Origin of the sequence: Knoellia locipacati, from assembly GCF_007992835.1 — a bacterium.
GTDB lineage: Bacteria > Actinomycetota > Actinomycetes > Actinomycetales > Dermatophilaceae > Knoellia > Knoellia locipacati.
Genome location: NZ_BKBA01000001.1, coordinates 1 through 57,410, shown reverse-complemented (window position 1 = coordinate 57,410; position 57,410 = coordinate 1). Strand labels below are relative to the sequence as shown.

General features: G+C 72.0%; 52 protein-coding genes and 1 tRNA gene (1 of these 53 running past the window's edge). 35 read left to right on the top strand and 18 right to left on the bottom strand.

Annotation, left to right across the window (positions count from 1 at the left end):
- Positions 1-875: the 5' portion of a hypothetical protein gene (locus KLO01_RS00270; RefSeq protein WP_147061545.1), read on the bottom strand. 187 nt of this gene lie to the left of the window's left edge; only the first 875 of its 1,062 coding nucleotides appear in the window; the start codon lies at positions 873-875; the stop codon falls past the left edge of the window.
- Between the two features lie 102 nt (positions 876-977).
- Between KLO01_RS00270 and rimP the strand changes: the two genes are divergently transcribed.
- The 9 genes from rimP to KLO01_RS00225 all read left to right on the top strand — a co-directional run bounded on the left by rimP (position 978) and on the right by KLO01_RS00225 (position 11,914).
- A complete protein-coding gene (gene rimP / locus KLO01_RS00265; RefSeq protein WP_147061543.1) occupies positions 978-1,547 on the top strand; it encodes a ribosome maturation factor RimP in 570 nt (189 codons plus the stop codon).
- 2 nt (positions 1,548-1,549) lie between these two features.
- Complete coding sequence (gene nusA / locus KLO01_RS00260; RefSeq protein ID WP_147061542.1) at positions 1,550-2,803, top strand: transcription termination factor NusA; 1,254 nt, start codon at positions 1,550-1,552, stop codon at positions 2,801-2,803.
- An 8-nt stretch (positions 2,804-2,811) separates the two neighbouring features.
- Positions 2,812-3,213 (top strand): YlxR family protein, encoded by a 402-nt coding sequence (locus tag KLO01_RS00255; protein ID WP_147061540.1) that lies wholly within the window; start codon positions 2,812-2,814, stop codon positions 3,211-3,213.
- A gap of 70 nt (positions 3,214-3,283) precedes the next feature.
- Positions 3,284-6,166 (top strand): translation initiation factor IF-2, encoded by a 2,883-nt coding sequence (infB, locus tag KLO01_RS00250; RefSeq protein ID WP_147061539.1) that lies wholly within the window; start codon positions 3,284-3,286, stop codon positions 6,164-6,166.
- Between the two features lie 224 nt (positions 6,167-6,390).
- Complete coding sequence (gene rbfA, locus KLO01_RS00245) at positions 6,391-6,942, top strand: 30S ribosome-binding factor RbfA (protein ID WP_147061538.1); 552 nt, start codon at positions 6,391-6,393, stop codon at positions 6,940-6,942.
- The gene (truB, locus tag KLO01_RS00240) at positions 6,939-7,853 is read left to right on the top strand and encodes a tRNA pseudouridine(55) synthase TruB (RefSeq protein ID WP_147061537.1); all 915 of its coding nucleotides are present in this window, start codon (positions 6,939-6,941) and stop codon (positions 7,851-7,853) included. The genes rbfA and truB overlap by 4 nt, the downstream gene beginning before the upstream one ends.
- Before the next feature lie 10 nt (positions 7,854-7,863).
- On the top strand, positions 7,864-8,826 hold the full coding sequence (locus KLO01_RS00235; RefSeq protein WP_186827862.1) for a bifunctional riboflavin kinase/FAD synthetase: 963 nt from the start codon (positions 7,864-7,866) through the stop codon (positions 8,824-8,826).
- Positions 8,790-9,926: a rod shape-determining protein RodA gene (gene rodA, locus KLO01_RS00230; protein ID WP_147061534.1), complete on the top strand. Its 1,137-nt coding sequence runs from the start codon at positions 8,790-8,792 to the stop codon at positions 9,924-9,926. The genes KLO01_RS00235 and rodA overlap by 37 nt, the downstream gene beginning before the upstream one ends.
- A gap of 107 nt (positions 9,927-10,033) precedes the next feature.
- On the top strand, positions 10,034-11,914 hold the full coding sequence (locus KLO01_RS00225) for an AMP-dependent synthetase/ligase (protein ID WP_147061533.1): 1,881 nt from the start codon (positions 10,034-10,036) through the stop codon (positions 11,912-11,914).
- A 154-nt stretch (positions 11,915-12,068) separates the two neighbouring features.
- Here KLO01_RS00225 and KLO01_RS00220 read toward each other — a convergent pair whose 3' ends face one another.
- Together KLO01_RS00220 and KLO01_RS00215 are read right to left on the bottom strand one after the other, a co-directional pair.
- Positions 12,069-12,776, bottom strand: coding sequence for a response regulator transcription factor (locus KLO01_RS00220; protein WP_147061532.1), 708 nt, complete (start codon positions 12,774-12,776; stop codon positions 12,069-12,071).
- Positions 12,767-14,515, bottom strand: coding sequence for a histidine kinase (locus KLO01_RS00215; RefSeq protein ID WP_186827861.1), 1,749 nt, complete (start codon positions 14,513-14,515; stop codon positions 12,767-12,769). Before KLO01_RS00215 ends, KLO01_RS00220 begins: the two co-directional genes overlap by 10 nt.
- Positions 14,516-14,658: 143 nt before the next feature.
- Between KLO01_RS00215 and dctP the strand changes: the two genes are divergently transcribed.
- Positions 14,659-16,143, top strand: coding sequence for a TRAP transporter substrate-binding protein DctP (gene dctP, locus KLO01_RS00210; RefSeq protein ID WP_147061530.1), 1,485 nt, complete (start codon positions 14,659-14,661; stop codon positions 16,141-16,143).
- Between the two features lie 38 nt (positions 16,144-16,181).
- On the opposite strand, the gene KLO01_RS00205 is transcribed toward dctP, so the two are convergent.
- From KLO01_RS00205 to KLO01_RS00185, 5 genes are all read right to left on the bottom strand, one after another.
- Positions 16,182-17,747, bottom strand: coding sequence for a sensor histidine kinase (locus KLO01_RS00205; protein ID WP_147061528.1), 1,566 nt, complete (start codon positions 17,745-17,747; stop codon positions 16,182-16,184).
- A complete protein-coding gene (locus KLO01_RS00200; RefSeq protein ID WP_147061527.1) occupies positions 17,744-18,109 on the bottom strand; it encodes a response regulator transcription factor in 366 nt (121 codons plus the stop codon). The genes KLO01_RS00205 and KLO01_RS00200 overlap by 4 nt, the downstream gene beginning before the upstream one ends.
- Positions 18,110-18,254: 145 nt before the next feature.
- Positions 18,255-18,854: a protein-L-isoaspartate O-methyltransferase family protein gene (locus KLO01_RS00195; RefSeq protein WP_147061526.1), complete on the bottom strand. Its 600-nt coding sequence runs from the start codon at positions 18,852-18,854 to the stop codon at positions 18,255-18,257.
- A 19-nt stretch (positions 18,855-18,873) separates the two neighbouring features.
- Positions 18,874-19,776: a hypothetical protein gene (locus KLO01_RS00190; RefSeq protein ID WP_147061525.1), complete on the bottom strand. Its 903-nt coding sequence runs from the start codon at positions 19,774-19,776 to the stop codon at positions 18,874-18,876.
- On the bottom strand, positions 19,773-20,375 hold the full coding sequence (locus tag KLO01_RS00185; protein WP_147061524.1) for an RNA polymerase sigma factor: 603 nt from the start codon (positions 20,373-20,375) through the stop codon (positions 19,773-19,775). The genes KLO01_RS00190 and KLO01_RS00185 overlap by 4 nt, the downstream gene beginning before the upstream one ends.
- Positions 20,376-20,454: 79 nt before the next feature.
- Here KLO01_RS00185 and KLO01_RS00180 point away from each other — a divergent pair, with 79 nt between their 5' ends.
- The 6 genes from KLO01_RS00180 (at position 20,455) to KLO01_RS00150 (ending at position 26,632) form a co-directional block, all read left to right on the top strand.
- Positions 20,455-22,449, top strand: a complete 1,995-nt coding sequence (locus tag KLO01_RS00180; protein ID WP_147061523.1) for a TIGR03960 family B12-binding radical SAM protein — start codon at positions 20,455-20,457, stop codon at positions 22,447-22,449.
- A gap of 76 nt (positions 22,450-22,525) precedes the next feature.
- Positions 22,526-22,987, top strand: coding sequence for a VOC family protein (locus tag KLO01_RS00175; protein WP_147061522.1), 462 nt, complete (start codon positions 22,526-22,528; stop codon positions 22,985-22,987).
- Positions 22,988-23,058: 71 nt separating this feature from the next.
- Positions 23,059-23,451, top strand: coding sequence for a hypothetical protein (locus tag KLO01_RS00170; RefSeq protein ID WP_147061521.1), 393 nt, complete (start codon positions 23,059-23,061; stop codon positions 23,449-23,451).
- A 40-nt stretch (positions 23,452-23,491) separates the two neighbouring features.
- Positions 23,492-24,688: an endonuclease/exonuclease/phosphatase family protein gene (locus KLO01_RS00165; protein WP_147061520.1), complete on the top strand. Its 1,197-nt coding sequence runs from the start codon at positions 23,492-23,494 to the stop codon at positions 24,686-24,688.
- Positions 24,689-24,866: 178 nt separating this feature from the next.
- Positions 24,867-25,829, top strand: coding sequence for a hypothetical protein (locus tag KLO01_RS17000; RefSeq protein ID WP_186827860.1), 963 nt, complete (start codon positions 24,867-24,869; stop codon positions 25,827-25,829).
- Positions 25,826-26,632 carry a hypothetical protein gene (locus KLO01_RS00150; protein WP_147061519.1) on the top strand — a complete coding sequence of 269 codons (807 nt, stop codon included), beginning with the start codon at positions 25,826-25,828 and terminating at the stop codon, positions 26,630-26,632. The genes KLO01_RS17000 and KLO01_RS00150 overlap by 4 nt, the downstream gene beginning before the upstream one ends.
- A 73-nt stretch (positions 26,633-26,705) precedes the next feature.
- Here the strand turns inward: KLO01_RS00150 and KLO01_RS00145 are convergent, their stop codons facing one another.
- Positions 26,706-27,731: a TerC family protein gene (locus KLO01_RS00145; protein ID WP_147061518.1), complete on the bottom strand. Its 1,026-nt coding sequence runs from the start codon at positions 27,729-27,731 to the stop codon at positions 26,706-26,708.
- A 274-nt stretch (positions 27,732-28,005) separates the two neighbouring features.
- Here KLO01_RS00145 and KLO01_RS00140 point away from each other — a divergent pair, with 274 nt between their 5' ends.
- The 7 genes from KLO01_RS00140 to proB all read left to right on the top strand — a co-directional run bounded on the left by KLO01_RS00140 (position 28,006) and on the right by proB (position 36,511).
- The gene (locus KLO01_RS00140; RefSeq protein WP_147061517.1) at positions 28,006-28,755 is read left to right on the top strand and encodes a TIGR03936 family radical SAM-associated protein; all 750 of its coding nucleotides are present in this window, start codon (positions 28,006-28,008) and stop codon (positions 28,753-28,755) included.
- A 175-nt stretch (positions 28,756-28,930) separates the two neighbouring features.
- Positions 28,931-32,116 carry a ribonuclease E/G gene (locus KLO01_RS00135; protein WP_147061516.1) on the top strand — a complete coding sequence of 1,062 codons (3,186 nt, stop codon included), beginning with the start codon at positions 28,931-28,933 and terminating at the stop codon, positions 32,114-32,116.
- 104 nt (positions 32,117-32,220) lie between these two features.
- The gene (gene rplU, locus KLO01_RS00130) at positions 32,221-32,526 is read left to right on the top strand and encodes a 50S ribosomal protein L21 (RefSeq protein WP_147061515.1); all 306 of its coding nucleotides are present in this window, start codon (positions 32,221-32,223) and stop codon (positions 32,524-32,526) included.
- Positions 32,527-32,560: 34 nt separating this feature from the next.
- On the top strand, positions 32,561-32,830 hold the full coding sequence (rpmA, locus tag KLO01_RS00125) for a 50S ribosomal protein L27 (RefSeq protein ID WP_147061514.1): 270 nt from the start codon (positions 32,561-32,563) through the stop codon (positions 32,828-32,830).
- 128 nt (positions 32,831-32,958) lie between these two features.
- Positions 32,959-33,690, top strand: a complete 732-nt coding sequence (locus KLO01_RS00120) for a class I SAM-dependent methyltransferase (RefSeq protein ID WP_147061513.1) — start codon at positions 32,959-32,961, stop codon at positions 33,688-33,690.
- Positions 33,691-33,838: 148 nt separating this feature from the next.
- Positions 33,839-35,374 (top strand): GTPase ObgE, encoded by a 1,536-nt coding sequence (obgE, locus tag KLO01_RS00115; protein WP_147061512.1) that lies wholly within the window; start codon positions 33,839-33,841, stop codon positions 35,372-35,374.
- Positions 35,375-35,383: 9 nt separating this feature from the next.
- Entirely contained in the window at positions 35,384-36,511 is a 1,128-nt protein-coding gene (gene proB, locus KLO01_RS00110; RefSeq protein WP_147061511.1) for a glutamate 5-kinase, read from the top strand.
- 41 nt (positions 36,512-36,552) lie between these two features.
- On the opposite strand, the gene KLO01_RS00105 is transcribed toward proB, so the two are convergent.
- Positions 36,553-37,470, bottom strand: a complete 918-nt coding sequence (locus tag KLO01_RS00105) for a DMT family transporter (protein WP_147061510.1) — start codon at positions 37,468-37,470, stop codon at positions 36,553-36,555.
- Between the two features lie 120 nt (positions 37,471-37,590).
- A complete protein-coding gene (gene pdxY / locus KLO01_RS00100) occupies positions 37,591-38,454 on the bottom strand; it encodes a pyridoxal kinase PdxY (protein ID WP_147061509.1) in 864 nt (287 codons plus the stop codon).
- A 69-nt stretch (positions 38,455-38,523) separates the two neighbouring features.
- Here pdxY and KLO01_RS00095 point away from each other — a divergent pair, with 69 nt between their 5' ends.
- A complete protein-coding gene (locus KLO01_RS00095) occupies positions 38,524-39,816 on the top strand; it encodes a glutamate-5-semialdehyde dehydrogenase (RefSeq protein ID WP_147061508.1) in 1,293 nt (430 codons plus the stop codon).
- A gap of 9 nt (positions 39,817-39,825) precedes the next feature.
- Here the strand turns inward: KLO01_RS00095 and KLO01_RS00090 are convergent, their stop codons facing one another.
- The gene (locus KLO01_RS00090; RefSeq protein ID WP_147061507.1) at positions 39,826-40,347 is read right to left on the bottom strand and encodes a hypothetical protein; all 522 of its coding nucleotides are present in this window, start codon (positions 40,345-40,347) and stop codon (positions 39,826-39,828) included.
- Complete coding sequence (locus KLO01_RS00085) at positions 40,344-41,306, bottom strand: glycosyltransferase family 2 protein (protein ID WP_147061506.1); 963 nt, start codon at positions 41,304-41,306, stop codon at positions 40,344-40,346. Before KLO01_RS00085 ends, KLO01_RS00090 begins: the two co-directional genes overlap by 4 nt.
- Before the next feature lie 509 nt (positions 41,307-41,815).
- Here KLO01_RS00085 and KLO01_RS00080 point away from each other — a divergent pair.
- From KLO01_RS00080 to KLO01_RS00055, 6 genes are all read left to right on the top strand, one after another.
- On the top strand, positions 41,816-42,052 hold the full coding sequence (locus KLO01_RS00080) for a hypothetical protein (protein WP_147061505.1): 237 nt from the start codon (positions 41,816-41,818) through the stop codon (positions 42,050-42,052).
- A gap of 26 nt (positions 42,053-42,078) precedes the next feature.
- A complete protein-coding gene (nadD, locus tag KLO01_RS00075; protein ID WP_246135974.1) occupies positions 42,079-42,702 on the top strand; it encodes a nicotinate-nucleotide adenylyltransferase in 624 nt (207 codons plus the stop codon).
- Complete coding sequence (rsfS, locus tag KLO01_RS00070; RefSeq protein ID WP_147061504.1) at positions 42,689-43,069, top strand: ribosome silencing factor; 381 nt, start codon at positions 42,689-42,691, stop codon at positions 43,067-43,069. The genes nadD and rsfS overlap by 14 nt, the downstream gene beginning before the upstream one ends.
- Positions 43,066-43,746, top strand: a complete 681-nt coding sequence (locus KLO01_RS00065) for a histidine phosphatase family protein (protein ID WP_246135973.1) — start codon at positions 43,066-43,068, stop codon at positions 43,744-43,746. The genes rsfS and KLO01_RS00065 overlap by 4 nt, the downstream gene beginning before the upstream one ends.
- A 77-nt stretch (positions 43,747-43,823) precedes the next feature.
- Positions 43,824-43,896, top strand: a tRNA-Ala gene (locus KLO01_RS00060).
- A gap of 88 nt (positions 43,897-43,984) precedes the next feature.
- Positions 43,985-44,653: a hypothetical protein gene (locus tag KLO01_RS00055; RefSeq protein ID WP_147061503.1), complete on the top strand. Its 669-nt coding sequence runs from the start codon at positions 43,985-43,987 to the stop codon at positions 44,651-44,653.
- 30 nt (positions 44,654-44,683) lie between these two features.
- Here KLO01_RS00055 and KLO01_RS00050 read toward each other — a convergent pair whose 3' ends face one another.
- From KLO01_RS00050 to KLO01_RS00035, 4 genes are read right to left on the bottom strand one after another with little or no spacing between them, the layout of a single operon-like run.
- Positions 44,684-45,505, bottom strand: a complete 822-nt coding sequence (locus KLO01_RS00050; RefSeq protein ID WP_147061502.1) for a dienelactone hydrolase family protein — start codon at positions 45,503-45,505, stop codon at positions 44,684-44,686.
- 26 nt (positions 45,506-45,531) lie between these two features.
- Entirely contained in the window at positions 45,532-46,131 is a 600-nt protein-coding gene (locus KLO01_RS00045; protein ID WP_147061501.1) for a DNA-3-methyladenine glycosylase I, read from the bottom strand.
- Positions 46,128-46,613 carry a hypothetical protein gene (locus KLO01_RS00040; RefSeq protein WP_147061500.1) on the bottom strand — a complete coding sequence of 162 codons (486 nt, stop codon included), beginning with the start codon at positions 46,611-46,613 and terminating at the stop codon, positions 46,128-46,130. Before KLO01_RS00040 ends, KLO01_RS00045 begins: the two co-directional genes overlap by 4 nt.
- Before the next feature lies 1 nt (position 46,614).
- Positions 46,615-47,751, bottom strand: a complete 1,137-nt coding sequence (locus KLO01_RS00035; RefSeq protein WP_147061499.1) for a metallophosphoesterase — start codon at positions 47,749-47,751, stop codon at positions 46,615-46,617.
- Positions 47,752-47,923: 172 nt separating this feature from the next.
- On the opposite strand from KLO01_RS00035, the gene ppdK reads away from it, so the two are divergent.
- The 3 genes from ppdK to KLO01_RS00020 all read left to right on the top strand — a co-directional run bounded on the left by ppdK (position 47,924) and on the right by KLO01_RS00020 (position 53,001).
- Entirely contained in the window at positions 47,924-50,632 is a 2,709-nt protein-coding gene (gene ppdK, locus KLO01_RS00030; RefSeq protein ID WP_147061498.1) for a pyruvate, phosphate dikinase, read from the top strand.
- 67 nt (positions 50,633-50,699) lie between these two features.
- Positions 50,700-52,196: a flavin-containing monooxygenase gene (locus KLO01_RS00025; RefSeq protein WP_147061497.1), complete on the top strand. Its 1,497-nt coding sequence runs from the start codon at positions 50,700-50,702 to the stop codon at positions 52,194-52,196.
- Positions 52,197-52,206: 10 nt separating this feature from the next.
- Complete coding sequence (locus tag KLO01_RS00020) at positions 52,207-53,001, top strand: deoxyribonuclease IV (RefSeq protein ID WP_147061496.1); 795 nt, start codon at positions 52,207-52,209, stop codon at positions 52,999-53,001.
- A gap of 7 nt (positions 53,002-53,008) precedes the next feature.
- On the opposite strand, the gene KLO01_RS00015 is transcribed toward KLO01_RS00020, so the two are convergent.
- Positions 53,009-53,497 carry a methyltransferase family protein gene (locus KLO01_RS00015; RefSeq protein WP_186827859.1) on the bottom strand — a complete coding sequence of 163 codons (489 nt, stop codon included), beginning with the start codon at positions 53,495-53,497 and terminating at the stop codon, positions 53,009-53,011.
- A 52-nt stretch (positions 53,498-53,549) separates the two neighbouring features.
- Between KLO01_RS00015 and KLO01_RS00010 the strand changes: the two genes are divergently transcribed.
- Positions 53,550-54,038 (top strand): DUF4396 domain-containing protein, encoded by a 489-nt coding sequence (locus KLO01_RS00010; RefSeq protein ID WP_147061494.1) that lies wholly within the window; start codon positions 53,550-53,552, stop codon positions 54,036-54,038.
- A 175-nt stretch (positions 54,039-54,213) separates the two neighbouring features.
- The gene (gene leuS / locus KLO01_RS00005; protein ID WP_147061493.1) at positions 54,214-57,129 is read left to right on the top strand and encodes a leucine--tRNA ligase; all 2,916 of its coding nucleotides are present in this window, start codon (positions 54,214-54,216) and stop codon (positions 57,127-57,129) included.
- Positions 57,130-57,410 lie beyond the last annotated feature (281 nt).

Here is a 57,410-nt window from a genome sequence, read left to right as displayed (position 1 = left end):
GCCGGCGTGGTCACGGGGCGCGGCAGGGTCTGGGCCAGGTCGGGCAGGGGCGCGGCGTCGCCGGCCGCGGTGACGAGGTCGGCGGTGAGCGCCTGGAGGGCGGTGATGTCGCGCAGCCACGCGGTCCGGATCGCCCTGGGGGACCGGGCCGCCGCCACCTCGAGGAGGAACGTCGCGCGCCGGACGGCCGTGATGAGGGGGGCGAGCGCCGAGGGGGAGGACCACGCCGTCGCCACGGACGCAGACGCAGAGGGTGACGGGGTCGGCGGAGCGGTCGGCGACGGCGTCGGTGTCGCTGCCCCACCGGCGCCCCCGGAGAGCAGGACCGCGGCCTCGGCCTGGCCGAGCAGGGCGACGAGCACGGGGCGCAGCTCGGGCTCGGCGTCCTGCAGGCCGGTGCTCGCGGCGAGCACCGCCGACTCCACCTCGGTGACCGTGCGCCGGGGGAGCGCCGCCCCTGCCGACGCGCTCGGTGCGGATGTGCCACCGGGGGTCGCGGTCGCGGGTGTGCCCGCCGGTGCGGCGGACGCCGTCGGTGACGGCGTGGCGGTCGGCAGGGCGGACTCCGGGACGCCGCGCTGGCGCAGTGCGTCGTGGAGCACCGTCGCCTGACGGGCGTGCAGGGGAGGCAGGAGCGGGGCGAGCCGGTCGGTCGTCACGAAGGACGCGACGGAGGCAGCCTGCACCGCGCCGAGCAGGCGCACGAGGGCGTCCTCGGCCGCGATCGGTTCGCGGGTCGGGACGAGGGGCACGCGGGGCGCATCGTCCTCGAGCCGGATGCCGCACCCGGCGAGGGCCACCACGACCGCACCCAGGGCCCCCACGGTGACGAGGCGCCGGGTCGGAGCCGCGGCCGACGGTGTCACCTCACGCATGCGGGCATCCTCGCACGCGTGGAGGGCACCCACCGCTCACGGCTAGAGTGGGCGACGCCGCAGCAGCAGGACGCGGTCCGAGAACTACAGAGAGGGAGACCGATGACCCGGGACACCGCAGTGCACGAGCTGCTCGCCAGCGCGTTGGAGGGCTCAGGAGTCGTCCTCGAGGAAGTCGTCGTCACCCCCGCGGGTCGGCGCCGCGTCGTGCGCGTCGTCGTCGACCGCGCGCTCGAGACCGACGGGGACGTCACCGAGACGGTCGACTCCCTCTCCCTCGACGAGATCGCCGGCACCACCCGCGCCGTGAGCGAGGTGCTCGACGACTCCGACGTGCTGGGCGAGCAGCCCTACACCCTCGAGGTCACCTCACCCGGGGTCTCGCGCCCGCTCACCACTGCGCGCCACTTCCAGCGCAACGTCGGTCGGCTCGTCACGCTCGACGTGCGCGACGGCGCCCCCGTCACCGGCCGGATCATCCGGGCCGGTGCCGACGACCTCACCCTCGCGATCCCGGCGCTCAAGAAGACGCCCGGTCGCGACGAGACCTTCCCGTATGCCGTCCTCGACCGTGCCGAGGTGCAGGTCGAGTTCGCGCGCAAGGACGAGACCCCCTCGGCTGCCGCCGGCCACCACGACGACGCCGACGCGTCGGGCGACAAGGAGAACTGACCATGGACATCGACCTCGCCGTCCTCAGGGGTGTCGAGCGCGAGCGCGACATCTCGCTCGACGTGCTCATCCCCGCCATCGAGCAGGCCCTCCTGCTGGCCTACCAGCGGACCGACGGCGCCTACCGCAGCGCACGCGCCGAGCTCGACCGCAAGACCGGTCACGTGACGATCTGGGCCCGCGAGGAGTTCGAGGTTCCGGTCGAGGACGAGCCCACCACGGGCCCCACCGACGCCCCCGCCCCAGCGTCTGCGGATTCGGCTGCTCTAGCGACCGAAAGCGCAGACGCAGAGGGTGAGGGCGCCCCCGACGCCGCCCCCGACGGCGACTCCAACGCAGCGTCTGCGGATTCGGCTGCTCTAGCCACCGGAAGCGCAGACGCAAGCAGCGAGGAGCCGGCCCGCCCGCGCACCCGCCGCGAGTACGGCCCCGAGTTCGACGACACCCCCGGCGACTTCGGCCGGGTCGCCGCCGCGACCGCGCGCCAGGTCATCGTCCAGCGCCTCCGCGACATCGAGGACGACGCGATCATGGGCGACTTCAAGGGCCGCGAGGGCGACATCGTCGCCGGCATCATCCAGCAGAGCCCGGACCCGCGGCACGTCACGGTCGACTTCGGCACCGTCGAGGGGATCCTGCCGCTGGCCGAGCAGGTGCCGGGCGAGAAGTACGTCCACGGCCAGCGCCTGCGGACCTACGTCGTGAGCGTCAAGCGCGGCATGCGCGGCCCCCAGATCGGGCTCTCGCGCACGCACCCCAACCTCGTGCGCAAGCTCTTCGCCCTCGAGGTCCCCGAGATCGCCGACGGCAGCGTCGAGATCGCCGCCCTGGCCCGCGAGGCCGGGCACCGCACCAAGATCGCCGTCCACACCAAGGTGGCCGGGCTCAACGCCAAGGGCGCGTGCATCGGCCCGATGGGGGCGCGCGTGCGCGCCGTCATGGCCGAGCTGCACGGCGAGAAGATCGACATCGTCGACTTCAGCGAGGACCCGGCGACGTTCATCGCCGCCGCCCTCAGCCCGTCGCGCGTGCAGTCGGTCGAGATCGTGGACCGCACGCTGCGGGCCGCCCGGGTCGTCGTCCCCGACTACCAGCTCTCGCTCGCCATCGGCCGGGAGGGGCAGAACGCCCGCCTCGCCGCCAAGCTCACCGGCTGGCGCATCGACATCCGGTCCGACAACCCGGGCTCCACGCCGCCGCGCGAGGGGTCCGCAGCGGCTTCCGAGGCGTCCGGTGACGCGCCGGACCCCCGCTAGGCGCTAACATGGGTGGGACCGACCGGGCTGGACTCCGGACTCGGACATCGCACGCCAAGGCGGGCACACGGCATACATCGTCACTGACGGAGCCGTTGCGCACCTGTGTGGGATGCCGTGTGACGGATAGCCGGTCGGCACTCCTGCGAGTGGTCGCCGGAGGCCACGGGGACCTGGTTCCCGACCTCCGACGATGTCTCCCGGGGCGTGGCGCATGGCTGCACCCCACCGGAGAATGTTTCGACCTCGCCGTCCGACGACGGGCGTTCGGGCGTGCGCTGCGAGTCAGCGCGCCCCTGGACACCAGCGCCGTGGCGGAGCAGATCGCCGCACACGAGCAGACATCCGTAAGCAACCAGGGAACCGAAAGCGGGTTTGACGCTGATGAGCACCCGATGAGCACTCAGTAATGAGCTCCCCCCAGTACTAGCGGTCCGCGCCTGCACCTTCGTCAGGTCACGGACCAGATGAAGGAGAAACGTGGCCAAGGTTCGCGTCAGCGCACTCGCCAAGGAAGTCGGAGTGACCAGCAAGGTCCTCCTCGAGCGCCTCAACGACATGGGTGAGTACGTCAAGTCGGCGTCATCCACCGTCGAGGCACCGGTCGTGCGCCGGTACCAGGAAAAGTTCCCCGTCGAGAAGGCGGCCCCCGCCGAGGCGGCCAAGCCGGCCGCCAAGGCCCCCGCCAAGCCCGGTGGCCCCGCGGCAGCGGCACCCGCCGCCCCGGCGACCCCCGGCCCCAAGGCTCCGGCTGCGCCCGCCGCACCGGCAGCTCCGGCGGCACCCGCCGCCGAGGCCCCCGCAGCCCCGGCTCCCGCGGCCAAGGCGGCTCCGGCCCCCGCAGCCCCGGCTCCGTCGGCACCGGCCCCGGCAGCACCTGCCCCGGCCGCCAAGGCGACCCCGTCGGCTCCCACACCGGCTGCTCCCGCAGCCAAGACGGCACCGTCCGCACCCGAGTCCGGTGGCGCACGCCCCGGCGCCCCGCGCCCCGGTGCGGGCAGCCCCCGCCCCGGCAACAACCCGTTCGCCCCGAGCCAGGGCATGCGCCAGGGCCGCGACGGCGGTCGTGACGCCGGTCGTGAGGGTGGCCGCGAGGCCGGTCGTGAGGGTGGCGGCGCCGCCCGTCCCGGCAACAACCCGTTCGCGTCCAGCCAGGGCATGCCGCGTCCGCGCAGCGCTCCCCGTCCCGGGGGTGCCGCGGCCGGTGCTGCCGGCCCGCGTCCCGGTGGTGCCCGCCCGAGCCCCGGCATGATGCCGAGCTCGAGCGCGGTCGCCCGTCCGGGCGAGCGTCCCGGTGGTGCCGGTGGCCGTGGTGGCCGTCCCGGCGCCGGTGGACCCGGTCGTCCCGGCGGCGGTGGCCCCGGTGGCGGCGGCTTCGCCGGTCGTCCCGGTGGCGGTGGCTTCCGCGGTGGAGCCGGTCGCGGCTCGACCGCCGGTGCCTTCGGCCGCGGTGGTGGCCGACCCGGTCGCGCCCGCAAGTCCAAGCGTGCGAAGCGCGCCGAGTTCGAGGAGATGCAGGCGCCGTCGATCGGTGGCGTGAACGTGCCCCGTGGTGACGGTTCCACCGTCATCCAGGTGCGTCAGGGTGCGTCCCTCACGGACTTCGCCGACAAGATCAACGCCAACCCGGGCTCGCTCGTCACGGTCATGTTCCACCTCGGTGAGATGGCGACCGCGACCCAGAGCCTCGACGAGGACACCTTCCGCCTGCTCGGTGCCGAGCTCGGCTACGACATCCGCATGGTCTCGCCCGAGGAGGAGGAGAAGGAGCTGTTCGACGCCTTCGACATCAACCTCGAGATCGGTGTCGACGCCGAGGACGAGGACGACCTCGCGGCCCGCCCGCCGGTCGTCACCGTCATGGGTCACGTCGACCACGGCAAGACCCGCCTCCTCGACGCGATCCGCAACGAGAACGTCGCTGGTGGTGAGTCCGGTGGCATCACCCAGCACATCGGTGCCTACCAGATCCACAAGGAGCACGAGGGCGTCGACCGTCCGATCACCTTCATCGACACCCCGGGTCACGAGGCGTTCACCGCCATGCGTGCCCGTGGTGCCAAGGTGACCGACATCGCGATCCTCGTCGTCGCCGCCGACGACGGCGTCATGCCGCAGACCATCGAGGCGCTCAACCACGCCCAGGCGGCGGACGTCCCGATCGTCGTCGCGGTCAACAAGATCGACGTCGAGGGCGCCAACCCGTCCAAGATCCGTCAGCAGCTCACCGAGTACAACCTCGTCGCCGAGGAGTACGGCGGCGAGACGATGTTCGTCGACGTGTCCGCGAAGCAGGGTCAGAACATCGACTCCCTGCTCGAGGCCGTGCTGCTCACCGCCGACGCCGCGCTCGACCTGCGGGCCAACCCCGACCGTGACGCCCGTGGTGTCGCGATCGAGGCCAACCTCGACAAGGGTCGTGGCGCGACCGCGACGGTGCTCATCCAGTCCGGAACGCTCCACGTCGGCGACGCCATCGTCACCGGCAGCTCCTACGGCCGCGTCCGCGCCATGCTCGACGAGCACGGCGAGAACGTCAGCGAGGCGACCCCGTCGCGTCCGGTCCAGGTGCTCGGTCTCTCGTCCGTCCCGCGCGCCGGCGACACGTTCGTCGTCGCACCGGACGACCGCACCGCACGCCAGATCGCGGAGCGTCGCGAGTCCGCCGACCGCCAGGCCAGCCTGGCCAAGTCGCGCAAGCGCATCTCGCTCGAGGACCTCAACGAGGCCATCGCGCAGGGCAAGGTCGACACCCTCAACCTCATCCTCAAGGGTGACGTGTCGGGTTCCGTCGAAGCCCTCGAGGACGCGCTGCTCCAGATCGACGTCGGCGACGACGTGGACCTGCGCATCATCGACCGCGGCGTCGGTGCGATCACGATGAACAACATCAACCTCGCGGTCGCGTCCAACGCGATCATCATCGGCTTCAACGTCCGGGCCGAGGGCCAGAACGCTGACTACGCCGAGCGCGAGGGCGTCGAGATCCGCTACTACTCGGTGATCTACCAGGCCATCGAGGAGATCGAGCAGTCGCTCAAGGGCATGCTCAAGCCCGAGTACGAAGAGGTCGAGCTCGGCACCGCCGAGATCCGCGAGATCTTCCGCTCGAGCAAGTTCGGCAACATCGCCGGCTCGATCGTCCGCAGCGGCGAGATCAAGCGCGGCACCAAGGCACGCATCACGCGTGAGGGTGTCGTCGTCTCCGAGAACGTCGAGATCGCCGGCCTGCGCCGGTTCAAGGATGACGTCACCGAGGTCCGTGAGGGCTTCGAGTGCGGCATCAACCTGGGGTCCTACAACGACCTTCAGCTCGGCGACCTCATCAGCACCTACGAGATGCGCGAGAAGCCTCGCGCGTGATGCGACGGGTCCCACGCGCAGCGTGGGCGAAGCCGCGGGCCTGAGTCCGCGGGGCATCTCGCCGAAGGTGAGCGGCCGGCATACCGACGTCCGGTATGCCGGCCGCTCCCGTTCCGGGGACCACCTCACCCCCTCGCAGGGCCCGACCACCGGGCGCTGACACCGGGGCCCCCGCCGGCGCATAGTGTGTGCGGGCACCACTTGTCATCCGAGAAGGAGTTGTCGTGGCTGACGCCGCACGCGCCCGCAAGGTCGCCGACCGCATCAAGACCCTCATCGCCGCAGGGCTGGACCCGATCGTCAAGGACCCCGACCTGGGCTTCGTGACGGTCACCGACGTGCGGGTGACCAACGACCTCCAGCACGCGTCGGTCTTCTACACCGTCTTCGGCGACGAGGACCAGCGCGCGAAGACGGCCTACCTGCTCGCCACCAACAAGGGCAAGCTCCGCAGCCACGTCGGCCGCAACCTCGGGATCCGGCTCACGCCGTCGCTCGAGTTCATCGCCGACGCGATCCCCGAGACCGCGGCCCACCTCGAGGTCCTCCTCGCCGAGGCCCGCGAGCGTGACGCGCAGGTCGCCGCCGCCGCGACGGGCGCCTCCTACGCCGGCGACGCCGACCCCTACCGTCACGACGACGACGAGGACGAGGACGAGGACGACGAGGCCGCCCCCGAGGCGCCCCCGGCCACCGACGACGCCGCTGCCGGTGCGACGACGGCCGAGCGCGCCGACGACGCCACCGACGACACCGACGACACCGACCGCGCGTGAGTGCGACCGTCGACGGACTCCTCGTCGTCGACAAGCCGCAGGACTGGACGAGCCACGACGTGGTCGCCCGGGCGCGGCGTCTGTGCAACACCCGCAAGGTCGGGCACGCGGGCACCCTCGACCCGATGGCGACCGGCGTGCTCGTGCTTGGGGTCGGGCGCGCCACCAAGCTGCTGACCTTCCTCGTGGGGTGCGACAAGGACTACGGCGCGACGATCCGGGTCGGCCAGGGCACGCTCTCCGACGACGCCGAGGGTGAGGTCACGAGCGCTCCCGGCGCGACGGATGTCACGGACGATGCCGTGCACGCCGCCGTCGCGACGCTCACCGGTGACATCGAGCAGGTGCCCAGCTCGGTGAGCGCCATCAAGGTCAAGGGCGAGCGGTCCTACCACCGGGCCCGCGCGGGGGAGTCGGTCGACCTGCCCGCGCGTCCGGTGACGGTGTCCCGGTTCGTCGTCCACGACCTGCGCCGCCTCGTCGTCGAGGGTGTCGACGTCCTCGACCTCGACGTCACGGTCACGGTGTCCTCGGGCACCTACGTGCGTGCCCTGGCGCGCGACCTCGGCAGTGCCGTCGGCTCTGCCGGCCACCTCACCGCGCTCCGCCGGACCCGGGTCGGCGGCTTCGGCCTCGACACGGCACACCCGCTGGCCGACCTCGAGGCCCGTCAGGGGGAGCCGATGCCGGTGATCCCGCTGGCCGACGCCGCCCGCGCGGGCTTCGCGGCACGCGAGCTCACCGCCGACGAGGCGCGCACCCTCGGCTACGGCCAGCGCCTCGCGTCGGCGCAGCCCGGTCGCGTGGACCCGGTCGCGGCGTTCGGCCCGGACGGTGCCCTCGTCGCGATGCTCGACGAGAGCAAGGACACAGCACGGAGCCACGTCGTGTTCGCCCCGGCGAGTTCGTAGAGTGTCCACCGTGCACCGCTTCACCGACCCCGCCTCGACGCCCGACGAGCTGCGACCCTGCGTCGTGACCCTCGGGAACTTCGACGGCGTCCACCGCGGCCACAAGGCGGTGCTCACCCAGCTCGTCGAGACCGGCCACGACCTCGGTCTGCCCGCCGTGGCGGTGACCTTCGACCCGCACCCGCTCGCCGTGCTCCACCCCGAGCGCGCGCCCCAGCTCATCTCGCCCGGCTCGATCCGTGACGACCTGCTCGAGACGACCGGCATCGACGGCCTGCTCGTCCTGCCGTTCACCAAGGAGTTCGCGCAGCAGTCCCCGGAGGAGTTCGTGCGCACGACCTTCGTCGAGGGCCTGCACGCCAAGGCTGTCGTCGTCGGTGTCGACACGAAGTTCGGCTGCCGCAACTCCGGTGACGTCGACACCCTGCGCGAGCTGGGGGCGACCCACGGCTTCGAGGTCGTCGCCATCGAGGACGTCGGTGAGGGCCACCGCTGGTCCTCCACCTCCGTGCGCCAGGCGCTCGACGCCGGTGACGTCGCGGCGGCCGCGCGCACCCTCGGCCGCCCGCACCGCGTCGTCGGCACCGTCGTCCACGGGCACCACCGCGGCCGCGAGCTCGGCTACCCGACGGCCAACCTGTCGCCGGACTCGCTGGGGCTCGTGCCCGCCGAGGGCGTCTACGCCGGGTGGCTGACCCGGCTCGGCATCGAGGCCGGGGAGCCGGACCGCACCATGCCGGCGGCGATCTCGATCGGCACCAACCCGACCTTCGACACCGAGGACCGGCGCACCGTCGAGGCCTACGTCCTCGACCGCGACGACCTCGACCTCTACGACGAGCGGGTCATGGTCGAGTTCGTCGAGCACATCCGCCCGACCCTGCGCTTCGAGAGCATCGACGACCTCCTCGTCGCGATGGCCAAGGACGTCGAGCAGTGCCGCACGGTGCTCACCCAGATCGTCCACTCCTGAGCCGCTGGCTCCGCCAGGACCTCGGCCTCCTCGTGGGGGCCGCCGGGACCTCGGTCGTCGGCGCGCTCCTCGTGTGGTCCGCGACGCACGAGACGGCCGGCACGGCATACCTCGTCCGTCACCTCCTCAACACCGCGATCGGCATCACGCTCGCCCTCGGTGTCGCCCGCCTCGGCCACCACGGGCTGCGGCTCGTCGCACCGTGGATCTACGGGCTCTCGCTCGTCGGCCTCGTCGCCGTGCTCACCCCGCTCGGGACGACGATCAACGGCTCCCGCTCGTGGATCCCGGTGGTCGCGGGGTTCACCGTGCAGCCCTCGGAGTTCGCCAAGCTGGGACTGGCCCTCGTGCTCGCGTTCGTCCTCGCCGACCGGTGGGAGCGGCGGGTGGCGCCGAGCAACCGTGACGTCGCCCTCGGGTGGCTCCTCGCCGCCGTCCCGGTCGCGCTCATCATGCTCCAGCCCGACCTCGGCTCGGCCGTCGTCCTCGGCGCCCTGGCCTTCGTCGTCATCGCGGTCGCCGGCGCTCCCCGGCGCTGGGTCGTCGGCATCGGGGTCGCGGCCGTCGGCCTCGTCGTCGCCGCGCTCACGACACCGCTGCTCAGCGACTACCAGCGCGACCGGCTGCTGGCGTTCGCCGACCCGAGCGCGGACCCGCAGGGCATCGGCTACCAGACCCGCCAGGTGCGGCTCGCCATCGGCTCCGGCGGGTGGGGCGGCCAGGGCTTCATGGAGGGGCGCCAGACGCAGGGCGGGTTCGTGCCCTACCAGCTCAACGACTTCATCTTCTCGGTCGCGGGGGAGGAGCTCGGCTACATCGGCGCCGCGGGCCTGCTCGTGCTGCTCGGGTTCATCGTCATCCGGATCTTCGTCGTGGCGGGGCGGTCGGGTGACGCCTTCGGCCGCTTCCTCGGCGCGGGCGTGGGGACCTGGCTCGCGTTCCAGGTCTTCCAGAACGTCGGCATGAACCTCGGCGTCATGCCCGTCACCGGCCTGCCGCTGCCGTTCGTGTCCTACGGCGGGTCCTCGATGTTCGCGTCCTGGCTCGCCGTCGGTGTCGTCAATGCGGCGTATGCCGCGGCGCACCGGGACCGCGTCTGACGCCGCCTCCTATTACTCGTCGGTCACGTTTGGCCCGAGGCGGCCTCGGGACGCCGTCCGCTGTGGCAGCATTCGCGCCACGAGCTCCCCAATGACGAGGAACCCCGATGCCTTCAGCGACCCCGCAGACCCACAGCCCGGCCGACGAGGCCGTCGACCACCGCCTGATCGAGGAGCGCGCCGCCAGCGTCGGCCACCTCTTCCGCCAGCGCGTCGCCAGGACACCCGACTCACCCGCGTTCATGTACGCCAAGGTCTCCGCGAGCGGTGACGAGTGGCTCACCGTGACCTGGGCGGAGGCCAAGTCCACTGTCGACGCGATCGGTGCGGGACTCGTCGCCCTCGGCATCGGCCCCGAGGACCGCGTGGCGCTGGCCTCGGCCACCCGCTACGAGTGGGCCCTGGCCGACCTCGCCGTCATGGTCGCCGGTGGCGTCACGACGACGATCTACCCGACGACGATCGACGACGACGTCGCCTTCATCCTCGCCGACTCGCAGAGCAAGGTCGTGTTCGCCGAGGACGCGGAGCAGGTCGCCAAGCTGCGCCGGATCGCCGGGTCCGTGCCGGGTGTGACCAAGGTCGTGACCTTCGACCCCGAGGCCGCCTCCGGTGAGGACGACTGGGTCATCAGCCTCGACGCCCTGGCCGCCCTCGGGCGCTCCGGCCTCGAGCGGACCCCCGGGCTCATCGACGAGCGGATCGACGCCCTCACCCCCGACCGCCTCGCGACGATCATCTACACCTCCGGCACGACGGGCCGGCCCAAGGGCGTGCGGCTGCTCCACCGGGCGTGGACCTACGAGGCCGCCGCCACCGACTCGATCGGCATCCTGCGCGAGGACGACCTGCAGTACCTCTGGCTGCCGCTGGCCCACGTCTTCGGCAAGCTGCTCCTCACGCTCCCGCTCCAGATCGGCTTCTGCACGGCGATCGACGGGCGCATCGACAAGATCGTCGACAACCTCGCCGTCGTGAAGCCGACCTTCATGGGCGCCGCCCCCCGCATCTTCGAGAAGGCCTACAACCGGGTCCAGATGATGATGGAGGAGGACGGCGGCGTGAAGCTCAAGCTCTTCCGCTGGGCCGAGGGTGTCGGGCGTGAGGTGAGCGACCTGCGCGCCGAGGGCAAGGACCCGAGCGGCCTGCTCGCGACCAAGTACTCGCTCGCCGACAAGCTCGTCCTGAGCAAGGTGCGCGAGCGGTTCGGTGGGCGGGTCCGGCTCTTCATCTCCGGCTCGGCGGCGCTCAACCAGGACGTCGGCCGCTGGTTCGACTCGATGGGGATGCTCGTCGGCGAGGGCTACGGGCTCACCGAGTCATGTGCGGCGACGACGGTCAACCGCACGTCGGCCTACCGCTACGGCACCGTCGGCTGGCCGCTGCCCGGCACCGAGGTCCGGATCGCCGAGGACGGCGAGGTCCTGCTGCGCGGCGACGGCATCATGGACGGCTACCACAACAACCCCGAGGCGACGGCCGAGGTGCTCGACGCCGACGGATGGTTCCGCACCGGCGACATCGGTGAGCTCGACGACCGCGGTTTCCTGCGGATCACCGACCGCAAGAAGGACCTCTTCAAGACGTCCGGCGGCAAGTACGTCGCCCCGTCGATGATCGAGTCGCAGTTCAAGGGCATGTGCCCGTTCGTCAGCCAGTTCGTCGTCCACGGCGCCGACCGCAACTTCGTGTCGGCCCTCGTGACGCTCGACCCGGACGCGATCCAGGGCTGGGCCGTCGCCAACGGCCTCGGTGACCGGACCTACGCCGAGATCGTCACCTCCGACAAGGCGCACGAGATGGTCCAGGGCTACGTCGACGAGCTCAACTCCGGCCTCAACCGGTGGGAGCAGATCAAGAAGTTCACGATCCTCGACTCCGACCTCACCGTCGACAGTGGAGAGCTCACCCCGAGCCTCAAGCTCAAGCGCAAGGTCGTGTCGGAGCGCTACAAGGACGCGCTCGACGCCCACTACGCCGGAGCCTGAAGCCCCGACTGATTGCCCTTCCGGGACGCCGAGCGCCAGCGAGGTTGTCCCGGAAGGGCAATCAGTCGGTCCGTGGCACCCCACCGCAACTGATGGCCCCTGGACGAGGCGAGGATCCGGCGCTGCCGGATCGGCAGCCTCGTCCAGGGGCAATTCAGTCGTCCGGCGGTGGGCTGCGGAGCGAGTCAGTCGCCGGGGTCGGTGACGTCGGCTCGCTGTCCGAACGCAGGTAGAGCAGTGTCGCCAGCACCCGCCGGTGCGCGTCGGCAGCGTCGACGAGGCCGAGCTTCTGAAAGGCCCGGGTGATGTGCGCCTCGACGGTGCGCTCCGCGATGTAGAGCCGCGCCGCGATGCCGTGGTTGGACAGTCCCTCGGCCACGCACGCGAGGATCTCCTGCTCGCGGGCGCTGAGCCGGTCCACCGGGTCGTCTGCGCGGGGCCGCCTCATCAGCCGGCTGACGATGCTGGGGTCCACCACGCTTTCCCCGTCGTGGAGCCGGCGCAGGGCGTCGACGAGGACGACGACGTCGAAGACTCTCTCCTTGAGGAGGTAGCCGACCCGCTCCGGCCGCTCCTCCAGAAGCCGCAGGGCATAGGCGGGGTCGACGTACTGTGACAGCACGAGGACAGCGACCGACGGGTGCCGATCGACGATCTGCTGCGCCGCCACCAGCCCCTCGTCGGTGTGCGTGGGCGGCATGCGGATGTCGACGATGACGGCGTCCGGGCCCTGCTGCGCGACGTGCCGGAGAAGCTCCGTGGCGTCGCCGGCCTCACCCACCACCTCGTGCCCGGCTTCGGTGAGCAGCCGGACGATGCCAGCGCGGGTGAGCATGGTGTCCTCGGCGACGACTACTCGCACGGGATCACCACCCGGAGGTTCTCGTCGTCGCGCACCAGGTGTCCGCCGAGCGCACCGACACGGTCGTGTGTCTGCACGTACGCTCCGGCAGGCGCGCCGTAGACCTCGACGACGAGCTCGCCGGCGGTGTGATGGAGGCGGATGTCGACCCGGCTGTGGCCGCAGTCGGTTGCGGCCGCGACGGCCGCTGCGGCCGCCAGGTAGCCCGCATGCGCGACGGGCTTCGGCAGCGGCGCGACAGTCCTGTCCTGGACCGTCACCACGAGGCCGGACCGGTCGCCGAGGTTCTCGAGCGCGGCGGCCAGCCCGCCCGTGTCGAGGATGACCGGGAACAGCCCGTGCGCGATCTCTCGCAACTCCGCGAGGACCGCGCGGCAAGCGTCGACGGAGCCCTCGAGGGCCCGCGTCTGCGCGTCGTCACCGCGGTTGCGCGAGGCCGCGGCCGCCACCTGGAGCGAATACAGGACCGCCAGCAGACTCTGCTGGGCCCCGTCGTGGAGGTCACGCTCCAGCTCTCGACGGGCTCGGTCGGACGCGCTGACGATGCGGGCGCGCGAGTCGGCGAGCTGCTGGACGTGGTAGACCTCCTCCACCCGGAGACGCTCGTTGTCGAGCGCCAGCCGTGCCGCGGGTCCGAGTGCCTCGCCGATGAGAGCCATGGACGCGTGGTCCTCATGGCTGCGGATCACCGCGACGGGGGCGTCTCCTCGTAGCACCGACACGTCACGCCCGTGCGGGTCGGGCGGCATCGGCCGGCCGGCGGCGTCGACGTGCCCAGCGGCCGCAGGCACCCAGTAGCCGAGCTCCAGGTCGGAGAGCCCGGTGGCCCTGGACAGAGCGGTCGCCAGCGACTCGATGCCGGCAGCCTCGCTCGCCACGTCGGCGAGGCGGCGCAGGGATGCGCGGTGTTGCTCGCGACACCAGGTGAAGCGGGCGAGGGCGCAGGCGAGGAGGACGAGTGTCACTCCCTCCACGACGAACAGGAGCTGGAGGACCTCACGGCGTGGGTCCTCGGCGCCGGGGGACAGCATGGCGCGAGCGACCTGAACCGACACGGCAGCGGTCGCCGTGACGACGACCCCCACGTCGAGGACCGCAGCCGAAGATCGCCTCGCCACGGTGACCGTCGAGGAGAGGACCAGTCCTGCTCCGAGCAGCAGGGCGGCGGCTGACCACAGGAGGTCAAGCACGGCAACGGCGTCGGGCGCCGGATGGACGAGCAGGGTGTCGGCCCGGCAGTCCGCCCAGCAGTTCGGGTCGAGGAACGGATCGTGCAGTGTCGCCCTCAGGACGACATGGACCACGGTGACGACGTATGCGACCCGCACCAGTCCCGAGCGCCGGTGGGGTCGGTCACCCCCATCGGCTCCGGTCGAGAAGCTCGTGGCGACGTCGATGAGGCAGGGAAGAAGCAGCGGAGCGATGAGCGCCCCAAGGCTCTGCACCCACGGGGGCGCGTCCTGCCAGCCGATCCAGACGGGGGCCATGAAGGCCACCGCGGCTCCCAGGACAGCGACCCCGGGTGATCCCCGGCCCCCACCGAACCAGACCACGAGCCCCGCCCCCACGAGGGCCAGGGAGGCGACCACCTGCACCGCGCCCGCGGCGGGACCCACGGCCGCGTGGGTCGTGAGGAGGTCACTGTCGGTGGACAGCTGGACCGTGGCCGTGGCGACACCCGCCAACACGGCAGCGGCAGTGCCCAACGCCCTGCCAGCAGGACCGCCGGCATCACTCATGGCTGAAGTATCGGTCCGCCCTGCCACCCGGGGCCATAGTGGACAGCCACACATCCCCGGCTGATCGATGTCGGGTCTTCCGCGATGTGCGCCGTGGTTCGCCCGCCCTACGGTCGTGGGACCCACCAGGAAAGGTCCGGAACATGTCCAGACTCTCGATCATCGCGCCGACGGTCCTGCTCGCCTCCGCCGCTGCACTCGCCGGATGTTCCGGTGCCGGCCCCAGCAAGGCTGGAGGGTCCACACCACCCGTCATGCTCACCCTCGGGACGGACGACACCGATGACCGCCTCTCAGCGGGAGTGGTCGCCGAGTTCACCCGACAGGTGACGGCCCTCTCCGACGGAGCCATCGTCATCAAGCCGAGGTGGCGCGCCGCTGGGCCCGACCAGGCGGACTGGGACCAGAAGGTGGCCCGGATGGTGCGCGCCGGCACGCTCGACCTCGGCATGATCCCGGCGAGGGCCTGGGACACCGAGGGCGTCTCGACCTTCAGGGCACTCCATGCCCCCTTCCTCGTCGACTCGGACGCCCTCGTCCGTGCCGTTGTGACGGACCACGTGGCCGGCGAGATGCTGGCCGGCCTGGAGCCGCTCGGGCTGACCGGTCTGGCCCTCGTCCCTGAGTCCATGCGGCACCCGTTCTCGTTCGGGGACCCTCTGTTGCACCCGGCTGACCTCGAAGGGAGCACCGTGCGGACGCCGAGGTCGGACGTCGGCTACGCGACGTTCGAGGCCTTCGGAGCGCGGCCCACCGACATGGGTGGGCCCGGGAAGGACTTCGGTGCATCGGTCGCCGACGGGACGATCAGCGCGGCCGAGTCGTCGTACGATGCCGCCCTCCACCTGCCGCGCCCTGCCGTCGGCACCGCGAACGTCACCCTCTACCCGAAGGTGGAGACCCTCGTTGCCAACGCTGGCGTGCTCGCGGGCCTCAGCATCGAGCAGCGGGAGGCGCTGAAGAAGGCCGCGGTGGCGACGCGCACCTGGGCGGCCACCGGGATGCCCACCGACGCCAAGGCTGCGAGCGACTTCTGCAAGGCCGGCGGGAGGACCCTGCTGGCGCCCCAGGCCGCCGTGGCCAGCTGGAAGGCCAAGGCATCACCTGTCTACGTCCAGCTCAGGAAGGACGCGGCGACGGCGACGATGATCGACACGATCGGCAGGTTGAAGCAGTCCGTCGCCGTGCCCGAGGGCGATCGTCCCGCAGCGTGTGGGAGCGCAGTGGCCCAGCCGTCGACGTCGGCGCCTGCGGCTGGTGCCAACCTCATCCCCGACGGCACCTACCGACGTGACAACACGCTCGCGTCGCTCGTCGCCGCGGGTATCCCCGAGGCGTCCGCGAAGGAGTACGTCGGGGCACTGACCTTCACCCTGGACGGAGGCGTCTACACCGAGACCCCGCCTCCGGGGGCCACGTTCCCGCCATGTGTGGGGAGCTACTCCTCGACGGCGACGCGCCTGGAGCTGCGCTTCGAGACCAACTGCTCCGGAGCCCTCGCGGCTGCCTGGGTGGGGACACCGGAGGGTCTGCTCCTCTCGGACCTCGAGGACGCGACCAACCCGCGTCAGTCGACCTTCGTGGAGGCCATCTTCGGGTCCGGGCGCCCGTTCACGAAGATCGGGTAACGCCGCGAGACCGGTTCGCCCTGGGTCCGGCCCGTCGTTCACGGTGGGGCCGGCCCGTCCTCCGGCGACATCGGCACCGTGCCGCTGAGGGTGGTGCCGGCTCCCGGAACCGACGTCACCGTGAACGTCCCACCGAAGGCTTCCAACCGGTCACGGGCTCCCTGCAGGCCGGTGCCGGTCGGGACCGCGCCTCCCGAGCCGTCATCGACGACGGTGAAGCACAACCGGTCCTCGCCCAGGGCGACGTCCACGGTGACGTGCCGGGCCGCCGCGTGCTTCGCGACATTGGACAGCGCTTCGGCGCAGACGTAGTAGACGGCCGCCTCGAGCTCGCGGGGGAAACGGCCGGGGGAGACGGAGACGGTCACCGGGACGCTTCCGAGCCCGGCCAGGCTGGTGAGTGCCGGCCCCAACCCGTTGTCCAGCTCGCGCGGGTGCAGACCGCGCTCCCAGCGACCGAGGTCCTCGAGCGCGTCCTGGACCCGGGCGAACGCCTCGGCCAGGAGCGGCTGAGGCTCCGAACCCGCATCGAGCATCGTGCCCAGGGCCGTGAGGCGGGCCAGTGGTCCGCGACGCAGCTGTGCGGCCAGCTGCGCACGTTCCCCGTCGGCGGACTGGACCAGGCGCAGCCGCGATGCCGCGAGGTCGGCGCGGCGCTCGTCGACCCGCGCGCTGAGCTCGGCGTTGGCGGTGACCAGCCGCGTGGCCACGGCGACGGCCGCCTTGAGTCTGGGGTCACCCTGCAGCGAGGCGGCATGCACGACGAGGGCGACCGGCCGGCCGTCGCGGTCGATGGGCAGAGCCACCCGATGCCCGGCCGGTGGTGGCACCACCGCACGCCCCTCGAGATCGCTGTAGAGGCAGTCGTGGTCGCGCCAGTAGCCCACCTCCAGCCCAGGGTCCTCCAGCACGTCGGCCAGCGCGTCACGCAGCGAGGACCCCGGGCCGTCGTTGAGCTCGAGCACCCGGTCCACCACGGAGTCCGAGTCAGCCGCGTCTCCTGTCGCGAGGAGAACCAGGGCGACGACGGCGAGTGCGGCCTCGTAGGCAAGCAGGGTGGGCAGGGCACCCCGCCCCGGGTCCGTGGCCACACTCCTCACCACGGCGCTGACGAGCAGCACGAGGAGCGTCACGACGAGGCAGGTCTGGTACGTGCGGGTCAGCGGCGACCCCGCACCGCGGCCGCGCGGCGCGACGCCGAGGACGAGGACGAGGAGCACTGCGGCGACGAGCATCGTCGACTCCTCGGCGCGCCACACCACCGGGGACAGCGATGCGAGGTAGCCACCCAGCACCACGACCCGTGCCCACCGGTTCGGGCGCGGGGCAGCCAGCAGCACGAGCACATGGATGAGCAGCGCCCGGTGCCAGAACACGCCGATCGGCAGCAGGCTCCCCAGGTACCAGGTCGCGCTGACCCCCCACGCCAGCGCCGCGGCGCGCGGGCGGGAGGTCCACAGGCGCAGCCCCGCTGCGGCCCACACGAGCCCGATGACGAGGTCGGGGGCCCACAACAGCGGGTCCCCCCAGCCGTACCCCACCCCCTCCGACAGGACACCCAGGGCCACGGAGACCACCCCGACCACCGCGACACGCCACCTCATGGCGTCACCTCGCCGAGAGCCCGACGCAGCGTGTCCCCGCTCAGGTCACTCTTCGTGATGAACGCGACCGCCGGCGATCCGAGGACCTGTTGGTCGTAGACGCGTGCCTCGTGGCTGGAGATGAGCACGACGGCCGGCGCTGGTGTGAGGCGGGCGAGCTGGTGGGCCACCTCGAACCCGTCGGGACCGGGCAGTCGGATGTCGAGCAGCACGAGGTCGGGGCGCTCCTCGAGGACCATCGTCATGGCGTCGGCACCGTTCGCGGCCTCGCCGATGACGGCGAAGCCCTGGGTGGTCAGCATGCTCGCGATCGCTGACCGGACCTCGTCGTGGTCGTCCACCACGAGCACGCGATGAACCATGAGGTCATCATGTCCGCATCCGTCGCCCGGCGCATCGGGGTCAGCCACACACACCCGGAGGTTGACACCGCAGATTGTCGCGGGTCGCGTCGCTGCGACCGACCCTCGCGACGGGGAGGTCGGCACCCCACGGCAATCAGTTGCCTCAGTCCTCGACGAGGGGGACGAACCGGTAGGCGCCGTGGATCTCCACCTGCCCGTCGCCGGTGGCCACGCCGTCCCGGTCGAACCCCGGGTCGCGCACCACGCGGTGCATCCACTCACGCACCGGGATGACGAGCACCCCGCCCGGCACGAGCTGGTCGACGAGCGAGCGCGGGAGGGCCTGCGCATCCGCGGAGACGAGGATCCGGTCGAACGGCCCGTGGGACGGTGACCCCAGGACACCCGGCGTCGCGAGCGCGAGCCGGGCCCACGGTATACCGGTCCGGGCGAGGTTCGCGGCGCCCACCGCGACGATCTCCGGGATCCGCTCGACGCCCACCACCCAGCCGGCAGGCCCGGTGAGGTGGGCCAGGAGCGCCGTCGTCCACGCCGAGCCCGCGCCGACGTCGAGGACCCGGTCACCGGGGCGGACGTCGAGCAGCTCGAGCATCGCCGCGACGGTGCGGGGCTGGGAGTTCGTCTGTCCGTGACCGATGGGGAGCGGCCCGTCGCGCCCGGCATGACGGCGCTCGCGCCGGGGCAGGAAGTCCGCCCGCGGCCACGCCGCCATCGCCTCCGCCACCCGCTGCGCGGCATCCACCCCACCAGTGTGCGCCGCCTCAGCCGCCCGGGACCTCGCGCTGCGGGAAGGAGGCGTATGCCGTGGGTCCGGTCGTGCGCCCGTCCGCGAGGGTGAGGGTCACGGACACGTCCGCGAAGGGGTCCCGCTTCGCGATCGTGTCGGTCCCGGGCCAGACGGCGGCGAACCAGCCGTTCGCGACGCTGGCGGTGACGGGCCCGGCGGGGGTCGACAGGCGCACCCCGGTGACCTGCGACCCGACCCGCCCGAAGGCGGTGGACGCCATCTCCCCGGGAGCTCCTGCGCCATCGGCCCCCTCCACCGACTGCGCCGAACCACTCAGGGAGATGCCGTCCACCGCCGGGTTCGCCATCGGGTAGCGGCCACCCGAGACGACCGGCACGCCCGACCCCACCGACAGGCAGTCGAGGTCGTAGCCGGCGGCGTTGCCGAGCACCACGGCCTCGTAGGGTCCGCGCCGCTCGCCGAGGACGACCCGCATGGCGCGCCGCTGCTCGGGTGCGAACGACCCCTGCGCTGGGGGGCTCCCGGGGCGCTCGATCGCGCGCTGGGCCGTGTCGAGGCAGGACTCGCCGAGCTCGCGAGCGTCGTCCGCCGACATCGCCGTGGGGGTGGCGGACCACGCCGCCTCTCGCGGCTCGTCGCCGAGCAGCGGCGCGACGAGCACCCCGGCCGTGGCGGCGCCCACGAGACCGCCGGCGACGACGAGCCGGCGGCGACGGCGCCGGGAGCCGCCCGCCGGGGGGAGCGGCTGCTGGGGCGGTCGGCCGAGGACGTTGGCGTCAGGACCGCTCGCGAGGATCCGCTCCCGCAGGTCGAGGGCGCGCCGCTGCTGCGCGTCGGTGAGGGTGGGGGACGCCGGGTCGAGGCGCCGGACCGCGGCGTCGAGCTGCGCGCTGCCACGGGTGTCGAGGGTCGTCATCGGGTGCTCCTCTGCTGGGCGCGGTCCGTGGTGGTGGTGGTGGTGGTGGTGGTGGGTGAGGTGCCGGGCTCGAGGTGGCGTCGCAGCGCCCGCCGGGCCCGGCTCAGCCTGAGCCGGAAGGCCACCGCCGAGATGCCGAGCACCTCCGCCGCCTGGGGCGAGGTGAGGTCGTCCCAGACGACAAGAGCGAGGCTCTCCTGGTGCACGGGGCTGAGCAGCCGCCAGGCCCGGGCGAGGTCGACGTGGTGGAGCACGAGGTCGGCGTCGACGCCGGAGCCGAGCCGCCCGGTGACCTGGTCGTCCGCGATCCGCAGGGTGAGGGCGTGCCGGCGCTGGTCCGCACGCTGGCTGGCCAGGAGCAGCCGTCGGGCCACCCCGAACAGCCACGCCCGCGCCTCGTCGGGCTCGCGCGGCACGTCGGCGATCCGCCGCCACGCGACGACGAACACGTCGGCGGCCACGTCCTCGGCGTGCGACGGGTGGACGCGCCGCTGCGCGAAACGCAGCACCGCGGCATACGTCGCGTCGTAGACCGTCTCGAAGCGCAGGCGTGCAGCGGCGCTCGCGGCGTCGGGAGGTCCCGGGTCGGACAGGCTCATGACCAGTACATGTCTCCGGGACGGGGGAGTGTGTCACGCGACTTTGGGGCTCGCGGTGCCGCGAACGTACCCTTGACGGATGCACACCCGTACCGCCGGCGCCTCACTCTTCGCTGACCTCGAGCCCCTGCTCGAGCAGGTCAGCAAGCCGATCCAGTACGTCGGTGGCGAGCTCAACTCCACCGTCAAGGACTGGAACGTCGGCGGTGAGCACACCGTCCGGTGGGCGCTCATGTACCCCGACGCCTACGAGGTCGGTGTCCCCAACCAGGGCTCGATGATCCTCTACGAGGTCCTCAACGAGTGCCCCGACGCCCTGGCCGAGCGCACGTATGCCGTGTGGCCCGACATGGAGGCCCTCATGCGCTCCGCGGGCGTCTCGCAGTTCACCGTCGACGGGCACCGCGCCGTCGGCGACTTCGACGTCCTCGGCGTTTCTTTCTCGACCGAGCTCGGCTACACCAACCTCCTCACCGCCCTCGACCTCGCCGGCATCCCGCTGCACGCGCGCGACCGGGTCGACGGCGACACCATCGTCATCGCCGGTGGCCACGCCGCGTTCAACCCCGAGACGCTGGCCGACTTCGTCGACGCCGCGATCATCGGTGACGGCGAGGAGGCGGTCCTCATGGTCACCGCGCTCATCCGTGCCTGGAAGAGCGAGGGTATGCCGGGTGGCCGCCGCGAGCTGCTGCTGCGCCTCGCGCGCACCGGCGGGGTCTACGTGCCCGCGTTCTACGACGTCTCCTACCTGCCGGACGGGCGCATCCAGCGGATCGCGCCGACCGAGCACGGTGTGCCGTGGCGCGTCTCGAAGCACACCGTCATGGACCTCGACGCGTGGCCCTACCCGAAGCAGCCGCTCGTCCCGCTCGCCGAGTCGGTGCACGAGCGCATGTCGGTCGAGATCTTCCGCGGCTGCACGCGTGGCTGCCGCTTCTGCCAGGCCGGCATGATCACCCGCCCGGTGCGCGAGCGCTCGATCACGGGGATCGGCGAGATGGTCGAGAAGGGCCTGGCCGCGACCGGGTTCGAGGAGGTCGGGCTCCTGTCGCTGAGCAGCGCCGACCACTCCGAGATCGCCGACATCACCAAGGGGCTCGCCGACCGCTACGAGGGCACCAACACCGGTCTGTCGCTGCCGTCGACGCGTGTCGACGCCTTCAACATCGACCTCGCCAACGAGCTCACCCGCAACGGGCGACGCTCCGGCCTGACGTTCGCGCCCGAGGGCGGCAGCGAGCGGATCCGCAAGGTCATCAACAAGATGGTCACCGAGGACGACCTCATCACAACCGTCTCCGCGGCCTACGGCGCCGGCTGGCGCAACGTCAAGCTCTACTTCATGTGCGGGCTGCCCACCGAGACCGACGAGGACGTCCTCCAGATCGCCGAGCTGGCCAAGCGGGTCATCGAGACCGGGCGTCAGGTCAGCGGTCGCAAGGACATCCGCTGCACCGTCTCCATCGGCGGGTTCGTGCCCAAGCCGCACACGCCGTTCCAGTGGGTCGGCCAGCTCTCCGCCGACGAGACCGACGCGCGCCTCACCAAGCTGCGCGACGCCATCCGCTCCGACCGGCGGCTCGGGTCCTCCATCGGCTTCCGCTACCACGACGGCAAGCCCGGCATCGTCGAGGGACTGCTGTCCCGCGGCGACCGTCGCGTCGGCGCCGTCATCGAGCAGGTGTGGCGCGACGGTGGCCGGTTCGACGGCTGGAGCGAGCACTTCTCCTACGACCTGTGGATGGCCTCGGCGCAGACGGCGTTCGCCGCGAGCGAGTGGCCGATCGACGTCGACTGGTACACCACGCGCGAGCGCGAGGAGTCCGAGTTCCTCCCCTGGGACGTCGTGGACTCCGGCCTCGACAAGGAGTGGCTCTGGCAGGACTGGCTCGACGCCCTCGACGAGACCGAGGTCGACGACTGCCGCTGGACGCCGTGCTTCGACTGTGGTGTGTGCCCGCAGATGAACACCGAGATCGAGATCGGGCCCACCGGCAAGGTGCTGCTGCCGCTCACCGTGCTCGGCGCCGGCAGGGCCACGATGGCCGAGCAGGCGCACACCCACGCCTGACCTCCCGTAGCCCCGACCCGTCGGGGGGTCACGTCACGCTCGGCGGCTGTCGGCGCCCAGTGCCACGCTGGGTGGCATGAGCCGCACGATCCAGGTGACGTTCGACGCCCATGACCCCGCTGCGCAGTCGCGCTTCTGGGCGCAGGCCCTCGGCTACCGCATCCCGGGCCCGCCGGGCGTCGAGCTGTCCGAGGGCGCCGACCCGTTCCAGGCGTGGGGTGCCTTCCTCACCCGCATCGGTGTGCCCGAGGAGCAGCACAGCTCGCGATCGGCGATCGAGGACCCGGACGGCGCGGGGCCGAGGGTGTTCTTCCAACAGGTGCCCGAGGGCAAGGTCGCCAAGAACCGAGTGCACCTCGACGTGCGGGCAGCGCCCGGGCTCGACGGTGACGAGCGGATGGCGGCGCTCGAGGCCGAGTGCGAGAGGCTCGTGGGACTCGGAGCCCGGCGGCTGCGCCGCGTCGAGCCGGCTCCTCCGATGGAGGCCGGCTTCATCGTCATGGCCGACCCCGAGGACAACGAGTTCTGCCTCGACTGAGGGGCCGCTCAGGGGTCGTTCGGGGACGCACCCGATGTCGGTCGTGCGTCACCGCCGCGAGTCTGGTCGTCATGACCTGGTTCGTCGTCCTCGTGCTCACGTGGCTCGTCGTCGCGGCCCTCACGCTGCAGGCGCGCCGCCGCGGCGCGAGACGGCTCGCCCGCCGCTGGGGGACCCGCCTGTGTGCCGTGACCCTCGTCCCGGTCACCGCGCTCGCCCTGGGAGCGGTGCTCGTCCTCGTGCAGCTCGTGTCGACCGACGGTGCGACCGCGGCGACCGCCATCGAGGCCGCCACCCCCTATGCCACGTGGCTGGCCCTGGCGGTCAACCTCGTCTCCTCGGACATCGCGCTGCGTGGCGACCAGGCCCGCGCCCGGGCGCGCACTCGCGCGCGATCAGGGGCGGACGGCATACGGGTTCATGAGCCGTTCGCCGCGCGGACAGGCGTCGGTCCCCGGTCCTGACTAGGTTGGGGACACCGCCGACCCCTCATGGAGGAACCCGATGAACCTCGCCCGAGCCGCCCTGATCGGGGCCGCAGCCCTGCTCGCCGTCGGACCGCTGGCTGCCGCGTCCAGCGCCTCCGCCCAGCCCGACTCGACGCAGTCGCTGCGGGTCGCGACCTACAACCTCTCGCTCAACCGCAACACCGCCGGCCAGCTCGTCACCGATCTGTCGACCCCCGACAACGCCCAGGCCAAGGCGGTCGCCGAGGTCATCCAGCGCGCCAACCCCGACGTCGTCCTGCTCAACGAGTTCGACTACGTCGACGGTGGCCGGGCCGTGGACCTGTTCCGCGACAACTACCTCGAGGTCGGTCACAACGGGGCTGCCCCCGTCGACTACCCCTATGCCTTCACCGCACCCGTCAACACCGGTGTGCCGAGCGGCTTCGACCTCAACAACGACGGCACGGTCGGCGGTGGTGACGACGCGTTCGGCTTCGGTCTCTTCCCGGGCCAGTACGGCATGGTCGTCCTGTCCAAGTACCCGATCAGGACCGACGAGGTGCGCACCTTCCAGCACTTCCTCTGGAAGGACATGCCCGGCAACGTCCTGCCCACCGACTGGTACTCGCCGGCCGAGCAGGACATCTTCCGCCTGTCGAGCAAGTCGCACTGGGACGTCCCCGTGACGGTCGGCAAGCGCACCGTCCACGTCCTCGCCGCACACCCGACCCCGCCGAGCTTCGACGGGCCCGAGGACCGCAACGGCCGCCGCAACCACGACGAGATCCGCTTCTGGGCCGACTACGTCACGCCCGGCCAGGGCCGCTACATCTACGACGACCGTGGCGGGCGCGGCGGCCTCAACCCGAGCGAGCGCTTCGTCATCCTCGGCGACTACAACGCCGACCCGCTCGACGGCGACTCCTACGACAACGCCATCAACCAGCTGCTCGACAGCAAGCGGATCGTCGACCCGCAGGCCACCTCCGCGGGGGCCGTCGAGGCCGCACATCTCCAGGGCGGCGCCAACCTCACCCACCGCGGCGACCCGAAGTACGACACCGCCGACTTCTCCGACAGCGCGCCCGGCAACCTTCGCGTCGACTACACCCTGCTGTCCAAGCACTTCTCGGTGCGCGACGCCGGCGTCTTCTGGCCGGTCCAGGCCGACCCGCTCTCGCGCCTCACCGGCGTCTTCCCGTTCCCGACGAGCGACCACCGGCTCGTGTGGGCGGACGTCACCCTGCGCTGACCCTCCGCGACGACGCACGACAGGTATGCCGTGGCACCCGACCGGTGCCACGGCATACCCATGTCCGTGGGCGGTTCGGGGGAGTGCTCCCCATGGCCGGGGGGCGTGGGGTGCCCTAGCGTCGGGGCCGGAGGGTTCGGCGGGGGACGTCGACCACAGGAGTCAGAGAGGCGACGCCATGGGTGACGTGAAGTTCCAGGTGGTCCCGGCCGACATGGACGCGGACGCGACGCAGTGGGGTGCGGCGTCGGAGGCGCTGGGCCGCGCGCACCAGGCGGTGCCGGCGCTCGGCGTGAGCTTCGGCGGCTTCCAGTCGGTCGTCGGGGCGAGATACTCCGCGGCGGACCTCGCCGTGCGGAACATGCTCGAGGTGGGGGAGTCGCGGCTCCGGGCGACGTCGACCAACGTCACCAGCAACACCACCCGGACCAAGGACAGCGACAAGGACGCCGACACGCGCGTCCGCACCGCCGGGGGCGGTGGCGGGGGCGGCGGAGGTGGTGGCACCGGTGCGGGAGGCGACGGCGGCGCCTCCGGTGGCGACCACGGGGGCAAGGGCAGCAACCACTACGCCGAGCTCATGGGCACGGGCACCGGCGCCGGCCACCCGATGCCGACCGACCCCAAGGACCCCGACATCACCTTCGACCGCACCGTCGACCCCGAGACGGGCGACGTGACCTGGACGCCGCGCGACATGGAGCCGGGCGAGGGCAGGGCGGTCGACGGCCGCGATGTCGAGCGCATCCCCGCCCGCGCCGACCGGATCGTCGTGACGATGGTCGACGGCGAGCCCCGGATCACCTACGTCGACGAGGACGCCGACACCGGGGGCCCCGGAGTGCAGTGGCAGTCCGAGGGTGGGCGGCCGGTCGCGAGCGCCCAGCTCGTCGAGCCCGGTGCCCCCTCGCAGGAGCGGGTCGTCGCCGGCAGCGGCGCGGTCGAGCCGACGGCCGAGCCGGCGCGCACCGAGTGGAGCCAGGCGCTTCCGGAGGGTGCCGACTACGCCGTGGTCGAGGTCCGCGACGGAGAGCCGCACCTCGTCTTCCTCGACGTCGAGGGCAGCGAGGTCACCGAGGTGTCCGACGACCGCCTGCCCTCGGGGCGGGTCCGGGCCGAGGTGAACGGGGTGTCGCGATGAGCACGGTCAGCGCGTCGGTGAGCTCGATGAACACCGCCCTCGGGACGTTGCGCACCTACGGCACGACGATCGACGGCGAGTACATGGCCTACGTCAACAGCCACAACCTGCACACGTGCGGCCCGCAGGGCGTGCACTACATCGACGGGTTCCGCCCAGGCTCGGGCCACTCGTGGGGCGAGTACCGCGACCAGGTGGCCGCGGTCGTCACCTGGGCCGAGAACTACGTCGACGACTCGGCGTGGGTCGACGCCCTCGACAGGCGGTCCACGAAGTGGCAGACGGCTTCCGGCCACGCCTCGGACGCCTCCGACGACGTCGACACCAAGAAGCTCCCGGCGGTCGACAGCTGGAAGGGCCCGGCGGGCCGCGCGTACCGGGAGGTCGTCCCGCAGATGCGCAGCGGTGCCTCGTATGCGGAGTACGGCACCCTCCACATGAAGACCGCGTCGGCCTCGATCTCGACCGCCGGCGAGACGTTCTTCTCGCAGGTCGCCTCCGCGCTCTCGACGCTCGCGTCGAGCCTGACCCACTACACCCCGGCGCCCCCGCCCCGTCAGGAGGGCGACCCGCCGTCGGTGAGCGCGCAGGGCAGCTGGAGCTGCGGTCTGCTCCACGACACCGACGACGCGGGCAACCACCCCTGGACCGCGATGACCGCCTGCGAGGGCGCCCTCACGACCCTCGACACCGAGGTCGACCGGGCGCTGCGCATCACCGGGGCCGGCGGACCGGCGGCGGGGTTCGTTTCGGTGCCCGAGTACTTCACCGACGTGTGGCCGGCCGCACCCGGCGCCTCCTGATCGAGGAGTCCTCTCAGGACACCGTGGGGGCGGACCCGTGTCCACGGGTCCGCCCCAGCCGGTCAGGAGGACGTCACGCCACCGGGGTGCGGTCCTCGTCGCGCTCGGTCCGGTCGCGTTCCTCCTGACGACGCGAGGCGATGAGGCTCGTCGTCACGGCAGTCGCGAGGATGGCGACGATGACGCCGAGCGAGGCGAGCGTCGGGACGGTCGGGACCCAGGCCCAGACGTCGTGCGCCCAGTGCAGGACGAGCTTGACGCCGATGAACGCGAGGATCGCGGCGAGCCCGTGCCCGAGGTGGACGAGCGAGCCCAGCGCGCCCTGGAGGACGAAGTAGAGCGCGCGCAGGCCGAGCAGGGCGAAGGCGTTGGTCGCGAAGACGAGGTAGGGGTCCTCGGTGATCCCGTAGACGGCCGGCACGGAGTCGATCGCGAAGACGATGTCGGTCCCGAGGATCGCGATGACGACGAGCGCCATCGGGGTGAGGATGCGTCGGCCGTTCTCCTTGACCGACATCCGAGTGCCGCGGTACTCCTCGGTGACCGGCCAGAACCGGCGCACGAGCTTGACCGTGCGCAGCGACGAGATGTCGACGGCCTGGTCCGAGTGCGAGAGCGCGTCACGCAGCACCTTGACCGCGGTGACGAGCAGGATCGCGCCGAAGAGGAGGAAGGCCCACGAGAAGGACGAGATGAGCTGGGCCCCGAGCGCGATGAAGATGCCGCGGAGCACGAGGGCGCCGGCGACGCCGATGAGCAGGACGCGCTGCTGGTACTTCTTCGGCACCGCGAACGCGGTGAGCAGGAGCATGAAGACGAAGAGGTTGTCGACCGACAACGACTTCTCGACGAGGTAGCCGGTGTAGTACTCCACACCGGTCTGGCTGCCGTGGGCGTTCCACAGCCAGACACCGAAGGCGACGGGAATGGCGACGTAGAACGCCGACCAGGCGACGGCTTCGCGCATCGACACCTCGTGCGGACGCCTCGTGACGAGGAAGTCCACGGCGAAGAGGGCGAGGACCGCACCGATGGTGAGGAACCAGAGGGTGGGGGTGCCGACCACGGGGGTCGAGGCAGCAGGGACGAGCGAGATCATGACAAGGCCTCACGACGTTGACGTCATGAGGTCTCCTTCACCTGCGGCGGGCCGCGGGTGTCGTACCGAAGCCACCATCTGGGCGACCGAACTGACCGGCACGAGCTTGGGAAGTACTCCCCTCGTGGTGGGAAGTGTACGGAACGGGAGACCGCCGGACCAAACCAGCCCCGGGTGTTCTGCGTCCGGGGCGCCGCGGTTGGGGGAGCGACGAGCGGAAGGGGAGCGAGCGGCATACGGCGTCGTCCTTCGCCTGAAATAGGCTGGCCCGACCATGGCACGTCGCACCCCCGAAGGTCCTCCTCCGCCGCCCGCGGTCCAGAAGCTGCGCATCCGCTACGCCAAGCGCGGCCGGCTGCGCTTCTCGTCGACCCGCGACTTCTCGCGCGCCCTCGAGCGGGCGCTGCGCCGCTCGGGCGTGCCGATGGCGTTCTCCGCCGGCTTCCACCCGCACCCCAAGATCAGCTACGCCAACGCCGCCCCGACCGGCACAGCGTCCGAGGCGGAGTACTTCGAGATCTCGGTGACCGAGCGCGTCGACGCCGAGGCGGTGCGCGTCGCCCTCGACGGCGCACTCCCTCCGGACCTCGACGTGCTCGAGGTCGTCGAGGCCGGACCGGGGAGCCTCGCCGAGCGGCTCGAGGCCAGTGTCTGGCACCTCGAGATGCGTGGCGTCGACCTCGAGACCCTCTCGTATGCCGTCGAGCGCTTCCTCGCGACCGACCTCGCCGAGGTGACCCGGACGTTCAAGACCGGCCCCAAGACCTTCGACGTGAGATCGGCCGTCGTGTCCATGGTCGCCACCGGGGGTGAGGACCCGTCGTGTGCGATACTGCAGATGGTCGTTCGGCACACCACACCGTCCGTTCGCCCCGATGACATCCTGACCGCACTGCACGCAGTCTCCGAGCTGGAGCCGCCGGTGCCACCTCTGGTGACACGACTGGCTCAGGGCCCGCTGCTCGCCGCAGCTGCCGGGGTGGCCGATCCACTGGCCGCCGACAAGGACGCCAACGGTCCCTGATCGGTGCCGCAGCGGAGTTCACTCGCCGCGCGAACTGCCAGGGGCAAGCACACGACTTCCGTGTCGGGCACTCACCCGCACACGATCGCTACTCCGAGCCCCACGGGGCCGGCAGGTCCGGGTTCCACCCAGACGGTGTGGCTGACGGCTACGTGGAGCCAGAAGGGCCACCTCCATGGCAACCCACGACGAACCCACCGGCACGACCGAGGGCGAGAACCCCACGCTCGACCTCACCGGCGAGCAGGACGCGCAGGCGGCCCCCAAGGCAGCGCCCAAGCGACGCCGGGCCGCGAAGAAGGCCACGGCCCCCGCCGCCGCTCCCGGTGCGGACGCGACGCCGGCCGACGAGCCGGCGGACGCAGGCGCCGCCGAGCAGGCTCCCGCCGAGACCGCGCCCAAGAAGGCCGCGCGCACGTCGGCCAAGAAGGCCGCTGGCAGGTCCGCCGGCAAGGCCGACAAGGCTGACAAGGCCGACACGGCTGCTGGGACGGCCGCGGACAAGGCTCCGGCCAAGACCGCGAAGAAGGCCACCAGGTCCAGGAAGGCCGCCGCGGCGGTCGAGGCCGAGGTCATCCCGGAGCCCCTGGCGGTCATCGACTCCGAGGCAGAGGTCGACCCGGAGGAGACCGAGGACGAGACCGTGGCAGACGCGGCCACCGCCGACGAGGTCGCCGCGGCGCCCGTCGTCCCGTCGTTCGGCCTGCTCTTCCAGGCGCCGGACGCGAGTGCCGCACCGCGTCGTCGTCGAGCGACCTCACCCGCCCAGGCCCCCGCCGAGCGCGTCGAGGCACCAGAGCCCGTGGCGGAGCGTGCCGACCGTGACGACAGCGCCGAGGACGAGACGGCCCCGAGCACCAAGGGCCGCAGCGCGAGGACCGCGACCTCCCGGCGACGTGGCGGCAAGGCTGCCGCCGAGCCCGCCGACCAGGCCGAGGAGCAGGACGAGCGCGACGAGCGCGAGGAGACGACCGACGAGTCGGCCGAGGAGGCCCAGGACGGTGGCCGCCGCCGTCGTCGCGGCGGACGCGGACGCCGTGGCCGTGGCTCCTCCGACCGGACCGAGCAGTCGGACGAGCAGCGCGACGGCAGCGCCGACGCCTCCGATGACGCCGACGGCCAGGACGGCTCCCACGGGCCCGCCGACGACTCCGCCGACTCCGAGCAGGGCGAGGGCGGCTCGAGCCGTCGCCGCCGTCGTCGCCGCCGCTCCGGTGGGTCGGGCGACAGCGACGACCCGCCCGGCACCGTGACCAAGGTGCGCGAGCCTCGCAAGGACCGCGACGAGCCCACCGCCGTCAAGGGCTCGACCCGGCTCGAGGCCAAGAAGCAGCGTCGCCGCGAGGGCCGCGAGGCCGGTCGCCGCCGCACGATCATCACCGAGGCCGAGTTCCTGGCCCGTCGTGAGTCCGTCGAGCGCGTCATGGCCGTTCGCGGCAAGGGCGACAAGACCCAGATCGGTGTCCTCGAGGACGGCGTCCTCGTCGAGCACTACGTCTCGCGCGAGTCCAACGCGTCGATGGCCGGCAACGTCTACCTCGGTCGCGTCCAGAACGTCCTGCCCTCGATGGAGGCCGCCTTCGTCGACATCGGCAAGGGCCGCAACGCCGTGCTCTACGCCGGTGAGGTCAACTGGGACGCCGCCGGCCTCGAGCAGAACCAGGCCAAGCGCATCGAGAACGCCATGGGCTCGGGCGACACCGTCCTCGTCCAGGTGACTAAGGACCCGATCGGCCACAAGGGCGCCCGGCTCACGAGCCAGATCTCGCTGCCCGGCCGCTACCTCGTCTACGTGCCCGAGGGCTCGATGACCGGGATCTCGCGCAAGCTGCCCGACACCGAGCGGGCCCGCCTCAAGGCCATCCTCAAGGAGGTCGTCCCGGACTCCGCCGGTGTCATCGTGCGCACCGCTGCCGAGGGTGCCTCCGAGGAGGAGCTGCGCGCCGACGTCGAGCGGCTCACCAAGGCCTGGGACAACATCCAGAAGAAGGCCAAGGCCGCGGCCTCCAAGAAGGCCAGCAACGGCGGTGCCCCCGTCCTGCTGCACGGCGAGGCCGACCTCACGGTCCGCGTCATCCGCGACGTCTTCACCGAGGACTTCAGCGAGCTCGTCGTCTCGGGCGACCAGGCCTGGGCCGAGGTGAGCGGCTACGTCGAGGACGTCGCCCCCGACCTCGCCAAGCGCCTCACGCACTGGACGTCCGACAAGGACATCTTCACGCACTACCGCGTCGACGAGCAGATCGCCAAGGCCATGGACCGCAAGGTCTGGCTGCCCTCGGGTGGCTCGCTCGTCATCGACCGCACCGAGGCGATGACCGTCGTCGACGTCAACACCGGCAAGTTCGTCGGCTCGGGTGGCAACCTCGAGGAGACGGTCACCAAGAACAACATCGAGGCTGCCGAGGAGATCGTCCGCCAGCTCCGGCTGCGCGACATCGGCGGCATCATCGTCATCGACTTCATCGACATGGTGCTCGAGTCCAACCGCGACCTCGTCGTCCGCCGCCTCCTCGAGTGCCTCGGCCGCGACCGCACCAAGCACCAGGTCGCCGAGGTCACCTCCCTCGGACTCGTCCAGATGACGCGCAAGCGCGTCGGGTCCGGGCTCATCGAGGTCTTCTCCGAGCAGTGCGAGCACTGCGCGGGCCGCGGCATCATCGTCCAGGGCGAGCCCATCGACCGTTCCGGCCAGGGCGGCGACCACGGTCACTCGCACGGCAGCGGTGCACCGGCCGGCTCCGACAAGAGCAGCGGCTCGACCCGTGGCCGCCGCCGCGGCAAGGGCGGCGACTCCGGTCAGGCGCCCTCCCGCCCGGAGGCCGACGAGCAGGCACCCTCGACGCCGAGCGGCCCGACCGCCGCGCAGATCGCCGCGGCGGCCCACGCAGCCGCGATCAAGTCGATGTCGGGCGAGCACCCCGACGACGACGTCGCCGACCTCACCGGCACCGGCCTCGACGCCGCCACGCAGGCGTCACAGGCCTCCCCGTCCTCTGCCCCGGACACCGAGCCCGAGACCGCCGTCGAGGCCGACGTGGCTCCGACCGCTGCGTCCGAGCCGACGCCCGAGGCCGCGCCCGTCGCCGACACGGCTCGCGCGGACCAGGCCGACCGTGCGGACCGCGCACCGTCGGTCATCGTCGAGGTCGGCACCAGCGACGCCGCGGACGAGCCCGTCCAGGCCGTCGCCCAGCCGGCGTCCATCGCCGAGCCCGTCGTCCGACCGCGCCGCAAGCGTGGCCGGGTCGTCGCCCCGGCGGGTCCGCCGCGTGGCGCCGACGCCGAGTCCCTGTCCGAGGCCGACCCCGCAGCCGAGTCCGCCCCCGCGGATTTGGAGCAGGCCGAGGGCGACCGCTAACCTAGACAGTCGGTGCGCCCACCGAGCCGATGTCCTGTGTCACTGGGGTAGCTGTCAGCCGGTCAATCCAAGGCGCGCATCCCGAAACCGAAAGTGAGTCCACTGTGTACGCGATTGTTCGCGCAGGCGGTCGGCAGGAGAAGGTCTCCGTCGGAGACGTCCTTCTGATCGACAAGGTCGGCCAGGCCGGCGACAGCATCGACCTGATCCCGCTTCTCGTCGTCGACGGCTCGTCCGTCACCTCCGACGCCGACAAGCTGGCCAAGGTGTCCGTGAAGGCTGAGGTCGTCAAGGCCGCCAAGGGCCCGAAGATCACGATCATGAAGTACAAGAACAAGACCGGGTACCGCAAGCGCCAGGGCCACCGCCAGCCGCTGACCCAGGTCAAGATCACCTCGATCGACGCCTGAGCGTCCGTTCACAGACTCACGAAGGTAGGCAGACATGGCACACAAGAAGGGTGCGTCCTCGACCCGTAACGGTCGCGACAGCAACTCCCAGCGACTCGGCGTGAAGCGCTTCGGCGGCCAGCTCGTCAACGCGGGCGAGATCATCGTCCGTCAGCGCGGCACGCACTTCCACCCCGGTGAGGGTGTCGGTCGCGGTGGCGACGACACGCTGTTCGCGCTCGTCGCGGGCAACGTCGAGTTCGGCACCAAGCGCCGCCGCAAGGTGGTCAACATCGTTCCGCTGGAGACCGTTTCCGCGGAGTGACCCCACGCTCTGAAGCCCGTATGCCGTGACCACGGCATACGGGCTTCGTGCGTTCCTGCCCCGGGACGGCCCCCGGCCTGTAGCGTCGCCGCCACTCGTCGCCCCCTGAGCGAGCCGGAGGAACAGCCGTGTCCGAGCCAGACATCACCGCGCAGCGCTCCATGTGGAACGCGTGGAACCGCGTGCGCGAGGAGCAGCAGGACGAGGTGCCGCTGCGCCAGGCCGCGATCGTCTGCGGCTGGCTCGACGACCTCGGCCGCACGGACCTCGACATCCTCGACGTGGGCTGCGGAGCGGGCTGGCTCGAGCAGTCGATCTCGCGCTACGGGCAGGTCACGGCGACCGACCTCGCCGACGAGGTGCTGGAGCGGGCGCGGCTGCGCAGCCCCGAGGTGACCTTCGTCGCCGGGGACTTCCTCACGCTGCCCCTGCCCGAGGGGTCCTTCGACGTCGTCGTCTCGCTCGAGGTGCTCTCGCACGTGGCCGACCAGCCCGCCTTCCTCGCGAAGTGCGCGGACCTGCTGCGTCCCGGTGGCACGCTCATGCTCGCCACCCAGAACCGGCCCGTGCTCGAACGCCTCAACGACGTGCCCCCGCCGCGGGCCGGGCAGCTGCGTCGCTGGGTCGATGCGCACGAGCTGCGTGCACTGCTCACCCCGCGGTTCGTCGTCGACGAGCTGTTCAGCGTCACGCTCAAGAGCCGTCGACGGCACCCGATCCGCGCCCTGACCTCGGTCCGGGTCGACCGTGTGGTGCGAGCCTTCGACCGGGGCGCCCTCGACCGCCTGAGGCGCACGCTGGAGCGTCGTGGCTACGGCTGGACGTTGATGGCCAGGGCGCGGGTGTCGACGAAGGCCTGACCGGCGTCCGGCGACAGGCGCCAGCGGGATCGTCCGCGTCCGTGCGTGGGGCGGAGGCCACCGGCCGCCGCCGATGCGGGCCCGGTGCCGCACCGGCCGTAGACTTGGGGCTTCCCCCCGTCACGACCCAGAGAGCAGGCAGCACCCTATGGCCGTCAACTTCGTGGACCGCGTCGTCCTGCACGTCGCGGCCGGTGACGGCGGACACGGCGTGGCCTCGGTCAAGCGTGAGAAGTTCAAGCCGCTCGGTGGACCCGACGGCGGCAACGGCGGCAAGGGCGGCTCGGTCATCCTGCGGGTCGACCCGCAGTCGACGACCCTGCTCGACTACCACCACACCCCCCACCGCCGCGCGCCCAACGGCAAGCCCGGTGCCGGCGACGAGCGCAACGGTGGCGACGGCGCCGACCTCGTGCTGCCGGTGCCCGAGGGCACGGTCGTCAAGAACGCCGCCGGCGACATCCTGTCCGACCTCGTGGGTCACGACGCCGAGTTCGTCGTCGCCGCGGGAGGTCGCGGTGGGCTGGGCAACAAGTCGCTCGCGTCCGCACGGCGCGTGGCTCCGGGGTTCGCCCTCCTCGGCGAGCCCGGTGAGGCCCTCGAGATCGTGCTCGAGCTCAAGTCGCTCGCCGACGTCGCCCTCATCGGCTTCCCGAGCGCCGGCAAGTCCTCGCTCGTCTCGGTCGTCAGCGCGGCCAAGCCCAAGATCGCCGACTACCCCTTCACGACGCTCATCCCCAACCTCGGTGTCGTGACGGCCGGCAGCTCCCGCTACACGATCGCCGACGTCCCCGGCCTCATCCCCGGTGCGAGCGAGGGCAAGGGGCTCGGACTGGAGTTCCTCCGCCACGTCGAGCGCTGCTCGGTCCTCGTGCACGTCGTCGACTGCGCGACGCTGGAGCCCAACCGCGACCCGATGAGCGACCTCGACGTCATCGAGGCCGAGCTCGCTGCCTACGTCCCCGACGACAGCCTCGGCGGTCGCCCGCTGTCCGAGCGCACGCGCATCGTCGTGCTCAACAAGGCCGACGTCCCCGACGCCCGCGACCTCGCCGAGATGGTCAAGCCCGACCTCGAGGCCCGCGGTCTCGAGGTGCACATCGTCAGCGCCGTGGCCCACATCGGCCTCAAGGAGCTGACCTTCTCCTTGGCCAAGCACGTCGCCGCGGCGCGCGCCGAGATAGAGGCACTCGTCGTCGAGCGCCCCCGCGCGATCGTGCGTCCCAAGGCGGTCGACGACACCGGCTTCACCGTCCGCAAGGAGAACACCCCGGACGGCGAGGTCTTCCGCGTCCTGGGCGATCGGCCCACCCGCTGGATCCACCAGACCGACTTCTCCAACGACGAGGCCGTGGGCTACCTCGCCGACCGGCTCAGCCGTCTCGGCGTCGAGGAGCAGCTCTTCAAGGCCGGGGCCGTGTCCGGCTCGACCGTCGTCATCGGTCCCGAGAACAACTCCGTGGTCTTCGACTGGGAGCCCACGATGGCGGCGGGCGCCGAGCTCCTCGTCGGTCCGCGAGGCACCGACCTCCGGCTCGAGGAGTCGGGCCGCAAGACCCGTGGCGAGAAGCGCGAGGAGTTCCACGGGCGCAAGGACGCCCAGACCGCTGCTCGCGAGAACCTCGCGGCCGAGCGCAAGGCCGGCCACTGGGCGACCGTCCGCGACGACGCCGACGACGAGTGAGGGTCGCCGGTGGGCACTGAGGCGGTGCTGCGCGCCGCCGTCGGCGACGCACGCCGGGTCGTCGTCAAGGTCGGCTCGTCCTCGCTCACCGGTCCCGGTGGCGGGGGCATCGACGAGGCCCGGCTCGTGGCGCTTGTCGACCATCTCGCCTCGGTGCGGGCGCGCGGGGGAGAGGTCGTCCTCGTCTCGTCGGGTGCCATCGCCGCAGGTCTCGGCCCGCTCGGGCTGGGAGCCCGTCCGCGCGACCTCGCGACCCAGCAGGCGGCGGCGTCCGTGGGCCAGGGTGCGCTCGTCGCGGCCTATGCGCGCGCGTTCGCCCGTCACCAGCTCACCGTCGGGCAGGTGCTCCTCACCGCCGACGACGTCACCCGGCGCACCCACTACACCAACGCCCGGCGCACGCTGACCCGTCTGCTCGACCTCGGCATCGTCCCGGTCGTCAACGAGAACGACACGGTCGCGACCCACGAGATCCGCTTCGGTGACAACGACCGCCTCGCCGCGCTCGTCTCGCACCTCGTCGGCGCCGACGCCCTCGTGCTCCTCACCGACGTCGACGCGCTCTACGACGGTCCGCCGTCGCGCCCCGGCTCGTCGCGGATCTCCGCGGTCCTGCGCCCCGAGGACCTCGACGGCGTCGAGATCGGCGGCACCGGCTCGTCGGTCGGCAGCGGCGGCATGTCCACCAAGGTGGAGTCGGCCGGCATCGCGGGGGCGGCCGGCATACCGACCGTCCTGTCGCGCCTCGCGGACGCGGGACGAGCGCTGGGAGGTGAGGACGTCGGCACGGTCTTCGCTCCCCAGTCCCGCTCGCGGGCCTCACGCCAGCTGTGGATCGCGCACGCCACGACGCCTCGCGGACGGCTCATCGTCGACGAGGGGGCCGTCACGGCGCTGACGAAGCGGCGGACGTCGCTGCTGCCCGCCGGCATCGTCGAGGTGCGCGGGACGTTCGTCGGAGGCGACCCGGTCGACGTGTGCGCTCCCGACGGCCGCGCGGTGGCACGCGGACTCGTCAACTACAGCTCGGGGGAGCTGCCCCCGATGCTCGGGCGCACGACCCACGACCTGGCCAGAGACCTCGGCGCGGCCTACGAGCGCGAGGTCATCCACCGCGACGACCTCGTCCTCCTCTGACCCCACAGGGACTCGCCCGGCGGAGTGCCGTCCCTCTGGCGTCAGGCCGGCACCTGCTCGGTGGCGGCCGCGGTGCGCGCCCTGGACGCCGGTCCCCGCCAACGGGTGAGCAGCACGCCGAGGACGCAGAGGGCCCCGCCCACATAGGCCGTGCTCGCCGGCAGCTCGCCGAGGAACGCCCATCCCAGAGCCGTGGCGATGACGGGCACGAGGAAGGTCGTGAGCGCCAGCTTGCCCGCGTCGTTGCGGGAGAGCGCCCAGCCCCAGGTCGAGAAGGCGATGGCCGTCGGGAAGATGCCGAGGTAGGCGATGAGCGCCAGCGTCCCCGGTGTGGCGGTGCGGGCCGTCGTCACGAGGTCGCCGGCCCACGGGAGGCAGACGACGGCGCCGATGACGCACGCGAGGAAGGTGACCTCGAGGGACGGCAGCCGCGACAGCAGGGGCTTCTGGGTGATCACGCCGGCGCCGTAGGTCACGGCGGCCAGCGCCGCCAGGAGCACCCCGCCGACGTCGACCGACGCCCGGCCGGAGCCGCCGAGCCCGATAACCGCGACCCCCGCGAAACCGATCGCCGCACCGACCACGAGCCAGCGGGTCAGCGGCTCGCCGAGGAACACCGCTGCCAGCAGGGCGACGATGATCGGCCCGACCTGGACGAGCATCGCCGCGGTGCCGGCGTCGATCCGCTGCTCGGCGGCGTTGAGCGCCACGTTGTAGACCCCGAACCAGAGCACGCCGCACGAGAGCAGCAGTGGCAGGTCGCGGCGCGTCGGCCACCGCCGCGGGCGGCGCAGCACCATGAGACCGAGGACGAGGGCGGCGACGAGCAGGCGCCCGAGCGAGAGGGCCCCGGGGGAGACGCTGCCACCGAGGTGGCGGATCGCGACGAAGGCCGAGGCCCACAGGAGGAGGGTGACGGCGACGGCGCCGAGGGCGAGCCGGCGTTCGGTGGGGTGCATGCGGGGAAGCCTAGGGAGCAGCTCGCGCCACCCGACAGGCGGCAGGATGCCGACCTTCGTCGAATACCTGCCACGTGAGAGAGGTGCGTGTCGCCCGGCCCGGCCACGGGAGCGAGCGGCTCAGCGCAGCTGCTGGACCTCGAACTGCATCCGCGGCTCGGCGATCTCCTGCTGCGACTGCACGAGCTGGAGCTCGCGGGCACCCGAGTCGAGCGTGCGCTGGAGCAGGTCGAAGACGCTCGACACCGTGCGTCCGAGCGCGACGCCCGCGTCGCCGGTGTCGAGCAGGTGCGCGGTGAAGAGGGCGGCGGTGACGTCGCCCGACCCGTTGGCCTTCATCGGCAGCTGCGGCGTCTGGACGATCCAGGCGGAGTCGCCGTCGACGGCGAGCATCTCGATCGTGCCCTCGGGGCGGTCGGGTCGCAGCACCGACGTCACGAGGACCGTCGAGGGGCCCATGGCCCGGGCGAGCTCGACTGAGGCGAGGGTGTCCTCGAGGCTCTCCGGCTCGGTCTCGGTGAGGAAGCCGAGCTCGAACTGGTTGGGCGTGATGAGGTCGGCCTGGGGCACGACCCGCTCGCGCAGCAGGACGGGGATGGCCGGGTGGACGAAGCATCCGGACTTGGCGTTGCCCATGACCGGGTCGCAGGCATAGATCGCCGAGGGGTTCGCGGCCTTGACCCGCGCGACGGCGTCGAGGATGACGTCGCCGATCTCCTCGCCGCCCTGGTAGCCCGAGAGCACCGCGTCGATCGCGGGCATGGCCTCGCGCTCCTCGATGCCGGTGATGACCTCCCGCACGTCGTCGGCGGGCAGGAGCGGGCCGCGCCAGGCGCCGTAGCCGGTGTGGTTGCTGAAGTGCACCGTGTGCACGGGCCAGACCTCGACGCCGAGGCGCTGCAGCGGGAAGACGGCGGCGCTGTTGCCGACGTGGCCGTAGGCGACCGAGGACTGGATGGAGAGGATCGTCGTCACGCCCGCCATCCTCCCACTCCCGCGGCGCTCCCTGAGATGCCCGTGTGCCGTCCGCCTCCCTCGACCTACGCTTGTGCCATGGCCGCCGCACCGCTCTCCTCGCTCGACCCGGCCGACATCGAGCGCGTCACCGACCTCGCGACCCGGGCGCGCGAGGCCTCCCGCCGGCTCGTCCTGCTCAGCCGGGCCGACAAGGACGACGCGCTGCACGCGATGGCCGACGCCCTCGACGCGGCGAGCGCCGACGTCGTCGCCGCCAACACCGAGGACGTCGAGCGTGGCCGCGCGAGTGGCATGGCCGAGGGGCTCGTCGACCGGCTCACGCTCACGCCCGAGCGGGTCGCGGCCGTCGCCACGGCCCTGCGGGACATCGCCGCCCTGCCCGACCCCGTGGATGAGGTGGTGCGTGGCTCGACGCTCGCCAACGGGCTCCAGATTCGCCAGGTCCGCGTGCCGATGGGCGTCGTCGGGATGATCTACGAGGCCCGGCCCAACGTCACCGTCGACGCGGCCGGTCTCGGGCTCAAGTCCGGCAACGCCGTCATCCTGCGCGGTGGCTCGGCGGCGCAGTCGACCAACCGGGCCCTCGTCTCCGTCATGCGTGGCGCGCTCGAGGCGCAGGGCCTGCCCGCCGACGCGATCGGGCTCCTCGAGGGTGGCCGTGACGCCGTGCGCGCGCTCCTCACGGCCCGCGGCCAGGTCGACCTCATCATCCCGCGCGGTGGCGCCGGCCTCATCCAGACGGTCGTCACCGAGTCGACCGTGCCGGTCATCGAGACCGGGGTCGGCAACTGCCACGTCTACGTCGACTCCGCCGCCGACCTCGACAAGGCGCTCGCGATCGCGGTCAACGCCAAGACCCACCGGCCGAGCGTGTGCAACGCCGCCGAGACCCTCCTCGTCCACGAGTCGCTGACCGGGGAGTTCCTGCCCAAGGTCCTCGCCGAGCTCTCCGGTGCCGGCGTCACTCTTCACACCGACCCGGCGGCCGGGAGCGCGGCCGAGGCGGCCGGCATACCGCACGTCGCCGCGACCGACGAGGACTGGGACACCGAGTACCTCGCCCTCGAGATGGCCGTCGGCGTCGTCGCCGACCTCGACGCCGCGCTCGCCCACATCCGGGCGCACACGAGCGGTCACACCGAGGCGATCGTCACCGAGGACCGGTCCGCGGCGCGACGGTTCACGACCGAGGTCGACGCGGCCGCCGTCATGGTCAACGCGTCCACCCGCTTCACCGACGGCGGCGAGTTCGGCTTCGGGGCCGAGATCGGCATCTCCACGCAGAAGCTCCACGCCCGCGGGCCGATGGCCCTGCCCGAGCTCACGACGACCAAGTGGATCGTCGAGGGCGACGGCCAGATCCGCTGACCGATCAGCTCAGCGGGTGACCCTCAGGGTGCGCAGGACCTGCTCGCACACCGTGCGGGAGCGGCCGGCGTCGGCCCCGACGGGGCACACCACCATGAAGAGGTGGCCGGCCTCGACCCTGGCCCTCCCGGCGACGAGGGTCGTGTCCTGACCGTCGCTCGTGGGGTCGATCCGGGCCGCGGGCAGACCGTCGACGGTGACCCGCACGGCGCCGGGCACGGTGACGTCGGGGTTGGCGAGCAGGTCGACCGGGGTGCCCTCGATCGGGTTGGGCGGGAGGAAGGACACCGTCGCGGCCTCCTCGGCGGCCATGCCCGGGCTCGTGACGCGCACGCAGTCGCCCTCGTCGGACTCGCACGGCAGTGTCCGCCAGCCCTGCGGGATCGAGAAGGTCAGTGACCCCTCCGGCGTCGCGGCGGCCACCTGGGACGACGACGGTCCGCCGTCCCGCCCGAGGACGAGCCAGGCGCCGAGCGCGAGCGCGACGACCGTGAGCACCGCCACGACGCCGAGCACCAGGCGTCGCCTCACCGGTGCGAGTCGAGCTGGTCGAGCGAGTCGTGGGCGATGAAGTAGGTCGGGCGGGCCTGCATCACGGCATACATCCTGCCGACGTACTCGCCGAGGATGCCGAGCGCGAGCAGCTGGACGGCGCCGACGGCCGAGACGATGACGACGGTCGAGGTCCAACCGGGCAGGGCGTGCCCGATGAGGCGGGCGATCACGGCATACACGAGGACACCGAGCGCGGCGAGACCGCCGAGCAGACCCAGCCACGTCGCGAACCGCAGCGGGGCGTGCGAGAAGCCGGTGACCGAGTCGACCGAGAGCCGGATCATCTTGGCGAGGGGGTACTTCGACGTGCCCGCCGCGCGGACCTCGCGGGTGTAGCCGACCGAGCCCGACGGGAACCCCAGACCCGGCACGACGAAGCGCAGCACCCGGTTGTGCTCGGGGAGCGAGTTGATGGCGTCGACGGTCGCGCGCGACATGAGGCGGTAGTCGCCGGCGTCGACGGGGGCGTCGATGGCACCGAGTCTGCGGATCGAGCGGTAGAAGAGCCCGGCGCTCCAGCGCTTGAACGCCGTGTCGGTCGAGCGGTCCTCGCGCACGCCGTAGACGACGTCGACGTGGTCCTCACGGGCGATCCGCAGCATCTCGGCGATGACCTCGGGCGGGTCCTGCAGGTCGGCGTCGAGGGTGACGACGTAGTCGCCACGCGCCCGGTGCAGCCCCGCCGAGATGGCGGCCTGGTGGCCGGCGTTGGCCCGCAGCCTGACGATCCGCAGCTGCGCCCACTCGCGCCGCAGGCGCTCGAGGATGACCGGGGTCGCGTCGCTGCTCCCGTCGTCGACGGCGACGACCTCGTATGCCGTGTCCAGCCCGTCCGCGAGCGGGCGCAGCCGCTCGACGAGCAGGGGGAGGACGGCCTCCTCGTTGAACATCGGGATGACGATGCTCAGCGTGACGGTGGGGGCGGGCGTGGGCATGGGGATCAGCGTAGGCGGCGCACGTGCCGCCACGAGGTCCGGACACCACCGAAGGCCCCCGACGTATGAGATCGGGGGCCTTCAGCGTGGGGCTAGCCCGTCAGTTGAGCCGGTCGTTCCCGACGGGCGAGCCCGTCGAGGGGGCCACGCGACAGTGGCGTCGTCCCGGCTGGACCGGGATGAACTTCGACTCTGGCCGTCGGCCGCGGTGTGCCCCGCGATGTCGCTCGCGACTGGGGGTGCAAGCCCCCATCCGCCCCGGTGACCGGGTTCGGTGGCACAGCCGTTCTCCTTCGACCCGACTTCTGCCCTGGCCGCGAGTGCCCGAGCAGTTGTTCGTGGGGGACTGTCTATCGCCGAATGTGCTTGCGGCGCAAGACGATCCGCGACTTTCTCGGTGAGCGGGGAGTCTCGCGCGTGTCGTCCACAGGTTCGGGCCCGCGCCCACGCTCCCATGCACAGGCCTGTGGACGGCGCCGGTGGACAACGGTGGCGGTAGGCTGCATCCCATGACGTCGCACGCCGCCCGTGTCCTCGCCGAGGAAGCCGCCGCCCACGAGCTCCCGGGTCCGCCCTGGGCCTTCGGTGTCACTGCCCTCGTGATCTTCGCCCTGCTGCTCCTCGTGACGTGGTCCTTCCGCGGCACGGCCCAGAAGCACACGCCGCCGGACGAGCACAACGACCACCACTCGACCGAGCTCGCGCACGCGCACGGCGGCACGATGCACGACCAGGGTCACCACTGAGCACTGCCCGACGTCGTCTGGGCGTGATGGGTGGGACCTTCGACCCGATCCACCACGGCCACCTCGTCGCTGCCTCGGAGGTCCAGTCGCTCTTCGACCTCGACGAGGTCATCTTCGTGCCGACCGGCGAGCCCTGGCAGAAGGCCGACAAGGTCGTCAGCGAGGCCGAGCACCGCTACCTCATGACCGTGGTCGCGACGGCGTCCAACCCCCACTTCCTCGTGAGTCGCGTCGACGTCGACCGTGAGGGCCCTACCTACACCATCGACACCCTGCGCGACCTGCGCGCCCAGCACCCCGACGACGAGCTCTTCTTCATCACCGGTGCCGACGCGCTCGCCCAGATCCTGTCGTGGAAGGACGTCGACGAGCTCTGGGAGCTCGCGCACTTCATCGGCGTCACCCGGCCCGGCTACGAGCTGTCCGAGTACGGCCTGCCCGAGGACCGCGTCACCCTCCAGGAGGTGCCGGCCATGGCGATCAGCTCCACCGACTGCCGCGACCGCGTCTCCGACGGCGAGCCGGTCTGGTACCTCGTGCCGGACGGTGTCGTCCAGTACATCAACAAACACCACCTGTATGCCGGTGGGCCGGGCTCCGCGTCCGGCTCACCGTCCCCCTTGGACGAGGAGTCCCGTGCCAGCCACTGACCGTTCCCTCGAGCTCGCTCGCGCCGCCGCCCACGCGGCCGCCGAGAAGCTCGCCACCACCATCGTCGGCATCGACGTGAGCGAGCAGCTCGCGATCACCGACGTCTTCGTCATCGCCTCGGCCGAGACCGAGCGCCAGGTCGGCGCCATCGTCGACGAGGTCGAGGACTCGCTGCGAGAGATGGGGTCCAAGCCGGTGCGCCGCGAGGGCCAGCGCGACGGACGCTGGGTGCTCATCGACTTCGGTGACATCGTCGTCCACGTCCAGCACGACGAGGAGCGCGAGTTCTACGAGCTCGAGCGCCTCTGGAAGGACTGCCCCGAGGTCGACCTGGGCGCCGTGGGCACCGAGCAGGGCGGCCGGTGACCACCGGTCCCAACGAACGCCAGATGAGGGGCGACGCCCCGCGCCGCCTCATCGTGCTCCGCCACGGCGAGACGACCCACAACGCCGCCGGCATCTGGCAGGGGCAGATCGACGCGCCGCTGTCCGAGCGCGGGGTGGGCCAGGCCGAGGCTGCCGCCCGCGCCCTCGCGGCCTTCGGGCCCGTTCGCGTCGTCGCCTCGGACCTGTCCCGAGCGGCCGTGACGGGCGAGACGGTCGCGCGGGTCGACGGCATACCCTTCTCGACCGACGAGCGCTTCCGCGAGATCCACGCGGGCGCCTGGCAGGGGCTCACGGGCGACGAGGTCCGTGCGGGCTACCCCGAGGACATGGACCGGATGCTGCGCGGCGACGACTTCCGGCGCGGGGGCACCGGCGAGTCGGTGGCCGACGTCGCCGAGCGGTGTCGCGCCGGTGTCGACGCGCTGCTCGACGAGCTCGAGCCGGGGGAGTGCGCGGTCGTCGCGACGCACGGTGTCGCCGGGAGGGCCCTCGCGGCCGACCTCGTCGGGATCGACCAGCGCACCTCGTGGCTGGCGCTCGGTGGGCTGGGCAACTGCCACTGGGCCGAGCTCGTCGAGGGCCGCGCAGGGTGGCGGATCCAGACGTGGAACCAGTCCGCGGCAACGGCTGTGGCCCGCGGCGACGGGCTCGCCTGACCCCGATTTGGTGGCACGGCAGCGACCGGTTTAGACTTCCGCAGTCCCCGCAAGGGGGCGTCCCACCGGGGCAACTCGGGGCATTGGCGCAGTTGGTAGCGCGCTTCCATGGCATGGAAGAGGTCAGGAGTTCGAATCTCCTATGCTCCACCGCACGACGAAGGGCCGGACACGCACCGTGTCCGGCCCTTCGTCGTTTCTGCCTGCCCGCAGGCCCGTGCGAGAGGACACTCGACCCATGGCCGCGGACGACGAGGGGCCGCTGGAAAAGCACCGGCCCCGGCCCGAGCTGGCGACGATGCTCGCCACCGAGCACTGGAGCCTGCTCGGCACCCGCTCGATGACGTGGAGCGAGATCATGAGCCGGATCTCGATCCTCCTCACGGTGATGTCGGCGCTGCTCGTCGTCCTCGCGCTCTTCGCCCAGGGCGAGGGCTTCGACCGGTCGCTGCTGCCGCTCGCCGTCTGCTTCGCCGCCGCCTCGCTCATCCTGGGCTCGCTCACGGCTCTGCGGGTGGGTCTGGCGAGCCAGGAGGACGCCCAGCTCATCCGGGGGATGAACCGGCTGCGAGCGGCCTACGTCGAGCTGGCACCGGAGATCGAGCCCTACCTCACCGCGTCGACGCGCGACGACCAGAGCGGCCTCATGGCGACCTACACCCTCGGCAGCCGCCGGCCGATGCTCGTGCACATCGTCGGCTCGACGACGTTCTTCGTCATCGTCGTCAACGCCCTCGTGGCCGGAGCGCTCGGCGCGCTGGTCGGGGCGCTCGCCTCGACGGCGGGCTGGGTCGTCGCGGGGAGCGGGGTGCTCGCGGGCCTGGTCTGGTTCGCAGTGCAGGTGGAGGTCTCACGTCGGCTCTTCGGGCGACCCATGACGGACGTCCGCTTCCCGACCCGGGACTGAGCGCAGACGAGCGGGCACTCAGCCCCGCGCTCAGCCCCCGGGCAGCAGCCGCGTCCGGAAGAGGTCGAGGACCCGGTCGAGGGCCTCCCGGGTGGGTTCGCCGGGGACGTCGACGAGGTGCTCGGTGAGGGTCGAGTGGGGCGCCATGACCCCGTCGGGGTTGGCCGACCCGTCCGGCAGCGGGATCGCGACGAACCCGTCGCCGAGCACACGATCCAGGAAGGCGAACCGCTCCGGCGGCGCGAGGCGGTCACCCTCGAACCGCAGGCCGAGCACCGTGAGCCCGGCGGCGCACCGTGCGGCCACCACGGCCAGCTCCTCCGGTGAGGTGTCGATCGACCGCCTCTGCCACGGCGTGAGCCCGAGCGGGAGCGACGGCTGGGCGAGGACCGGGGCGAGCACGCGCTCGTCGGTCGCCATCGCGAGGGCGAAGCCACCCGTGACGCACATCCCGACGGCGCCGACGCCGGGCCCGCCGCACCTCTGGTGCTCGGCGGCCGCGAGGTCGCGCAGCCACGGCACGACGGGGGAGGTGCGACCGGTGGCCAGCAGGGTGAACTCGCGACTCACGCAGATCCGGGCGCCGGCCCGCGCCATGGCCGTGGCCGACCCCAGGCGCCCGGCGGAGTCGGGGTTCGGGTCGTGCCCGACCGTGCCGAAGAGCACCGGCAGGACGACGGTCAGCCCGAGGTCGCGCACCCGCCGGGCGAAGTCGAGCACCTTGGGGGTGACACCCGGGATCTCGGCGATGACGATGACGGCGGGGCCGCTGCCGGAGCGGAGGATCTCGTGCGTCACGCCACGACGGGTGAAGTCCTCACGGGCGAAGTCGGCGTGCGGGTCGTCGCTCACCCACCGGAGCCTGCCACGGCCGGTGCTCAGCCGGGCCAGATTCCCGAGGTGCCGCGGCGGTGCGAGTCGAGCAGGTGCGTGTCGACGATGCCGATGGCCTCCATGAGCGCAAACATCGTCGTCGGCCCGACGAACGTGAAGCCCTTGCGCTTGAGGCCCTTCGACAGCGCGATGGACTCGGCGGACGTCGTCGGGACGTCCGCGTGGGTGCGTGGCCGGGGCGTCTGCGCCGGCCGGAACGACCACACGTATGCCGCGAGGTCACCGTCGGGGTCCTCGCGCAGTCCCAGCGTGGCCCGGGCGTTCTGGATCGTCGCGAGCACCTTGGCGCGGTTGCGGACGATGCCGGCGTCGGCCATGAGGCGCTCGACGTCGGCGTCCCCGAACCCGGCGACGGCCTCGGGCGCGAAGTCCGCGAAGGCCTCGCGGAACGCCGGACGCTTGCGCAGGATCGTGGCCCACGAGAGCCCCGACTGGAAGGCCTCGAGCGACAGCCGCTCGAAGACCCCGCGCTCGTCGCGCACGGGCATGCCCCACTCGGTGTCGTAGTAGTCGCGCAGCATCGGGTCGACCGACGCCCAGGTGGGGCGCGCCAGCCCGTCGTCCCCGACGACGACCTCGCTCACGCGATGTCCTGGCGCGCGTCGACGACCGCCTCGACGAACTCGTGCGGGTCGGCCACCGACAGGCCGAGCCGGCCACCGCGGTGCACGAGCGTGGCCATGGGCCCGCCGACGCGGTAGGCCCACTTGCCACGGCCCTCCCAGCGCAGGCCCCAGCCGTAGCCGACACCGCCCACGTGGTCACCCGCGCCGACGTCGGTGACGTCGCCGATCCGGATCGTGCGTGAGGCCAGCGGGTAGCCCACCCGCACCTCGTCGCGCGTCACGGTCACCGTCACCGGGCCCCGGGCGATGAGCCACCCCAGGCCGACGAGCGCCACGAGGGCGAGCGCTCCCAGCGCGAGGGACCAGCCGCCCATCGACGCGACGAGCAGCCCCACGAGCACGCCGACCGCCGCGACGACTGCGCCGACGACGACGAGCGGGGTGCTCGGTCGGACGACGGAGCGGTAGAGCGGCCCACTGAGGGCCGTGGGGTCGGTCATGTCAGCCTCTCTTCAGCGTGATGAGGGGGATCTCGGGTGTGGCCGCGATGCGCACGGGAGGCCCCCACGTCCCCGCGCCCCGGCTCGTGATGACCGGGACGCCGTCGACGACGGCGAAGCCCTCCACCATGGGCTGCTGGAGCGGCACGAGCAGGTTGAACGGCCAGACCTGTCCACCGTGCGTGTGACCGGAGAGCTGCAGGTCGACCCCGCGACCGCTCGACACCTCGGCCATGACCGGCTGGTGCGCGACATACAGGGTGAACGCGTCGGCGGTGCCCTCGAGTGCCCGGCCGGGGTCGGGGGCGAAGTCGCCCGTCCCCTCGCGGTCGTGCACGCCGGCGACCCGGATCGTCTCCGCGCCCCTGCTCAGGACCTCGGAGGAGTTGGACAGGACGGTGATCCCGAGGCGCTTCCACTCGGCGACCCAGTCGGCGGTCGAGCCGGTGTACATCTCGTGGTTTCCGGTCACCGCGAACACTCCGAGCGGCGCCTCGAGGTCAGCGAGCGGGGTGATCTCGGCGCGGTGCCGCTCGAACGGCGCGTCGACGACGTCGCCGGAGAGCACGACGAGGTCGGGCTTCGCGGCGTTGACGCGGTCGACGACCGTGCGCGCGAAGTCCGAGCCGTGGACCACACCGGCGTGCAGGTCGGTCACGAGCGCGACCGTCGTCCCGTCGAAGGCCTGCGGCAGCTGCGCCGAGGTGTGCGACGTGCGCGTGATCGTGGGGTCGCTCGCCTCGACCGCCCCGTATGCCGTCGCGCCCAGGGCCGCGACCGCGGCCAGGGGGGCGGTGACCCGGTTGAACCGGCGCAGCAGCGGGGCCCGGCGCTCGCGCGCGGTGACGAGCCAGAGGGCGAGGGCGCCGAGCTGCGTCGCCGCGAGCGCGAGCGAGAGGTAGAGCGCGACGACGAGCCACGACAGGGCCACCGCCGCGACCGGCCTGGTGTCGTCGGCGGTGCCCCAGCGCAGGCCGCCCGCGGCCGTGACCACGGCGAGAGCCGTGAGGGACACGAGGACGAGCGTCACGGCATACCTCCACCGCGTCTGCCACCCCGGCGCGACGACGAGCCGCCGGTGCAGCCAGAAGGTGAGGAGCCCGACGAGGGTCAGGGCGATGAGGAGGAAGGGCAGCACGCAGGGGTCCCGGGGGTCGGTGGAGGGGGCCTCATGCTCGCACGCACGGATGGGGGCGGCCCACAGGAGTCCGGGGAGCGGCTCGGTCCGCAGGCGAAGGCGGGCCCTTGGTCCTCATGGGGCCGGCGCTCGGCTTCCTAGCGTGGTGGCAGGACCCGAGTGAGGAGACGCGATGGCGAAGTACGTGTACCGGTTCAGCGAGGGCGACATGGGGCAGAAGGACCTGCTCGGGGGCAAGGGCGCCAACCTCGCCGAGATGGCGCGGATCGGGTTGCCCGTGCCGCCCGGCTTCACCATCACGACCGAGGCGTGCCGTGCGTTCATGCGTGACGGCCAGGTCCCGCCCGAGCTGCGCGTCGAGGTGACGATGGCGCTGCGCGAGATCGAGGACACGCTGGGGCGGCGCCTCGGTGACTTCCACGACCCGCTGCTCGTGTCGGTGCGCTCGGGGGCGAAGTTCTCGATGCCGGGGATGATGGAGACGGTGCTCAACGTCGGGCTCAACGACGCGTCGGTCAAGGGGCTCGCGGAGTTCTCCGGGGACGAGCGGTTCGCGTGGGACTCCTACCGCCGGCTCATCCAGATGTTCGGCAAGACCGTCCTCGACATCGACGGCGAGCTCTTCGCGGGGGCGCTCGAGGCCCGCAAGCGCGCCGTGGGCGCCACGAGCGACGTCGACCTCACCGCCGACGACCTGCGCGAGGTCGTGACGGCGTTCAAGCAGATCGTCCTCGAGGCCTCGGGGCGCGAGTTCCCGCAGCACCCCCGCGAGCAGCTCGAGATGGCGATCGCGGCGGTCTTCGGGTCGTGGGACACCGAGCGGGCCCGGCTCTACCGGCGCCGCGAGCGGATCTCCAACGACCTCGGCACCGCGGTGAACGTCATGACGATGGTGTTCGGCAACCTCGGCGAGACGTCCGGGACGGGCGTCGCCTTCACCCGCGACCCCTCGACCGGGCACGCGGGCATCTATGGCGACTACCTCGCCAACGCCCAGGGCGAGGACGTCGTGGCCGGCATCCGCAACACCCTCCCGCTCGCGCAGCTCGAGACGATCGACCCGACGTCGTATGCCGCGCTGCTCCAGGCGATGCGCCGGCTCGAGACGCACTACCGGGACCTCTGCGACATCGAGTTCACGATCGAGCGCGGCACCCTGTGGATGCTCCAGACGCGCGTGGGCAAGCGCACGGCCGCGGCGGCGTTCCGGGTCGCGACCCAGCTCGTCGACGAGAACCTCATCACGATGGACGAGGCGATCTCGCGCACCACCGGTGCCCAGCTCTCGCAGCTGCTCTTCCCGCAGTTCGACGCCGATGCCCCCAAGGAGCTCGTGACCACCGGGCTGGCCGCCTCGCCCGGTGCCGCCGTCGGCGAGATCGTGCTCGACAACGCCGAGGCCCTCGAGCGCACCCGTGCGGGGGCCGACGTCGTGCTCGTCCGTCGCGAGACCAACCCCGACGACCTGCAGGGGATGATCGTCGCCACCGGCGTGCTCACCGCGCGTGGTGGCAAGACCTCCCACGCGGCGGTCGTGGCGCGCGGGATGGGGACGACCGCGGTCGTCGGCGCGGAGGCGCTCGACGTCGACCTCGACGCCCGTGAGGTCCGCGTGGACGGTCGGGTGCTCCGGCCGGGCGACGTCATCGCGCTCGACGGCAGCACCGGCGAGGTCTTCCTCGGCGACGTGCCGGTCATCGACTCGCCGGTCATGCGCTACGTCTCCGACGGGCTCGAGGCAGGACTGGCGGCGTGCGGTGACGAGGCCATGGTCGAGCTGCTGCGCTCGGTCGACCGTGTCATGACCCACGCCGATGCCACCCGGCGGATGGGGGTGCGGGCCAACGCCGACACCGCCGAGGATGCGCGGCGTGCGCGCGCCAGGGGAGCGGAGGGCATCGGGCTGTGCCGGACCGAGCACCAGTTCCTCGGGGAGCGCCGCGAGTGCATCGAGCGCGTCGTGCTCGCGGAGGGGGAGGCCGAGCGCGGTGCGGCGATCGAGGCACTGCTGCCGCTGCAGCGCGATGACTTCGTCGAGCTGCTGGACGCGATGGACGGGCTGCCGACGACCATCCGCCTCCTCGACCCACCCCTGCACGAGTTCCTCCCGGACCTCACCGAGCTGGCCGTCTCGGTGGCGCTGGCCGACGCCGACGGCGGCGCGGACCTTCGGGACGTGGCCCTGCTCGCCGCGGTGCGGCGGATGCACGAGCAGAACCCGATGCTCGGGCTGCGCGGTGTCCGGCTCGGGCTCAAGATCCCCGGGCTGTTCGCCCTGCAGATCCGGGCCGTCGCCGAGGCGACCGTGGAGCTGCGGCGGGCCGGCCGGGACCCCCGGCCCGAGATCATGGTCCCGCTGGTCGGCTCGGTGCGTGAGCTCCAGCTCGTGCGCGACGAGGCGGAGGCGATCCTCGCCGAGGTGGGTGCCGCGGCCGGGCTCGAGCTCGCCCTGCCCATCGGCTGCATGATCGAGCTGCCCCGGGCCGCGCTCACCGCCCGTCGCATCGCCGAGGCCGCCGACTTCTTCTCGTTCGGCACCAACGACCTCACCCAGACGACCTGGGGCTTCTCGCGCGACGACGTCGAGGGCGCGTTCTTCGCCGACTACCTCGAGAACGGCGTGCTGACGATCTCCCCGTTCGAGACCCTCGACGCCGACGGGGTCGGTGCGCTCGTCGCCACGGCGGTCTCCGGTGGCCGGGCGACCAAGCCGGGTCTGCACATGGGGGTGTGCGGCGAGCACGGGGGAGACCCCGAGTCGATCCACTTCTTCCACGACGCCGGGCTCGACTACGTCTCGTGCAGCCCGTTCCGGGTCCCCATCGCCCGGCTCGAGGCCGGTCGGGCCGCGGCACTCACCCGCGAGGACACCACCGCCTGAGGTCGAGGGAGGGCGGGCCCGCGTGGTTGCATGTGGGCTGACCAGGAGCCGGACCGGGAGGAGCGCGATGCCCAGCCTCGACGTCGACGTCCTCATCGTCGGAGCGGGACTCTCGGGTGTGGGCGCCGCGTGCCGCCTGACCCAGCTGGCCCCCGACCGATCGTTCGCCGTCCTCGAGTCCCGGGAGGCCAGCGGGGGCACGTGGGACCTCTTCCGCTACCCCGGGATCCGCTCCGACTCCGACGTCTCCACGTTCGCCTACCCGTTCCGTCCGTGGACCGGTCGAGACGTGCTGGCCTCCGGCGAGAACATCCGCACCTACATCCGCGACACGGCCCGCGAGTTCGGGGTGCTGGACCGCATCCACCACGACCAGCGGGTCGTCTCGGCCTCGTGGTCCTCCGCCTCGGCCCGCTGGACGGTGAGGGCCGAGACGGCGCACGGCCTGGTCGAGCACACCGCGTCCTTCCTCTACCTCTGCACCGGCTACTTCTCCTACGACACCGGGCACGTCGTCGACTTCCCCGGGCGCGCGGACTACGACGGGCCGATCATCCACCCGCAGTTCTGGCCCGAGGCGTTCGAGCCCGAGGGCAAGCGCATCGTCGTCATCGGCTCGGGGGCGACCGCCGTGACGCTCGTTCCCGCGCTCGCGGACCGGGGCGCCGAGCACGTGACGATGCTCCAGCGCAGCCCCACCTACATCCTCCCGCTGCCCGGCCGCGACCGGATCGGCGACGGTGTGCGCCGGGTGCTGCCGGAGCGGGCCGCGCTGCGGGTCATCCGCGCCAAGAACGTCGTCCAGAACGTCGGGCTCTACGAGCTGTCGAAGCGCTTCCCCGGGACGGTCCGCAAGGGGCTCGCCCGGCTCAACACCGCTCTGGTCGGCGCCGACGCCGTGCGGCAGCACTTCACCCCCACCTACGACCCCTGGGACCAGCGCCTGTGCGTCGTCCCCGACGGCGACTTCTTCTCGGCGATGCGCTCGGGTGAGGTCTCGGTCGTCACCGACACCGTCGACACCTTCACCCGGACCGGGATCCGGCTCACCGGCGGTGAGGAGCTCGAGGCCGACGCCGTCGTCACGGCGACCGGGCTCCGGGTCGAGGTCGCGGGCGGCATCCGGTTCGCCGTCGACGGTGAGACCTTCGCGCCCAGCGACCGCTTCTTCTACAAGGGCGCGATGTTCGGCGGGGTGCCCAACCTCGCCGTATGCCTGGGCTACACGAACAACTCGTGGACCCTGCGTGCCGACCTCACGTCGCGGTTCGTCTGTGCGGTGCTCGCGCACCTCCGCGACACGGGGACGGCGACGGCCACCCCTGTCCTCGACACCGACCTCGAGGAGGGGACGCCGCCCTTCGAGCTGTCCTCGGGCTATGTCGAGCGCGCCCGCCACCTCCTGCCCAAGCAGGGTGTCCGCGCGCCGTGGACCGTCCGCCAGAACTACTTCCACGACCTCCGGCTCATGTCGCCGCGGCGGGTCGACGACGGCACGCTGGCGTTCGCGGCACTCCCGGTGCGGACCCCGGCGCTCGCCCCGGCTGACGGTGGGGCTTCCTAGACTGGTCGGCATGTCGCTGACCATCGGAGCCCACGTCGACCAGACCGACCCCCTCGCGGAGGCCGCGGCCCGCGGGACGACGCTCGTCCAGTTCTTCCTCGGCGACCCCCAGGGCTACAAGGGCCCGGAGATTCGGTATGCCGGGGGAGCCGACGGTCTTCGTGCCGACGCCGAGGCCGCCGGGGTCGCCCTCTACGTCCATGCGCCCTACGTCATCAACGTGGCGACGACCAACAACCGCATCCGGATCCCGTCGCGCAAGCTGCTCCAGCAGCACGTCGACGCGGCGGCCTCGATCGGGGCCAAGGGCCTCATCGTCCACGGTGGTCACGTCGGCAAGGGGGACGACCCGGAGGTCGGCTTCGACAACTGGCGCAAGGCCGTCGAGGCGACCGACCTCAAGCTGCCGCTGCTCCTCGAGAACACCGCCGGTGGTGACAACGCCATGGCCCGCTACCTCGACCGCATCGCCAAGGTGTGGGACGCCATCGGGTCCGCCTCGCAGGCCGACCAGGTCGGGTTCTGCCTCGACACCTGTCACGCGCACGCGGGCGGCAACGCGCTCGACACCGTCGTCGACGACGTCCTCGCGATCACCGGCCGGATCGACCTCGTCCACTGCAACGACAGCCGCGACGCCTTCGACTCCGGCGCCGACCGCCACGCCAACTTCGGCGCGGGCGAGATCGACGCCGACCTCCTCGCCGGGGTCGTCCGCTCGGCCGGTGCGCCGGTGGTCTGCGAGACCCCCGGCGGCGCCGACGAGCACAAGGCCGACTTCGCCTGGCTGCGCGAGCGGCTCTGACGCCCGGTCAGAGCCAGCGGCGCACCCGCGCGGCATACGACGTGTACTCGTCCCCGAACTCGCGGGTGAGGAAGCGCTCCTCGGGCACGATCGCGCCCCAGTGCAGCAGGCCCGCGGCGACCGGGAGCAGCAGCAGGCTCCACGCCGACGGGGCCAGCAAGGCGACGCCGAGGTGGAGCGCGAGCAGCCCGACGTAGAGCGGGTTGCGGGACACCGCGAACGGCCCCTCGGCGAGGATCGTCGACGTCGGCTGCCCCGGCAGCAGACCGGTCCGGTGCCGGCCGAAGAGCGCGAGCGCCCACCCGTTCCAGACCACGAACGCGACGACGAGCGCCCAGCCCGCGGGGACCCTCCACCCACCGAGGTCGACCGGGTCACCCACCGCGCCCGTCAGCAGCAGGCCGACGAGCAGCGGGCCGCCGACGGCGACCGGTGGCCACAGCCGGAACCCGACGACCCGGCCGTCACCCCGCTCGGCGTCCCGCGGACTCGACATGCTGCGAGCGTAGAGTGGGAACATACCCATGGGGGGTATAGTTGAGAGCGTCATGAGCAGTCCTACGCCACATGCGCACGAGCACACCCACCAGCAGCCCTTGACGGGCAGCTGGTCCCAGGCAGCGAGCGCCACGCTGCACTGCCTCACGGGGTGCGCCATCGGCGAGGTCCTGGGGCTGGCGATCGGCACCGCGCTCGGCCTGTCCACCCTGACGACGATCGTCCTGGCCGTCGTGCTCGCGTTCGTCTTCGGCTACGGCGTGACGATCACCCCGGTGCTCCGCGCCGGAGTGCCGCTCGCCACCGCCCTCGGTGTCGCCTTCGCCGCCGACACGGTCTCGATCACCGTCATGGAGGTCATCGACAACCTCGTCGTCCTCGTCGTCCCCGGCGCCATGGACGCCGGCCTGGGCAGCTGGCTGTTCTGGGGCTCGCTGGCCTTCGCGCTCGCGGTGGCCTTCGTCGTCACGGTGCCGGTCAACCGGTGGCTCATCGGCCGGGGCAAGGGGCACGCCGTCGTCCACCAGTACCACCACTGAGCGACCCGCAGACGAGGGACGGTGCTGCGATACCCTGCACGCATGGCAGGGCTGCAGCTTCTTCCGCAGCCGCGCTGACCGTCCGACCCGGACGTCACCGCGGCCAACCCCTCCTGCGCGAGGGGTTTTTTCGTGGGCAGCCCATGTCTGAGGACACCGATGAGGCAAGGATGAGATGAGCGAGACGGCGCACCGCTACACGGCCGAGCTGGCCGACCAGATCGAGCTGGCCTGGCAGGACCGCTGGGAGGCGAACGGCACCTTCGACGCGCCGAACCCCTCCGGCCCCTTCGCCGACCCCGACAAGGTCGCCTCCTACTCGGGCGGGCACATGCTCGTCCTCGACATGTTCCCGTACCCCAGCGGGGCCGGCCTCCACGTCGGGCACCCGCTCGGCTACATCGCCACCGACGTCTTCTCGCGCTACCACCGCATGCTCGGCAAGAACGTCCTGCACTGCCTGGGCTACGACGCCTTCGGCCTGCCGGCCGAGCAGTATGCCGTCCAGACCGGTCAGCATCCGCGCGTCACCACCGAGGCCAACATCGTCATCATGGCCCGGCAGCTGCGCCGCCTCGGGCTGGGCCTGGACAACCGCCGGGCGATCCGCACGATGGACCCGGACTACTACCGGTGGACGCAGTGGATCTTCCTCAAGATCTTCAACGCCTGGTACGACCGGGACGCCCGGCGTCCCGACGGCGGGATGGGTCGGGCGCGCCCGATCAGCGAGCTCGTCGAGGAGTACGCCTCGGGCGCCCGTCCGCTGCCGGCCGACGACGGCCGTGGCTGGGCCGACCTCAGCAGCGTCGAGCAGGCCGGCATCGTCGACAGCCACCGCCTGGCCTACGCCTCCGAGGCGCCGGTGAACTGGGCCCCGGGCCTGGGCTCGGTCGTCGCCAACGAGGAGGTCACCAACGACGGCCGGTCCGAGCGCGGCAACTTCCCCGTCTTCAAGCGCAACCTGCGCCAGTGGATGATGCGCATCACCGACTACTCCGACCGTCTCGCGGACGACCTCGACCGGGTGCAGTGGCCCGACAAGGTCAAGGCCATGCAGCGCAACTGGATCGGCCGCAGCCACGGTGCGCGCGTCGCCTTCCCCGTGGTGGGTGCACCCGAGGGGTCGGAGCCGATCGAGGTCTTCACGACGCGTCCGGACACGCTGTTCGGCGCGACGTTCATGGTGCTGGCACCCGAGCACCCGCTGGTCGACTCGCTCGTGCCGGCAGGGGAGTGGGCGCCCGGGACGAACCCCGCGTGGACCGGTGGTGAGGCGACCCCGGAGGCCGCGGTCACGGCATACCGGCGGGCCGCCTCGCGCAAGAGCGACGTGGAGCGGCAGATCGAGGGCAAGGACAAGACCGGTGTCTTCACGGGCGCGTATGCCGTGAACCCCGCCACGGGCTCCGAGCTCCCGGTCTTCGTCGCCGACTACGTCCTCATGGGCTACGGCACCGGCGCCATCATGGCGGTGCCCGGGCAGGACGAGCGCGACTGGCACTTCGCCGACAACTTCGACCTGCCGAGGATCCGCACCGTGCAGCCGAGCGAGGGCCACCCCGAGGACGAGGCGTTCACGGGCGAGGGGCCGGCGATCAACTCGGCCAACGACTCGATCGACCTCAACGGCAAGCCGATCGCCGAGGCAAAGGCCGCGATGCTCGACTGGCTCGTCGAGCACGGCCACGGCGAGGCGACGGTGAGCTACAAACTGCGTGACTGGCTGTTCTCACGCCAGCGCTACTGGGGCGAGCCGTTCCCGATCCTCTTCGACAGCGACGGGGTCGCCCACGGTGTCCCCGAGTCGATGCTGCCCGTCGAGCTGCCGGAGGTCCCCGACTACAGCCCGCGCACCTTCGACCCCGACGACGCTGCGAGCGAGCCGGAGCCGCCGCTGGGACGCGTGTCCGAGTGGGTCGAGGTCGAGCTCGACCTGGGGGACGGGCGGGGTGTGCAGCCCTACCGCCGCGAGACCAACACGATGCCCAACTGGGCGGGCTCCTGCTGGTACTACCTGCGCTACCTCGACCCCGAGAACCGCGACGAGCTCGTGTCGGCGGCGACCGAGGAGTACTGGATCGGGCCCCGTGAGACCCCCGTCGAGGGGGCGCCGGCCGGCGCCGTCGACCCCGGTGGTGTCGACCTCTACATCGGTGGGGTGGAGCACGCGGTGCTGCACCTGCTCTACGCCCGGTTCTGGCACAAGGTGCTCTTCGACCTGGGGCACGTCTCGAGCGAGGAGCCGTTCCGGACCTACTTCTCGCAGGGCTACATCCAGGCGCCGGCCTACCGCGACGACCGCGGCCAGCCGGTCGAGGCCAGTGAGGTCGAGGAGGTCGTCGGGGACGCCGGTGAGGTCGCCTTCACCTGGCAGGGCCAGCCCGTGACCCGCGAGTTCGGCAAGATCGGCAAGTCGCTCAAGAACATGGTCTCTCCCGACGAGATGTATGCCGCCTATGGAGCCGACACGCTCCGGCTCTACGAGATGGGCATGGGGCCGCTGGACCAGAGCAAGCCGTGGGACACCCGCGCCATCGTCGGTTCGCAGCGCTTCCTCCAGCGGCTCTGGCGCAACGTGGTCGACGAGGAGACCGGGGAGGTCCGGGTCTCCGACGAGCCGGTCGACGACGCGACCTCGAGGGTGCTGCACCGCACGATCGACGCGGTGCGTCGCGACTACGACGAGCTCGGCTTCAACACGGCCATCGCCAGGCTCATCGAGCTCAACAACGCGCTGACCAAGCTCGATGCGGTGCCGCGTGCGGCAGCCGAGCAGCTGGTCCTCATGGTCGCGCCACTCGCTCCGCACATCGCGGAGGAGCTGTGGTCGCGGCTGGGTCACACGGAGTCGCTCACCCACGAGGACTTCCCCGTGGCCGACCCCGCGCTGCTCGTCGACGACTCGGTGACGTGCGTCGTGCAGATCAAGGGCAAGGTGCGCGACCGGATCGAGGTGTCCTCGGACATCACCGAGGACGAGCTGCGCCAGAAGGCACTGGCCCTGCCCAAGGTGGTCGAGGCGACGACCGGGGGAGTGCGCACGGTCATCGTGCGAGCCCCCAGGCTCGTCAACGTCGTGCCGCTCTGACGCTGCTGAGCGGGTCTTCGGCCCCGTTCTTCGCGACTCGTCGTCGCGGGGAACGGGGCCGTTGTCGTTGCGCAGGCCTCTGACCTGCACGAATGCGCCGATTTGGAAGTTCGGCGACATGTCCTCTACTGTTCTCGATGTCAGCCCGAAAGGGAGGAACGGACACCACGGTGCAGGGCTTGAGGCCCAGCGCGAAGTAGGCCGGTCCCAGGGTCTGACCCTGCAAGACCAAGACGGTGAGAGCCGGTTTGGGAGGCAGCCGAAAGGCTGCTAACGTAGGA

Bases quoted from the DNA above. Each gene is read 5' to 3' on its own strand.
- ppdK (WP_147061498.1), top strand. From the start codon at position 47,924: ATGGCGAAGTACGTGTACCGGTTCAGCGAGGGCGACATGGGGCAGAAG.
- KLO01_RS00095 (WP_147061508.1), top strand. From the start codon at position 38,524: ATGGCCGCCGCACCGCTCTCCTCGCTCGACCCGGCCGACATCGAGCGC.
- KLO01_RS00055 (WP_147061503.1), top strand. From the start codon at position 43,985: ATGGCCGCGGACGACGAGGGGCCGCTGGAAAAGCACCGGCCCCGGCCC.
- KLO01_RS00215 (WP_186827861.1), bottom strand. From the start codon at position 14,515: ATGAGTGATGCCGGCGGTCCTGCTGGCAGGGCGTTGGGCACTGCCGCT.
- KLO01_RS17000 (WP_186827860.1), top strand. From the start codon at position 24,867: ATGGGTGACGTGAAGTTCCAGGTGGTCCCGGCCGACATGGACGCGGAC.
- KLO01_RS00020 (WP_147061496.1), top strand. From the start codon at position 52,207: ATGTCGCTGACCATCGGAGCCCACGTCGACCAGACCGACCCCCTCGCG.
- obgE (WP_147061512.1), top strand. From the start codon at position 33,839: ATGGCCGTCAACTTCGTGGACCGCGTCGTCCTGCACGTCGCGGCCGGT.
- KLO01_RS00010 (WP_147061494.1), top strand. From the start codon at position 53,550: ATGAGCAGTCCTACGCCACATGCGCACGAGCACACCCACCAGCAGCCC.
- dctP (WP_147061530.1), top strand. From the start codon at position 14,659: ATGTCCAGACTCTCGATCATCGCGCCGACGGTCCTGCTCGCCTCCGCC.
- KLO01_RS00200 (WP_147061527.1), bottom strand. From the start codon at position 18,109: ATGGTTCATCGCGTGCTCGTGGTGGACGACCACGACGAGGTCCGGTCA.
- KLO01_RS00190 (WP_147061525.1), bottom strand. From the start codon at position 19,776: ATGACGACCCTCGACACCCGTGGCAGCGCGCAGCTCGACGCCGCGGTC.
- KLO01_RS00040 (WP_147061500.1), bottom strand. From the start codon at position 46,613: ATGACCGACCCCACGGCCCTCAGTGGGCCGCTCTACCGCTCCGTCGTC.
- nusA (WP_147061542.1), top strand. From the start codon at position 1,550: ATGGACATCGACCTCGCCGTCCTCAGGGGTGTCGAGCGCGAGCGCGAC.
- KLO01_RS00150 (WP_147061519.1), top strand. From the start codon at position 25,826: ATGAGCACGGTCAGCGCGTCGGTGAGCTCGATGAACACCGCCCTCGGG.
- leuS (WP_147061493.1), top strand. From the start codon at position 54,214: ATGAGCGAGACGGCGCACCGCTACACGGCCGAGCTGGCCGACCAGATC.
- rimP (WP_147061543.1), top strand. From the start codon at position 978: ATGACCCGGGACACCGCAGTGCACGAGCTGCTCGCCAGCGCGTTGGAG.
- KLO01_RS00025 (WP_147061497.1), top strand. From the start codon at position 50,700: ATGCCCAGCCTCGACGTCGACGTCCTCATCGTCGGAGCGGGACTCTCG.
- KLO01_RS00085 (WP_147061506.1), bottom strand. From the start codon at position 41,306: ATGCCCACGCCCGCCCCCACCGTCACGCTGAGCATCGTCATCCCGATG.
- KLO01_RS00175 (WP_147061522.1), top strand. From the start codon at position 22,526: ATGAGCCGCACGATCCAGGTGACGTTCGACGCCCATGACCCCGCTGCG.
- KLO01_RS00225 (WP_147061533.1), top strand. From the start codon at position 10,034: ATGCCTTCAGCGACCCCGCAGACCCACAGCCCGGCCGACGAGGCCGTC.
- KLO01_RS00135 (WP_147061516.1), top strand. From the start codon at position 28,931: ATGGCAACCCACGACGAACCCACCGGCACGACCGAGGGCGAGAACCCC.
- rpmA (WP_147061514.1), top strand. From the start codon at position 32,561: ATGGCACACAAGAAGGGTGCGTCCTCGACCCGTAACGGTCGCGACAGC.
- KLO01_RS00255 (WP_147061540.1), top strand. From the start codon at position 2,812: ATGGGTGGGACCGACCGGGCTGGACTCCGGACTCGGACATCGCACGCC.
- KLO01_RS00145 (WP_147061518.1), bottom strand. From the start codon at position 27,731: ATGATCTCGCTCGTCCCTGCTGCCTCGACCCCCGTGGTCGGCACCCCC.
- KLO01_RS00205 (WP_147061528.1), bottom strand. From the start codon at position 17,747: ATGAGGTGGCGTGTCGCGGTGGTCGGGGTGGTCTCCGTGGCCCTGGGT.
- KLO01_RS00080 (WP_147061505.1), top strand. From the start codon at position 41,816: ATGACGTCGCACGCCGCCCGTGTCCTCGCCGAGGAAGCCGCCGCCCAC.
- KLO01_RS00170 (WP_147061521.1), top strand. From the start codon at position 23,059: ATGACCTGGTTCGTCGTCCTCGTGCTCACGTGGCTCGTCGTCGCGGCC.
- KLO01_RS00180 (WP_147061523.1), top strand. From the start codon at position 20,455: ATGCACACCCGTACCGCCGGCGCCTCACTCTTCGCTGACCTCGAGCCC.
- KLO01_RS00140 (WP_147061517.1), top strand. From the start codon at position 28,006: ATGGCACGTCGCACCCCCGAAGGTCCTCCTCCGCCGCCCGCGGTCCAG.
- pdxY (WP_147061509.1), bottom strand. From the start codon at position 38,454: ATGGCGGGCGTGACGACGATCCTCTCCATCCAGTCCTCGGTCGCCTAC.
- KLO01_RS00105 (WP_147061510.1), bottom strand. From the start codon at position 37,470: ATGCACCCCACCGAACGCCGGCTCGCCCTCGGCGCCGTCGCCGTCACC.
- KLO01_RS00185 (WP_147061524.1), bottom strand. From the start codon at position 20,375: ATGAGCCTGTCCGACCCGGGACCTCCCGACGCCGCGAGCGCCGCTGCA.
- nadD (WP_246135974.1), top strand. From the start codon at position 42,079: ATGGGTGGGACCTTCGACCCGATCCACCACGGCCACCTCGTCGCTGCC.
- KLO01_RS00015 (WP_186827859.1), bottom strand. From the start codon at position 53,497: ATGTCGAGTCCGCGGGACGCCGAGCGGGGTGACGGCCGGGTCGTCGGG.
- KLO01_RS00165 (WP_147061520.1), top strand. From the start codon at position 23,492: ATGAACCTCGCCCGAGCCGCCCTGATCGGGGCCGCAGCCCTGCTCGCC.